Source organism: Williamsia sp. CHRR-6 (genome assembly GCF_018474015.1).
Lineage (GTDB): Bacteria > Actinomycetota > Actinomycetes > Mycobacteriales > Mycobacteriaceae > Williamsia_A.
On sequence record NZ_JAHCSG010000004.1, the window covers coordinates 172772 to 230442 of the forward strand.

Here is a 57671-nt window from a genome sequence, read left to right on the forward strand (position 1 = left end):
GCACTGTCTACGACGCGGTTCGGCTGCGCTACGTCGTGGGACCGACCATCCCCTGGAATCAGGAGTACCTGCGCTACTACTTCATCTCGGTGACCACCGAGGACGGCGCTCTCACCCGCCGGGTGCCGGTCCTGCTGCTGATCGCCGGGGTGTTCGTGACGTTGGCGGTCATGTTGCGGCGCAAGCGGATCCGCGGGGTCGACCCGGGACCCACCTGGCGTCTGGTGGGTGCGGTGCTGCTCACCCTGCTGCTGCTGGTGTTCACCCCCAGCAAGTGGACCATCCAGTTCGGCATCTTCGCCGGCCTCGGCGCCGCGGTGGGCGCGGTGGCCACTGTGGCGGTGGTGCAGTCGGCGGCGCGCTCGTCGCGCAACCTCGCCGTCTTCGTCTCCGGCCTCATGTTCGCCCTCGCCGCCGCCATGGCCGGGCAGAACGCCTGGCCGTGGGCCTATGACTTCGGTATCTCCTGGTTTGATCGGGCGCCGGTGCTGGCCGGTCGCCAGGTGTCGACGATGTTCCTGATCCTGGCCGTCCTGGCCGGCGCGGTGGCAGTGTATCTGCATCTGCGACAAGACTTCTCGGCCAATCGGGGCCTGGTACACGCCGACAACGCACGCCGTGACCGCCGTCGCCTGGTGGTGGCGTCCTCGCCCATCGCATTGATCGCAGCCCTGCTGGTGCTCAGCGAGGTGGCGGTGTTCGCCAAGGCCGCAGTGGTCCGCGACGACCGCTACACGGTGTTCTCCGGCAACATCGGCGCGCTGGGCGGGGACACCTGCGCGCTGGCCGACAAGGTGCTGGTCGAACCCGACCCCAACGTCGGCACACTGCTTCCCGCCGACGGCGCGAGCGCCTCGACCGCGTTGGCAGGCACCGGGTCGGTGGGATTCACCCCGGACGGCGTGGCCGGCGACCTCTCGCCCGACCCAGGCTCGGCCCGTCCGGGTCAGATGAACGTGGCGGGAAGCGTGGCCCGACCCTTCACCATTTCCGGCGGCTACTCGACCACGTTGGGCGGCAACGGGCCTCGCACCGTCAACGGGTCCACCGCGGCGCTGCCGTTCGGACTCGACCCCGCGCGCACCCCGGTGCTGGGCAGCTACGGGTACAACAGCGGTCAGGCCACGCTGACCACCGACTGGTACCGCCTGCCCGCCCGCTCGGCCGGCCCGTTGATCGTCATCACCGCCGCCGGATCCATCGCCTCGGTAGACGAGGACGGCATCGGCGAGTTCGGGCAGAAGCTGACCGTCCAGTTCGGCCGCGTGAGCGCCGACGGCACCTTCGCCCCCGTCGGCGGTCCCTTCCAACCGATCGACGCCGGACCGCAACCGCCCAACTATCCGTGGCGCAACCTGCGGATACCCACCGACCTCGTCCCGGCCGACGCCGAGGCCATGCGGGTGGTGGTCGCCGACAACAACCTCAACGACGACCAGTGGATCGCCATCACCCCACCGCGGCTGGCCGTGCTGGCCACCCTGCAGTCGGTGGTCGGGTCCTCCACACCCACCCTCATCGACTTCACCGTCGCCGCGCAGTTCCCGTGTCAGCAACCGATCACCTCCCGAGACGGCGTGACGGGCGTGCCGCGATGGCGCATCCTGCCCGACCGGATCACCGCGGTGTCGCAATCACGTACCTGGCAGGCGTCGGATGACGGTGGGCTGCTGGGCATCTCGGAGGGGACCACGACAGCTGTGACCGTGCCGACCTACCTGTCCAAGGACTGGTACCGCGACTGGGGATCGCTGGAACGGCTGACGCCGTTGGCTGCGGGCGCTGCGACCGCGGTCATCACCACCGGCACCGCCACGCGCTGGGGCTTCTCGCATCAGCCCGCCATTCGCGCGATGGGATCCAACGATGAATGACCGCATCGCACAGTGGTTGCGCGGCAACGACTATCGGCGGGTGAAGTGGACCGCCACGATCGCCGGGCTGCTGGGCTTCCTGTTGGCGGTGGCCGCGCCCATCCTGCCGGTGAAGCAGACCACCGCCGAGATGTCCTGGCCGCAGGGGCCGGTGGGCAACGTGGTGGCCCCGCTGGTGGCGTTCGTCCCGGTGGACCTCGACATCACCGTGCCGTGTGCGCGAGCCGCCGAACTGCCCCGCGACGGCGGGATGCTGTTGTCGACCATCCCGGCCGACGGTGGCGACGCCGCCGCACGTGGCCTGTTCATCCGCGCCAGCCGCGACACCCTGTCGGTGGTGAACCGTGGGGTGGTGCTGCTGACCACCGATCGCGCCGCGGCGCAATCGGATCCGGACTGCGCGATCGTCATCCGCAGCGACGGCACCGCCACCCGCGCCCAACTGCGCGACTACACCGGCAGCGGTCAGCTCACCTTCGACGTCGCCGATGCGAACCTGCGTCCGCAGATCGTCGGGGTGTACACCGACCTGCCGTCGTCGGCGGCCGGGCTCAGCCTGCACGCCACCATCGACACCCGCTTCGTCTCCACCCCCACCACGCTGAAGTTCCTGGGCCTGGTGGCCGGGGTGGCGCTGACCATCATCTCGCTGATGGCCCTGGGCATCCTCGACACCCGCGACGGCCGGGCCCGGCGCCGGTTCCTGCCCGCAGGGTGGTGGCGCGTACGACCGCTCGACCTGATCGTCATCGTGACGCTGGGGTTGTGGTGGTTCCTGGGCTCCAACACCTCCGACGACGGCTACAACTTCACCGTCGGTCGGGTGGCGGCCAAAGCCGGCTACGCCGACAACTACTACCGCTACTTCGGGGTGCCCCAAGACCCGTTCGGCTGGCACTACCAGGTGATCTCGGCGATGACGAAGGTGTCGCTGGCCGCGCCGTGGATGCGGTTGCCCGCCTTCATACTCGGCGTACTGGGCTGGTGGATCATCAGCCGCGAGGTGATCCCGCGACTGGGCCGCACCGTGCGCCACAGCACCCCGGCGCTGTGGACCGCAGCGGGAGTGTTCCTGGCCATCTGGCTGCCACTGAACAACGGCCTGCGTCCCGAGCCCGCCATGGCCGTCGGCGCGCTGCTCACCTGGTGTTCGGTGGACCGCTCCATCGCGACGGGTCGACTGTTGCCGTTGGCGCTGGCCGCGGTGTTCGCCTCGTTCACCCTCGCCCTGGCGCCTGGCGGTCTGATGGCCGTGGCCGCCCTGCTGGCCGGGGTGCGACCGCTGATCAACCGGGTGGCTCGACGTAGGCACCGCGACGGGGTGCTGCCGTTGCTGGCCCCCATCCTGGCCGCGGGCACGGCGGTGCTGTACGAGATATTCGCCGATCAGACGCTCTCGGGCGTGCTGACGGCTTCGACGGTGTCGTCCACGGTGGGTCCCACCCTGGAGTGGTGGCAGGAGCCGGTGCGGTTCTACTACCTGATGCTGCCCACCGTCGACGGGTCGTTGTCGCGTCGCTTCGGCGTGCTGATGATGCTGCTGTGCCTGGCGTTGGTGCTGCTGGTGATGTTGCGTCGACGCGCACCGCAGGGGGTGGCCCGCGGACCGGTGTGGCGGTTGATCGCCGTCATGTTCGGCACCATGTTCTTCATGGCGTTCACGCCCACCAAGTGGACGCACCACTTCGGGGTCTACGCCGGTATCGCCGGTGGCCTGGCCGCGGCGGCCGGAGCGATGGCCGCACCGGCGTTGTTGCGGCGCAGGCGAAATCGCACTCTGCTCGCCGCTGCGGTCCTGTTCGTGACCGGGATCGCGTTCACCGGCACCAACGGGTGGTGGTTCGTCGGCAGCTACGGCGTGCCGTGGTGGGACCGGGCCCCTGCGGTGGGCGGGGTGAAGGTCGGGTGGATGATCCTGACCCTCGCGCTGGCGGTGGCCGCAGTGGGTCTGTGGCAACACTTCCGCGACGACTACGTACCCGAGTCGGTGCGCCGAGGCGAACACGACGGCGGCAGTTCCACTGCAGCACTGCGTGATCGGCTGGGCGGGGCGGCCATGCCGGCGATCATCGCGCTGGTGGTGTTCTTCGAGGTGGCCTCGATGATCAAGGGCGCCTACGTTCAACGCAACAGCTTCTCATGGGCGTCGTCCAATGCGCGCGCCCTGACCGGCAACTCGTGCGGGATGGCCAACGACGTTCTGGTGGAACAGGATCCGAACTCCGGCCTGCTGGCCCCGGCCGCAGTAGCCGGACAACGCGGGCTGACCCCCGGCGCCGCACTGGCGGGTACGTCCGCCGGCTTCACCCCCAACGGCGTCCCCGACGACCTCAGCGTCGACTCCACCGAGGACTCGGCCACGGCATCGGCACAGAACACCGCACAGAACAGCGCCGGCGCCGGCGACGACACCTCGGGCAGCGACTCGGTGGAAGGTGGCACCGGCGGCGGTCAGGGCGCGCGCGGTGTCAACGGTTCCACCGTCCGGTTGCCGTTCGGGTTGTCCCCGGCCCGCACCCCAGTGCTGGGCAGCTACGGCGGACCCGGCGGCACCCTCAGCTCGGCCTGGTATCAGATGCCCCCGCGCAGTTCGAAGGCCCCGCTGCTCGCGGTGTCGGTGGCCGGGGCCGTGCAGGGCACCGACAAGCAGGGCGTCATCCACCCTGGGCAGAGTCTGGTGGTCGAGTATGGACGCGTGGGTGCCGGCGGTCGGGTCATCGGCCTGGGCACCCGGTCGCCCATAGACATCGCCGACCCACCGATCTGGCGCAACCTGCGCTTCCCGTTGGATGAGGCTCCACGCGCAGCCACCGTGGCCCGCATCGTCGCCTCCGACGTCTCCGGCGCGCCGGATCAGTGGTTGGCCATCACCCCGCCGCGCATCACCACAATGCGAACCCTGAACGACGTGGTGGGCCGCACCGACCCGGTGTTCATCGACTGGCTGCCCGCGTTCGTGTTCCCCTGCCAGCAGCCGATGTATGTCCGCAACGGGGTGGCGCAGGTGCCGCGCTGGCGAATCATGCCCGACGCCAACGCCACCCGACAGAACAGCCAAACCTGGATGTCGGGTAAAGCCGGTGGCCCGTTGGGGCTCAGCGAGGCACTGCTGCGACCGACGTTGTTGCCGACCTATCTGCGCAACGACTGGGGCAACGACTGGGGCTCACTGCAGAAGTTCAGCGAGATCGACCCGGCTCCGGTCGCCCGGTTGCAGATCGGGACGGCCACGCGATCGGGGCTGTGGGATCCAGCCCCGATGCGCGCCGTCGGATACTGAGCTTCAACCTGTGGTGGGGTCAGCCGAAGTTCACCTTCGGTAGCGCCTTGGTCACCGCTGCCGCGCAGGCCGCCGGGCTGTCGAGCTTGACCACCAGGGTGGCCAGCTTGCGGCCCTTCACCACGTAGCCGACCGCATCGGTGGAGCGGGTGCAGACAAAGGCGGTGTCGCCGGCCTGCACATCCACCGGCGGTGACGTGCAGGTGGCACGGGTGCCCTGCACGTACTGATCGACGTCGAGGGCGATGTCGATCAGGTTGATGTTCGCGTCCCCGGAACCGATGGCGTAGAAGCAGATGTCAGCGCCTGCTGAGTTGACCGTCACCGGGGTCCCGCCGACGGCGGACGACAGATCCTGCCCGCTCAGGATGGTGCACTGCTCGCCTGAGGACGAGCCGGCCGCGGCGGCTTGGCTCATCGACGTCGCCGCAGAGGTTGTCACCGTTTCGGAGGTGGACGCGGCGGTGGGCCTCGAGGCGATATCGGAACCGTTGTCCGACGACGAATCGTCACAGGCGCTGAGGATGAGTGAGCCCAAGAGCAGGGCCCCGGTAGCGGAGACCAGTCGAAGTTTCATGGGCTCAGGAAACCATCGCCCACGTGCTGACCACCTTCTACAGACGTCTCAACCGGGTCTCACGATTGCCGCACACCGTCTCGTGAGGGCAACTACATAGCCTGTGAGCTGCGGTAACGGCTTTTGGGCCACCGTTATCGCGCTGATACACTTTCGCCAACGTGCTTTCGGGGGGCACATTTCCGACATGCAGACGCACATCGTGCGGTGAGGATCTCGTGGTGAGCAAACCAGTGGATTACGAGGCGGCCAAGGCTGCGCTGCGCGCGCAGATCGCCGCGCGCGCCGACGCCGCGGGTGGCACGGAGGGTGCGCAGCGACCGTGGCGCCTGCTGGGCGCAGCCGCCAGCCTGTCTGTCATCGTCTGCGCTGTGGTGCTCACCTTGTGGATCGCCTCGAGCTCACCTGCCCCACAGGTGGCCTCGGCTCCACGCGTGGCCGACAACGCACGATCGTCGGGGACCGACGGTGCCGCGGGGTCACCGGCACCCACCGGCTCGACGCCGTCGGCGGTGGTGCCCGCAGGCACTCCAGCGTCAAACGCCGCTGCCGAGGCAGCCACCCAAGGCATCGTGGGCATCCCGCCCTTGATCGCCGCACCCGGTGCGATCACTGCGAGCGGTACCGATCAGCCGCCCGGCGAGCAGCCCGGCGAGCGTAGTGGGCTCGACCGGGACGGTTCTCGCGCACGTGGTGTCGCACCCGCCCTGCTACCGCCGACCGCGCGTGCCCCGCTGAGCCGACCGGCACCACCACGTCGGCCTGGGCGACCCCCGGCCCCACCGCGCACCGACCCGGCCCCACCGCCTCCGCGAGTCGATCCGGCCCCGCCGCCCCGGGTCGATCCGCCGCCCGCCCCGGCCCCTGCGCCCGATCCCGACCCGAGCCCTGCGCCTGCACCCGATCCGGTGCAGAGCAACAGCGACGCCGGCGCGCCGTAAGCCAGACAGACCTAGCGTCTTTTTTACGTTCGTAACGCATACGTCATCGCGAGTACCTACTCTGATCTGCACCGGTACACCGAACCCGACCACAGGATCGACGTATGCCCGCACTGCTCACCCGGCACAACCTGACGCGCACCTGCGATCTGGACGAGGCCCGCGCGCGGATAGCCGACGTGTTCTGCCCGCACCGGCTGGAACTCACCCGACCCGACAGTCGACTCGACACCGTGCACAACGGATACCAGGACGGTGCGGTGGGCCTGAACTACCTGCGTTACGGCAGCGAGGTGCGCATCGTGCCCGGCGCGATGGAGTCGTTCTACCTGGTACAGATCCCGCTGGTGGGCCGCGCCCAGGTGCGCATCGGTTCTGAGCGGGTGCAGTCCGATCGCCGGACCGCGACCATCGCCTCACCCACCCTGTTCACCGACATGACCTGGTCGGACGATTGCGAGCAACTGCTGGTCTACCTGTCGCGGACCGCCGTGCAGGACTACGCCCGCGACGTCCTCGGCGACACCTCGGGACGCTCGGTGCGGTTCGCCCCGTCCTTCGACCTCACCGCGCCGGCCGCCCAAAGCTGGCTGCGGCTGGTCAACTGGTTGCGCGAGGACGTCGAAGGGGGCGGCGTCATGTCCCAGACCCCGGTCATCGCAGCGCAATTCGAAGCGATGGTCATCGGCGGCCTGTTCGACATCCAGACCAACAGCGTGACCCGGCCCCGCCATCGCCCCCAACCGGTGGCGCCACGGTCGGTGGCGATGGTGCGCGACGCGATCGAGGCCGACCCCGCGCGGGCCTGGACGGTCACCGACCTCGCACGGGTGGCACACGTCAGCGTGCGGTCGTTACAGGAGTCGTTCGCCCGCGACCTGCAGACCACCCCGACGCAATACCTGCGTCGGGTCCGCCTCGAACGTGCCCGCGCCGAGATGTCGATGGCCGATCGCAGCACCACCACGGTGTCCGAGATCGCAATCGCATGCGGCTTCGCCCACTTCGGCCGGTTCTCCACGCTGTACCGGGCCACCTACGGCGAATCACCGTCACAGACGCTGGCGCGCAGCTGATCCCACCGATCACCGCGTCGGTCGGATAGCGACCGCGCCACGCGGATAGCGCGCCGCGGGGGACATGCCGTTCGATGGTGGCACGGCGTCGAATCCCGTAGGCGCCCCGCATCGAATGGGAGTGCGCACGTGTTCACAGACAAGACTGTCGTCGTCACCGGCGGAGCCACCATCATCGGCGAGGCGGTGTGTGCCGCGTTCGCCGCGGCCGGTGCCCGGGTGACCATCGCCGACATCAACGTCGACGGCGGGACCGAGGTGGCCCGACGCATCGGCGGGGCAACCCGATTCGTGGCCACCGACATCTGCGACGACGTCGCGTTGCACGCCCTCGTCGACGACACCGTGGCGCAGACCGGCAGCCTGGACGTGTTGGTGAACCTGGCCTGCAGCTACGTCGACGACGGTGCCGACAGCACCCGATCGCAGTGGCTGGACGCGTTCAACGTCAACGTGATCGGCGCAGCGATCCTCTCCGGCATCGCCCGCCCGCACCTCGCCGCGGCGCGCGGGTCGATCATCAACTTCGGTTCCATCTCCTCGAAGGTGGCCCAGACCGGACGCTGGCTCTACCCTGCAGGCAAGGCTGCGGTGGTCCAACTGACCCGGTCGATGGCGATGGACTACGCCGCCGACGGGATCCGGGTGAACTCGGTGTCCCCGGGCTGGACCTGGTCGGCCATCATGGATCAGCTCAGCGGCGGCGACCGCGCCAAGACCGACGCCGTGGCCGCCGACTTCCACTTCCCCGGCCGCGTGGCCGATCCAGCCGAGGTGGCCGCCGTGGTCACCTTCTTGGCCTCACCGGCGGCATCATTCGTCACCGGCGCCGACTATGCCGTGGACGGCGGATACTCGGCGATGGGCCCCGAGCAGTCGGTGCCCGCCATCCCCCGGCTGGCCGAATAGCTCCGCGCCACAACACAGCCCGGTCGATCATCGGATCTGACCGGGCTGTGTCGTGTCGGTGCGCGCGGTCAGGCGGCCTTGCTCAGCCGCTTGTTCAGCTTGCGGGCGACCTTCTTGTACGAGCCGGGGTTGATCGGTCCCAGCCACTGCAGCGCGCGGGTGGCCGGTCCCACGTTGAGGTCGAGGTCAGAGAGCACCTCGTCGATGTTGTGCATGGAGAACGGGATGATGTTGGTACCACGGGCATGTCGGCCGTCGGTGCGTTCCTCCATCCACACCAGACGCCGGTCGATGTGGGCCCGCATCTGCTCGGTGGACGGCAGATCGAGTGCGCCGCGCAGGTACGCCGAGATCCACACCGCCGACATCTCCGCCGACAGCGGGCTGAAGAACGACGAGTTGTAGCCGGCGAAGGTCAGATTGGGCACCGACAGCGGCAGGATCTGCCGGTACAGCTGGAAGTTGCCGCGATCGTCGGTCAACTCGTCGTTGATCTCGGCGGAGAAGAACGGCACCTCCTGGTGAAACCCGGTGGCGCACACCACCGTGTCCACCGCGATGCGCTCACCGGTGCTCAACTCGGCCCAGGTGCCCGTAGCGTCGGCGAGCAGCTTGGCCACCTCGGCGTCGCGGGTGACGGTGATGGCACCGGCCTGCACCTGCTCGTAGAACCGTTCGGTGGCCAGGCTGACCGTGCTGCGCGCGATGTCCTCGAACGACCCGTTGGGCACCAGACCCATCTGCGGCAGTTTGAGCTGGCGGGTGATCACCGACTGCACCGAGCCGACCATGCCCTTGCGCACGCCGTTGCCCGGGCCGTGAAGGAACTTCTCCAAGCCCACCGGCTCGATGTAGCGGAACAGGCCCTCCCCCATCCGGGTGAGCATCAGGAACTTGTAGTTGAGCACCCCACCGAGCTTGCGCGGCATCTTCCACAGCAGTTGTCGGGCCACCACCCGGGTCGAGGCGGCCACATCGCTGATCGGTACCGCGACATCGCACGCCGACTTGCCGTAGCCCAGCACCGCCACATTCTTCCCGCGCACCGACTCCAGATCATGGAAATCGCTGGCCGCCAACACCTTCCCACCGGCGGCCCGGAAGTCGTCGAGTCCGGGGATGTCGGGGATGCGGGGGGTGGAGAAGATGCCGTTGGCCACCACCAGGTGCTCCACGGTGCTCGCGGAGGTCCCGTCGGGACCGGTGGTCACCAGATCCCAACCGGCGGCACCCGGCTGCGCCGAGACCACCTCGGTGGACAGTCGCAGCGCGCCTCGCAGGTTGTTGGCGTCGACGTAGCTCTCCAGGTAGCTCTGCACCTGCTCGCCGGTGGGCCACTGCGGGAAGCTACGCGGCATCGGATGATCCGACAGTGCGTAGGTGCCCTTGTTGTTCTGCGTCCGTAGGCCCGGATAGCGTCGGGTGCGGCTCCACACCCCACCCACATCTGGGGTGCGATCGTAGACGACGACATCGAAACCGGCTTCGCGCAACACCTTTGCCGTGCTGAGGCCGGCGAACCCGGCCCCGATGATGGCGATGGTCATATGAGTCTCCCTGCATCGTGACGGTTGTGTCCTTGGCGCCAGACGGTAATCAGGGCGCGGGGGCCCGACTATCCCCGATGCGCGGCCGGTGTCCGCAGCACGCACGAATGCTTGCGGCGCCGGCCCACCGCAGCGTCTGATGTGTTCGACACACCCGACGGTGAAGGGACGGCGATGACGGCTGCGGCTGGCGAGGTGACCGATGCGGTGGTCATCGGTTCGGGGATCAACGCGTTGGTGGCGGCCGCCGAACTGGCCGGTGCGGGGTGGTCGGTGCGCGTGCTCGAACGCAACGACCGGATCGGCGGGTTCATCGACAGCGGCGAGCGCACGGTGCCCGGATACATCCACGACACCTACTCGTCGTGGCATCCGTTGTTCGTCTCCGGCGGCGCCTACGGTGCGCTGGCCGACGATCTGGCCCGACACGGCCTGAGCTACGCCAACACCGACGGCGCGGTCACCGCGTCGGTCGCAGGCAACGGCCACACGGTGGTGGCACAGCGTGATCCGGCCGCCACCGTCGCCCACTTCGCCCACGCCGCCGACGGCGAGCGATACCTGGCCGCGTTGGAGTCGTTCGGGGCATCGGCCGATCTCATCGGCGGACTGCTGGGCGGCGAACTCCGCAGTCCAGCCACCCTGTCGATCCTCTCCAGAATGGTGCGGCGCAACAAGATCGACGGAACCGAGGCGCTGCTGCGCGATGCCGTGACCAGTGGACGCGGGTGGTGCCGGCGTGAGTTCACCGGTACCGAGGTGGACCAGCTATGGGTACCGTGGCTGTTGCACGCCGGGCTGGCCCCCGACAGCGCCTCCGGCGGTCTGATGATCCCCATCTTCGCGGCCACCATGCACGGTTTCGGCCTGCCGATCGTCACCGGCGGTGCGGCTAACTTCGTCGCCGCGTTCGCCGGGTTGCTGGCCGAACGTGGCGTGCGGGTGCACACCGGCGCCGACGTCACCGAGATCACCGTGACGAACGGTCGCGCCACCGGCGTGGTGACCGCCGACGGCACCCGCCACGTCGCTGCGCGTGCGGTGATCGCCTCAGTCACCCCCGCAGCGCTGTACGGGTCGTTGTTGTCGCCGGCGGTGTCCGGGCGCGCGGCGGTGGCCAGTGCCCGCAGCTACCGGTTCGGCCGCGCGGCCATGCACATCCACCTGGCGTTGTCGGCCCCGCCGCGTTGGACCGACAGCCGCCTGGATTCGGTTCCGCTGATTCATCTCTCCGACGGATCGACCAGCACCGCCATCGCGTGTGCGCAGGCCGAGGCCGGGATGCTACCCGCCCGACCCACGGTGGTGGTGGGCCAACAGTTCGTCATCGACCCCAGCCGCGTGCCCAGCGGAGCCGGATCGTTGTGGATTCAGCTGCAGGAGGTGCCGTTCTTCCCCACCGCCGACGCCGGTGCCTCCATCACTGTGGACGGCAGCTGGAACGCTGCGACCACGCAGGCCTACGCCGATCGGGTGCTCGACCTGATCGACACCCACGCTCCCGGGGTACGCGAATCCGTGGTGGGCATGGAGGTGCTGACACCGCGAGATTTACAGCGCCACAACGTCAACGCCGAGTTCGGTGACCCCTACGCCGGCAGCGCCGAACTCGACCAGAACTTCATCTGGCGCCCCGCCGTCGCCGGTGGTCGACACCGGACCGCAGTCGAGGGACTGTGGCACATCGGGGCCTCCACCCATCCCGGGCCGGGGCTCGGCGGCGGATCGGGTGCCATCGTGGCCGCCGCGTTGACCACCCCACCGCTAGGGACCCGCGTGCGAGAACGCCTGCGCGCCGGACTGTCTCGCTGATCCCCACCCACCGGTCCACTGCTGTTGTCCCCCTTGGAAAGGAACCCCCGATGACCGTTCTCACCGACCTCGTATCCGCGGTCTCCGGCGGCAGCGTCGAGATCGTCGATCTGACGGCGCCGCTGCAGGCGTCCACCCCCATCCTCAACCTGCCCGAACCGTTCGCCAACACCCAGCCGTTCGCGCTGCACGAGATCAGCAACTACGACGCCGCCGGGCCGGGGTGGTACTGGAACAACATCTCCACCGGAGAACACGTGGGCACCCACGTCGATGCGCCGAACCACTGGATCACCGGTCGCGAATCAGCGGACGTGTCTGCGGCACCGGTCAAACAACTGATCGGGCCGGCGGCGGTGCTCGACGCCTCCGACCGGGTGGCGGACAATCCCGACTTCCTGCTCGAGGTCAGCGACATCCACGCCTGGGAGGCCCAGCATGGACCGCTGCCCGAAGGCGGCTGGTTGCTGTTCCGCACCGGATGGGATGCGCGGTCGCATGATTCGGCGGCGTTCCTCAACGTCGACGAGAACGGGTCGCACACCCCTGGGGTGTCGGTGGAATGCGCCAAGTATCTCGCCGAGGAGACCACGCTGTTCGGGTTCGGCGTGGAGACGGTGGGCACCGACGCCGGCGGTGCGGGGGCGTTCGACCCGATGTTCCCGTGTCACCACTACTTCCTCGGATCGGGCAAGTTCGGGCTCACCCAGCTACAGAACCTGGCCCAACTGCCGCCGACCGGCGCGGTGATCGTGGTGTGTCCGCTGCCCATCGTGGGTGGAAGCGGCAGCCCCGCACGCGTTCTGGCGATGGTGTCGCGGTGACGGTGGCCACGGGTTCGACGATGTCGGTGGCCGACCTGATCGGTGCCACCCTCGTCGACCTCGGGGTCGACACCGTCTTCGGTGTGGTGGGCAGCGGCAACTTCGTGGTCACCAACGCTCTTCTCGCGGGCGGAGCCCGGTTCGTCGCCGCCCGCCACGAGGGTGGTGCGGCGACCATGGCCGATGGCTACGCCCGGATGAGCGGCTCGGTGGGTGTGGTGACGATGCACCAGGGTTGTGGTTTCACCAACGCGCTCACCGGGATCGGTGAGGCGGCCAAGTCACGCACCCCGATGTTGGTGTTGGCCGCCGACACCCCCGGTGCGTCGGTGCTGTCGAACTTCCGCATCGATCAGGACGGGCTGGCCACCGGCGTGGGCGCGGTGAGCGAGCGGGTGCACTCGGCGCAGACCGCGGTGGCCGACACCGTGCGCGCGTACCGAATCGCGTTGCACGAGCGGCGGACGGTGGTGTTGCAGCTGCCCATCGACATCCAGGCCGAGCCTGCGGTGGCGGCCGTGGACACGGCGACGCTGGGGTCTCGTCCCGACCCCGTCCGACCGGCTGCAGACGCGGTGAACCGACTCGCCGACCTGATCATCGCATCGCAGCGGCCGGTGTTCGTGGGTGGTCGCGGTGCGCGGGGTCATCGCGACATCCTGCGGGCGGTCGCTGCGCGGGCCGGTGCCCTGCTCGCCACCTCCGCCGTCGCCAACGGGCTGTTCGGGGGAGACGAATGGTCGCTGGGGATCTCGGGCGGCTTCTCCTCCGACACCACCGCCTCGCTGATCGGTGACGCCGACCTCATCGTGTCGTGGGGCTGCGCGTTGAACATGTGGACGATGCGACACGGTCGGTTGATCGGCGCCCAGACCACCGTGGTGCAGGTCGACGACGACCGCTCCGCGCTGGGGCGGCACCGGCCGGTGGACCTGGGCATCCACGGCGATGTGGCATCCACCGCAGCTGATCTGTTGCAGGAGTTGACGTCTCGAGATGTCGATGCGCCCCGGTATCGCACCGGAGACGTCCGGGATCGGATCGCGGGGTCGTCACGGTGGCAGGACGTGCCGGTGACCGCCGCCCCGCAGCCGGATCGAATCGACCCACGGACGTTGACCATCGCCCTCGACGAGTTGCTGCCCGCCGACCGGGTCCTCAGCATCGACTCGGGCAACTTCATGGGCTATCCCAGCACGCACCTGTCGGTGCCGGACGAAAACGGTTTCTGTTTCACCCAGGCCTTCCAGTCGATCGGCCTGGGACTGGCCACGGCGATCGGCGCGGCACTGGCTCAGCCGCACCGGTTGCCGGTGCTGGGCACCGGCGACGGCGGTCTGATGATGGCCGCGGCCGAACTGGAAACGGTGGTGCGGCTGGGCATTGCGATGGTGGTGATCGTCTACAACGACAGCGCCTACGGGGCCGAGGTCCATCATTTCGGGTCGGATGTGAACCTGTCGACCGTCACCTTCCCCGAGACCGACATCGCGGCACTGGCACGCGGAGCCGGCTTCGAAGCGGTGACCGTGCGGTCGGTGGCAGACCTCGATGCCGTGCACAAATGGTTGGTGGGCAGTCGAACCCAGCCGTTGCTGATCGACGCGAAGATCGCCGCCGACGGCGGCGCCTGGTGGCTGCACGAGGCCTTCGCCAAGCACTGACTCGTCGGTTGGGCGGAAACCCGCGTCGAGTGGGCGGAAACCCGCGTCGAGTGGGCGGATAACCCCCGTCGAGTGGGCGCTAATCCCCGTCGAGTGGGCAGAAACCCCCGTCGAGTGGGCGGAAAACCCCCGTTGAGTGGGCGCTAATCCCCGTCGAGTGGGCGGAAACCCCCGTCGAGTGGGCGCTAATCCCCGTCGAGTGGGCAGAAACCCTGCGCAACTACCGATCTGAGAGCCCGAAGCATCGGTGGACATCCGTGAGGACCGAGCCACCCCCGCATCGACGGCGCATCACAGCTCACCGATTCACACGCCAGACGAGGGCGGCCGCCCAACAAAACGAGATCGCCGCCCACTCGACGGGGTGTTCCGCCCAACCGACGGGGATTAGCGCCCAACCGACGGGGTTTTCCGCCCAACCGACGGGGATTAGCGCCCAACCGACGGGGATTAGCGCCCAACCGACGGGTCAGGCGGGCAGCCAGCGGCGCCGCCGCTCGGTGCCCCGAGAACGCACCAGCTCCAGGCGAGGCGGTGGTCCGTCGGTCCGGCCGGTGGGCGGCTTGCGGTTACCCGCGGCGTACGGCAGCGGCCACACCGCACCCGGGCCGGTGTATCCCTGCTCGGCGGCGGCGTGCAGTGTCCACTGAGGGTCGTAGAGGTGGGCACGTCCGATGGCCACCAGGTCGGCGCGGCCGGCCAGCAGCACCGAGTTCACGTCGTCGTGCGAGGAGATGGCACCCACCGCGATCACCCCCACGTCGTGGGTGCGGCCCACCTCGTTGCGGATCCGGTCGGCGAACGGTGTCTGATAGCTGCGCCCGAACGCCGGCTTCTCATGTTTGACCACCTGCCCGGACGACACGTGCACCAGATCCACCCCGTGCTCGGCGAACGCCCGCGCGATGACCACCGCATCGTCGACAGTGGTACCGCCATCGGCCCAATCGGTGGCCGAGATACGTACCGACATCGGACGATCCGCCGGCCACACCGCCCGCACCGCGTCGAACACGCGCAGCGGGAACACCATTCGCTTCTCCAACGAGCCGCCGTAGGCGTCGGTGCGGGTATTGGCCAACGGAGACAGGAACGACGACAACAGATATCCATGGGCGCAGTGCAGTTCCAGCAGATCGAAACCGGCCCGCTCGGCGGCATGTGTGGCAGCCACGAACTCCTCGACGATGACCTCCAGGTCAGCCTCGGTCAGTTCACGCGGGGTCTGCGAGCCCGGACCGTAGGGCAGCGCTGAGGGCGCCACCACCTGCCAGTTGCCCTCGTCGAGCGGGTCGTCGATGCCCTCCCACATCAGCTTCGATGACCCCTTGCGGCCCGAATGGCCCAGCTGTACACCGATCTTGGCCTGCGATCGGCTGTGAACGAAGTCGGTGATCGTCGCCCACGACCGCTCCTGCTCGGCGGTGTACAGCCCGGTGCAGCCTGGGGTGATGCGACCCGATTCCGAGACACACACCATCTCCGTCATCACCAGCCCGGCGCCGCCGAGCGCTTTTCCGCCGAGGTGAACCAGATGGAAATCACCGGGCACCCCGTCCACCGCGCTGTACATGTCCATGGGCGCCAGCATGATTCGGTTCACCAGCTCCAACCCCCGCACCCGATACGGGTAGAACATCGGCGGGCGGGTCACCTCGCTGTCCTGGCGCGTCACGTACCAGCCGTCCACGTGATCGACGAACTCGGCGTCGCGTAGCCGAAGGTTGTCGTAGGTGATGCGCCGGCTCCGGGTGAGCAGGTTGAATGCGAACTGTTCGGGATCCTGCTCGGTGTAGTCGGCGATCGACTCGAACCACTCCAGACTCGCCTGGGCGGCACGCTGGATCGACTCGACCACCGGCCGACGCTCGGCCTCGTACGCCGCCAACGCCGCGGGCAGGTCATCGTGTTCGTGGATGCACGCCGCCAGGGCCAACGCGTCTTCCATCGCCAGCTTCGTTCCCGACCCGATGGAGAAGTGCGCGGTGTGGGCGGCGTCGCCGATGAGGACCAGGTTGTCGTGCACCCAGTGCTGGTTGCGTACGGTGGTGAACGAGATCCACCGTGAGTTGTTGGCCAGGATCTCATGTCCGTCGAGTACGTCGGCGAACAGACTGCGCACCAGTGCGATCGACTTCTCGTCACTCTCGCCGGGCATGAAGTCGCGGTCGGCACAGTCACCGAAACCCGCCTTTTCCCATACTGACTCGTGCATCTCGACGATGAAGGTGCTGCCGGAGTCACTGAACGGGTAGCCGTGGATCTGCATCACGCCATACGGCGTGTGGGCGATGATGAACTCGAAGGCCTCGAAGACCTTGTCGGTGCCCAACCACATGTACTTGTTGTGGCGCACATCGAGGCTGGGGCCGAACTCGTCGGCGTGCTGGCGCCGGATGGCCGAGTTCACCCCGTCGGCGGCCAACACCAGATCGTGGGTGGCACGTAGCTGTTCGACCGGCGGCGCCTCGGTGCAGAAGTGCAACTGAACACCGAGTTGCGCGCAGCGCTCCTGCAGGATGCGCAGCAGCTCCTTACGACTCATCGCCGCGAAGCCCTGGCCACCCGAGGTGAGCACGGTGTCGCGGTAGTGGATGTCGATGTCCTCCCAGCGGGCGAACTGCGCGGCCATCGCGGCGTAGACGGCCGGGTCGGCGTGCTCGATACCGCCGAGTGTCTCGTCGCTGAACACCACCCCGAACCCGAAGGTGTCATCGGCGGCGTTGCGCTCGTAGATGGTGATCTCGTGACCGGGATCAAGCGCCTTGGTGAGCGCGGAGAAGTAGAGACCGGCGGGACCACCGCCGACGATGGCAATCTTCATGAGACATCTTCCTCGAGAGACACGAAAGGTGAAGGGGGGAAACGGGCTAGGCGTCCCGGCGTAGCCGGAAACGCTGCAGCTTGCCGCTCTCGGTACGCGGAAGAGCATCGACGAAGGCGACGCTGCGCGGGTACTTGTACGGTGCCGCAGTCTCTTTGACGAACGACTGGATGCTGGCGACCATGGCGTCGTCACCGACCTGGCCGGGACCCAGCACCACCGCGGCGTGCACGATCATGCCGCGCTCGGCGTCGGGCACCCCGATCACCGCGGATTCGACCACCGCCGGGTGCTGATCGATGACCGACTCCACCTCGGGTGCGGCGATGTTGTAGCCCGATGAGACGATCATGTCGTCGCTGCGGGCGTGGTACCAGAAGTACCCGTCGGCGTCGCGGGTGTAGGTGTCGCCGGTCAGGTTCCACCCATCGCGCACGTAGTCCCGTTGTCTGGTGTCGTTGAGGTAGCGGCAGCCCGTGGGTCCCTGCACCGCCAGCAATCCCGCTGTGCCATCAGCCAACTCGTTGCCGTGCACGTCCTGGATGCGGGCGCGGTAGCCGGGCACGACCCGCCCGGTCGAGCCGGGCCGGATGTCGTCGTCGGCGGCGGAGATGAAGATGTGCAGCAGCTCGGTACCGCCAATGCCGTTGATGATCGCCACCCCGGTGGCGTCGCGGAATGCCGTCCACACCTCGGCCGGCAGATGCTCGCCCGCCGACACCGCGCGCCGCAACGATCCGAGACGATGCGCCACCCCGGTGCGCAGCATCGCGCGGTAGGCGGTGGGCGCGGTGAACAGCACGCTCACCCCGTGGCGTTCGATGGCCTCGGCCAGCTCGACCGGGGATGCCTTCTCCAGCAGCAGCGACGCCGCGCCCACCGCCAGCGGGAACACCACCAGCCCACCGAGTCCGAAGGTGAAGGCCAGCGGCGGGGTGCCGGTGAACAGGTCATCAGACACCGGGGCCACGATGTGGCGACTGAAGGTATCGGCGTTGGCCAACACATCGCGGTGAAAGTGCATGGTGGCCTTGGGAACTCCGGTGGTTCCCGAGGTGGGAGCCAACAGCACCACATCGTCGGCGGCGGTGTCGACGTCGTCGAAGGTGACCGGCTTGCCTGCCGCGCGCGTCACGAGGTCCTCGCCACCGGATCCGCCGAAACCGATGACCCGCATCCCGACGTCGGGGACCTCGACTGCGTCGATGGCCTCGCGGAATCGATGGTCACACAGCGCGACCACCGGCCGGGTGAGTGCGACGAGCTTGCTCAGCTCCGGCGTGCGCAGCAGCGGCATCGTGGTGACCACCACCGCACCGGCCTTGATCACCGCGAACCAGCACGCCACCAGCCACGGATTGTTGGGGCCGCGCAACAGAACCCGGTTTCCCGGCACCACACCGAGGTCGTCGGTCAGCACGTGGGCGATCTGGTTGGCGCGGTCGCGCAGGTCGCCGTAGGTCCAGGTCTCGGTCGGGGTGAGCAGACATCGTCGGTCGCGGCCCAGGCGCGCCACGGTGTCGTCGAGCAGCACGGTGGCACAGTTCAGCCGCGCCGGGCGGTGCAGTTCGGGAAGGTCGAACACGAACTGAGGCCAGCTCTCGCGCGGCGGCAGGTTGTCGGCGCAGTAGGTGTCGACGTGAGCCGAGGAGGTGATCGTCTCGCCGATCGGTGCACTCGCGGTCATCTCGGTCCCTTCCCGGTCCGGGCGACGGTTGTGAATCGAGTATGCACGATTTTTGACGCTCGCGATAGATCCGACATATGAATGTAACGGGATGTGCCGTTCGCGAGGTCGGGTCACCTAGAGTTGGCTGCATGACGACCGATCCGGTGCCGCTGGGCGAATCCGCTCCCCGCGACCTGATCGTGACGCTGTTCGGTCTCTACTCCCGCGGGGAGAACAACTGGCTGCCGGTGTCGGCGCTGGTGCGGCTGATGGAGGAACTCGGCATCGACGGACCGGCCGTGCGCTCGTCGGTGTCGCGGCTCAAGCGGCGCGGTGTCTTACTGGGTGTCCGACGTGAGGCGACCGCCGGTTACGAGCTGTCGCCGGCCACCCTGCAGGTGCTCACCGAGGGCGACACCCGCATCTTCCGTCGGGTGCGGTCCACTCTGGCCGACGGGTGGCTGCTACTCACCTTCTCCATCCCCGAAAGTGAGCGCGACAAGCGCCACGCCCTGCGAACTGCGTTGTCTGGTCTGGGGTTCGGCACCGTCTCGCCGGGGGTGTGGATCGCCCCGGCCGCCCTGGAGTCCGAGACCAAGACCATGTTGGACCGCAAGGGTTTACGCGACTACGTCGAGTTGTTCGCCGGCCACCACCTGGGGTTCGAGGATCTGCGATCACGGGTGCAGCGCTGGTGGGACCTCGACCAGATCACGCTGTCCTACGCCGACTTTGTGCGCCGACACCGCCGACTCACCTCGGTCGACGTCGCCGACGCCGCGGCCGCCTTCGCCGCCTACGTGCCGATGCTCACCGCGTGGCGCGTGTTGCCCTACCTCGACCCGGGGCTACCGCTGGAGGTGCTGCCGGCCGGGTGGAACGGGCAGGTGGCTGAGGAGCTGTTCGGCGAGCTCAACGACCGCCTGAGCGCACCGGCCCGCGAGTTCGCGCTCGACGTCCTGCACGGATCGGCCGCCTCGGGTCCGCTCACGACCCGCTGACCGCGACGGCTGCGCCGATGTGGGCGACGGCGGCGATCTCGATCATCGCCTCGGGCTGCCACAGCGCCGAGATCCCGATCCCCGCCATCGCCGGGTAGGTGTCACCGGCCAATTCCCGCCAGATGCGGCCGATCTCGCGTCCGTTGCGCTGATAGTCGGGGATGTCGGTCAGGTAGATCGTCACCGACAGCAGATCAGCCGGGGTACCGCCGGCCGCGGCCAGCGCGGTGAGCATGTTGGCGAAGGACTGGCGGAACTGCGCGACGATGCCGCCGGAGACGATGGCGCCGTGCGCGTCCATGGCGGTCTGCCCGGCGAGATGGACGATGCCGTTCGACGAGCGGCTGGCGTGCGCGAAACCCGACGGGGCGGGCAGTGATTCGGGGTTGATATGGGTGACAGCCATCGGTTCCGCTTTCTCTCATTGCCACGCGAAGGCATATTGTGCGACGATTGCGAGCGTCACCACTACGGTATATCACGACGGCGGAACATCACTGAGCGGAAACGGTACGGGTTGGAGGCGGACATGCGCATCGGGATCTCACGCACCCCGGCGAAGGTGATCTGTTGCGGCCACAACTACCGTGCCCACATCGCCGAGATGGGCCGCCCCACACCGCGATACCCCACCCTGTTCACCAAGTTCGCCGACACCCTCACCGGCCCCCACGACGACATCGTGGTGCCACCTGAGGCCACCGGCCTGGACTGGGAGGCCGAGTTGGCGGTGATCGTGGGCGCTGAGGTCTGGCGCGCCGACCCGACCGAGGCCGCCGCGGCGATCGCGGGATACACCGTGGCCAACGACATCTCGGTGCGCAGCTGGCAGCACCACACCGGGCAGTGGCTGCCCGGCAAGGCTTTCGACGCCACCACTCCGCTCGGTGATGAGCTGGTGACCCCCGACGAGGTGGACCCACGCGCCGGCCTGGCCATCACGTGTCGGGTGAACGGGGAAACCGTCCAGGCCGCCCGTACCGACGACCTGGTGTTCGACGCACCGGCGTTGTTGGCCTACATCTCCGCCTTCACGCGATTGCGCGCGGGCGACGTGGTGTTGACCGGGACACCCGGCGGGGTGGGTGCCGCAGCCGACCCTGCGCGCGAGCTGGTCGACGGCGACGTGGTGGAGACCGAGATCGAATCGATCGGCAAGCTGTGCAACATGATCCGAATCCAGGAGTGACGATGAGCAGTGGTATCGAGACCCACCGGGTGGTTCCTCAGGTGACCCGGGCGGGTGAGTTGTACGGCGACACCGGCCAATCCGGTGGCGCGGTGCGCCTGTCCGGGGTGAGCCCACAGCACACACCGGCCACCAAGATCTGGTTCGGCCGGGTGTCCAACGAGCCCGGCTACCGGTCGCTGCCCCACCACCACGGTGAGGCTGAAACCGGCGGGTACGTGCTGACCGGACACGGACGCATCTACTTCGGCGAGAACTACGCCGAGTGGGTGGACATGACCGCAGGCGATTTCGTGTTCGTACCGCCGTACATGCCCCACGTCGAGGTGAACATGAGCGTCACCGAGGAACTGGTGTGGTTGACCTGTCGTACCCCGGACAACATCGTGGTGAACCTCCCCGATGTGGACGATTCGATCCTGGAAGGATATCGCCGCGCATGAGTTCCACCGCAGTGACCAAGCATCCCAACGATTTTCGTAGCGACGGCTTCCTGTCCTCGATCCAGCTCACCGATCTCGGCGACGACCGGTTCACCGCGCGCCACCAGGTGATCCCCTCGGGCCGAGCCTACGGCGGTGAGACCGTGGCCCAGGCCATCGCAGCCACCATGCGCAGCGTCGAACCCGATCGTCGGATCCACTCGTTCCACGGCTACTTCCTGCGGGCCGCCGACGTCAACGCCGAGAGTTCTTATGCTGTGCAGCGTCTTCGAGACGGGCGCAACTTCTCGGCCCGCGCGGTGCAGGGTGAGCAGGTCGGCAAGACCACCTTCACCGGCCTGGCCTCGTTCCAGAGTCAGCCGGCCCACGGGGTGGCGCATGCCGATCCGATGCCCGCCGGGTTGCCTGACCCCGAGTCGCTACCCACCTCCGAGGATCGGGTGGCCGGTGCCCAGGTCCGCGACGGCAACTACTGGTCGCGGCAACGCAACTTCGACATGCGCCACGTCCACGACCCGGTGTACACCACCCACGCCACCCAGCGTGAACCTCGACAGGTGGTGTGGGTCAAGGCTTTCCAACCTCTTCCCGAGGATCCGCTGGTGCACCAGCTGGCCCTGGCCTACGTGTGTGACTACACCCTGCTCGAGCCGGTGCTGCGTCACCACGACGCGGCCTGGTCGGACCCGGGCGTGGTGACCGCCAGCCTCGATCACGCCATGTGGTGGCACCACCCCGGTCGAGCCGACGAATGGATTGCGTTGGTGCAGGATTCACCCGAAGCCGGCCACGGTCTGGCCATGACGCGGGCGTCGCTCTACGCCCAGGACGGCACCCTGTTGGCCACCACCGTGCAGCAGGGACTTCTCAGCCTGGGGCAGTCGGGGTAGCACGAACGGTCACACCGGGATCAGCAGGTGCTTACGCGGGATGCGGTACATCTGCTTGTCACGCAACTGCGCCAACGCCTTCCGCAACTGCAGTCGGGTCTGCGACGGCTCGATGACGGCGTCGATGTAGCCGCGTTCGGCCGCCAGATACGGCGTGGCCATCATCGTGTTGTAGAAGTTGATGAAGTCGGTGCGGATCTTGTCCGCCTCCTGCGGGGTGGCGTTCTCGGTCTGCCGACGCGTGAGCACCGCCGCCGCCGACTCGGCACCCATCACCGCGATCTTGGCCGTCGGCCACGCGAAGTTGATGTCGGCGCCGAGCTGCTTGCAGCCCATCACCGCGTACGCACCGCCGTAGGCCTTGCGCACCACCACCGTCACCTTCGGCACATCGGCCTCGACGTAGGCGAACAGGAACTTGCCCGAGCGACGGATGGTCCCCTTGGCCTCCTCCACCACGCCCGGCAGGATGCCGGGGGTGTCGACGACAAACACCAGCGGGATACGAAATGCGTTGCAGATCCTGACGAATCGGGTGGCCTTCTCCGACGAGTCGGTGTCCAACACGCCGGCCATCACGCTGGGCTGGTTGGCCACCACACCCACGGCGCGACCGTCCACGCGGGCGTAACCGGTGAGGATGTTGGGGGCGAAGATCTCGGCCACCTCGTGGAAGTTGCCGTCGTCGAAGATGCGCAGCAGGATGTCGCGCATGTCGTAGCCGGCGTTGTCGTTGTCGGGCATGAACGAATCCAGCGACAGGTCGCTCGCGGTCACCTCGGGCTCGAGACCAGGGTTGATGATCGGCGGCTGCTCGTAGGCGGTCGAGGGCATGTACTGCAGGTACTCCCGCACCCACTCGAACGCGGCCTTCTCGTCGTCGGCCACATGGTGGATGTTGCCCCACCGCGCCTGGTTGTGGGCGCTGCCGAGGTCGTCGGCGTCGATCTCCTCGCCGGTGGTCTGCTTGATGACATCGGGCCCCGTGACGAACATGTAGCTCGAATCCTTCACCGCCACAAGCACATCGGTGTTGGCCGGGGTGTACACGGCGCCGCCTGCGCACTTGCCCAGGATCACCGAGACCTGTGGGGAGAGTCCGGAGAGCAGGTCGTTGCGACGACCCATCTCGGCGTACCAGGCCAGCGAGGTGACCGCGTCCTGGATGCGGGCACCGGCCGAGTCGTTGATACCCACCATCGGGCAGCCGATCTTGCTGGCCCACTCCATCAGCATCGACACCTTGCGGCCGAACACCTCGCCCACGGTGCCGCCGAAGACGGTCTGGTCGTGGCTGAACGCCGCCACCGGGCGACCGTGGACCAGACCATGTCCGGTGACCACGCCGTCGCCGTAGCCGGAGGAATCGGACCCGGGCAGCTTGGCCAGAGCGCCGAGTTCGACGAACGAACCCGGATCGAAGAGCATGTCCAGACGCTCACGCGGCGAGGGGATGCCCTTCTTGGCCCGCTTGGCGATCGCCTTCTCGCCGCCGGGTTCCTGGGCTGCGGCCAACCGCTCGCGCAGGTCGGCCAACTTCGCTGCCGTGGTGTCCATCTGACTCACTCCTCGCTGTCTGCGGTAGCTGTCACGCTGCGGCGCTGCTGTGCCTGGGCCAACCGTCGGGTCAGGTCGGCACCGACCACGCCGATGTAGGGCTCGTCGATGATCGACAGGTGGTCGCCGCCGATGTAGACCACCTCGAGGTCATCGACCACCTCGCCCCACCGTCCGTCCGGGGCGATGTCGGCGTACTTCGGTTCCAGTTCGATGGCGTCGTCGTGCATCTTGTCGGCGCGGTAGAGCACCACCGAACCGTCGTAGCGGGAGGGCACCACCGTGGCCAGTGCGCGGTTGTCCAGGAACGAGGTGCGGGTGTGCTCGATGATCCCGGCCGGAATGGCGGCATTGCTCATCGACAGGAACTCCATGATGATCCTGAACTGTCCGTCGTCGTCGGCGGCCACCAGCCGCTCGACCGGGATGGGCACATCCTCGAGGCCGTACCGAGTCTTGGCGTAGTTGAGGTAACGGGTCATGCGGTCACGTTTGCCCTCGATGGTCTCGGGCTCGTCATCGCTGGGACGGACCACGTCGATGAGAGCCACCAGGTCGACCTCCTCGCCGAGCTCACGCAGCCGTTGCGCACACCCGTAGGCCAACGCACCACCCAGCGACCATCCCGCCAAGACATACGGTCCGTGCGGCACGTATTCGCGCAGCTTGGGCAGGTATTGCTCCACCCGCTCGGCCACTGTGCCCTCCACCCGCTCGAACCCGATGACCGGCTGGTCAGCGGGCAGCCGCTTGAGCAGGGGCTCGTAGGACGAACTCGATCCACCCGCGGGATGGAACACCAGCAGCGGCGCCTTGTCGGAACCCTCGACCCTGCGCAGCCACCGGACGAACCCGTCGACGGTGCTGCTCTCGAGTTGCTCACGCACGTAGACCGCAAGCTCCTCGATGGTGTGCGAATCGAGGACGTCCTCGATGTCCACGGTGCCGCCGGTGCGCTCACACAGCCGCGCGGTGAGCTGCTCTGCGGTCTTCTGGTCGAGAACGGGCAGAGGATTGAAGATGCCGCCCGCGGACTGTCCGGTGACCACAGCCCACACCCCGAAGGTGAGCCGCTCGGCGGCATCGCGGGGAGGCAGATCCACTCCGGCGGCGGTGGCCATGGACGCTTGATCGGTCGGCTCCGCAGTAGTCGGCGTCGACTCGCCGCGAGCCGGTGCAGGCTGCGTCTCGGCCGGGGTGGGCGGGGCTGGGGTGGGTTCGGCTGGGGTAGGCGGGGCTGGGGGGGCCTCGTCGATCAGCTTGGCCAGTGCGGCGGTGTCGATCTCGGCGGCAGCGGGATCAGCGGCCAACGCGGCCACCTGATCGCGGTTCTCCACGGCGTAGGTGACGAACCTGACCACATCGTGCAGCGCGGCCTCACGCATCGCCTGCAGCTGCAGCTGCGGGATGTCGAACTCGTACTCCACGCGGTTCTTGATCCGCATCGCCATCAGCGAGTCCAACCCCAACTCGATGAGCGGGATCTCCCGCGGCAGGTCCTCGGGGTCATACCCCATGGACTCGGCCACGATCAGCGCCACCCGCTCCTCGACGGTCTGGCCGCTGTCGGGGTCCCAACGTGCACCGATCTCGTCGATGATCTCGGGGTCGGTGATGACGGTGGGGTCGACGAACGCCGACGGCTGCTCGGCGTCCCCGGCCCCCTCGCTCGCGGTGTCACCCGCAGCGGCCGGACCGCCCGACGTCGCCGCGGTGACCACAGCGGTGGCCAATACCGTGAACCCGCCGCCGGCGGCGTGGGCGTGTATCTGCACCGAGGCGCCACCGGGATGGGGGGTGAGGGTGGTGGTCAGCGTGCCCGACTCCGGCACCGGACCGCTGGTCTCCACCGCCCCGACGCGAACGTCGTCGAGCACCGAACCTGCCGCGGTGCGTGCGAGTTCACGCAGATCGGTGACCGCGGCCGCCGACACCTCCCAGGCGTGACGACCGTCGGGCAGGGCCACGTGTGAGCCGGGCACCCGGCCGGTCCCCGATCCGCCACCGATGGTGGCGCGCATCCAGAACCGTTTGCGTTCAAAGCGGGTTCGCGGGATGTCGGCGTAGTCGCCTGCGCCGAACAGCGACGCCACGTCCACCGCGTGGCCGCGGGTGTAGAGCTTCATCAACGCGGTGACCACGCCGACGCTCTCGTCTTCCTTGCGACGCAGCGTCTCGATCAGCTCAGCGTCGTGCAGGCCGGCACCGAAGGCGACCGCGGCCACCGAGATGAGCACCGCCGGGTTGGGCGAGAGCTCGATGAAGGTGCGGTGCCCGTTCTCCACCGCCTTGGCGATGGCCTGGGAGAACCACACGCTGTGGCGCAGCCCCTTGGTGAAGTAGTCGATGGTGTGGACCGGCTCGCCACCGGGACGGTAGAACGTCTCCCGGTCGATCGAGCTGTAGAACCCCACCTTCGGGCTCAACGGTTCGATGCCGGTCAGCTCGTAGGCCAGCTCGCCCAGCAGCGGATCCATTTGAGAGGTGTGGCTGGCGCCCTTGGTCGCCAATTTGCGACCCAACTTGCCCTCGGCCTCGGCGCGGGCGACGATCGCGTCAACCTGCGCCTCCGGGCCGCCGATCACCGTGTGGGTGGGTGCGGCGTAGACGCAGATCTCCAGGTCGGGGTAGTCGGTCAGCACCTCGGTGATGTCGTCGGCGGAGTACTCCACCAGTGCCATCAGGCGGATGTCGTCGCCGGACAGACCTGCCTCACCCTCACCCATCAGCCGCGAGCGCTGACAGATGACCCGGGTGGCGTCCTCCAACGACAGGCCACCGCTGATGTAGGCGGCCGAGGCCTCCCCCATCGAATGTGGGACCAGCACACCGGGTTGCGCGCCGTGGAACCGCAGCAACTCATACAGCGCCACCTGGATGCTGTAGATGCCGACCTGTGCGGTCTCGATGCCGTAGGTCTGCTCGTCGTCTCCGAACATCTCCACGATCGAGTAGCCCAGCTCGTTCTGCACGTAGGAGTCCACCCGGTCCAGCGCCTGGGCGAACACCGCGTTCTCCGTGTAGAGCTGCTTGGCCATCTTGCGGTGCTGGGAACCGAAACCCGACAGCAACCACACCGCGGAGGCGGGATCGGGTGTGTCACAACTGAACACCAGCGGGCTCTTCTTGCCCTCGGCGACCGCACGCATCCCGGTCAGCGCCTCGTCATGGTCGTGGGCCATGACCACCGAGCGGGTACGTCCGTGGTTGCGGTGCGCCAACGCCCGACCGATGTCGACCAGCGGCGTGGCGCGGCCGGCGTCGCTGTCGAGCCACTCGACGAGGTCGGCGGCCGCCTTGCGGCGACGCGACGGCAGGAAACCTGAGATGACCAGTGGCACAACCATTCCCGGCGCGGCACAGGGTGCGTAGCCGGCCAGCGGATCAGGCTCGGGATCGGCATCGCTGCCGGCAGCCGCGGTCGCGGAGGTACCGAGCAACCCCATCGCGGCCTTCTCGGCCTCGGTCAGGAAGTCCTCGTCGTCGATGTCGGCGTCGAGATCGGCACGATCGGCCGACGAGTGCGTCAGATCGGCAGCATCGAGATCGGCAGCACCCGAAACAGCCGGAACATGCTGGGCCGCAGCAGGATCGAGGTCAGCCGGGGTCACCTCCCGCACCACCACGTGGGCATTGGTGCCACCGAACCCGTTGCCCGACACACCGGCCACGGCATGCCCGCTGTAGCGCGGCCAATCAGTGGCCTCGGGGATCACCTTCAGATTGGTGGCCTCGAACTGGATGTAGGGGTTGGGGGCGGAGTAGTTCAGCGATGGCGGCAACTTGTCGTTGCGCATCGACAGCACCAGCTTGATCAGCCCGGCCGCACCAGCGCCGGCCTCGAGGTGCCCGAAGTTGGTCTTCGCCGACCCCAGCAGGGCCGGCTTGTCGGCGTCGCGACCCTTGCCCACCACGCGGCCCAGCGCGTCGGCCTCGATCGGATCACCCAGGATGGTGCCGGTGCCGTGCGCCTCGATGTAGTCCACGGTGCGCGGGTCGATCCCGGCGTCGCGGTAGGCGGTGCGCAGCACCTTCACCTGCGCCTCGGGATTGGGCGCGGGCAGCCCGTTGGAGCGACCGTCGGAGTTGACCGCAGACCCGGCGATGACAGCCAGCATGGTGTCGCCGTCGCGGCGGGCATCAGCCACCCGCTTGAGCACCACCAGGCCACCACCCTCGGCGCGGATCATGCCGTCGGCATCGGCCGAGAACGCTTTGATACGACCATCTTTGGACTGCACCCCGATGCGATCGAAGCCCAGCGTGGCCACCGGGGTGAGCAGCATGTTCACGCCGCCGGCGATGGCGACGTCGCTCTCACCGGACCGCAGGCTGCGCACCGCCTGGTGCACGGCCACCAGCGACGACGAACACGCGGTGTCCACCGCCACCGACGGACCGTGGAAGTCGAAGTAGTACGAGACGCGGTTGGCCACGATGGACGTGGAGGTGCCGGTCAACGCGTAGGCAGCGGTGTCGCCCATCGCCTCGGGGTCGGAGACGGCCAGCATCTGGTAGTCGTTGGTCGAGCTGCCGATGAACACCCCCACCTCGGCGCCCTTGAGATCGCTGGGCGGGATGTGCGCGTGTTCCAGTGCCTCCCAGGTCAACTCGAGGGCCAGACGCTGCTGCGGGTCGACCATCTCCACCTCGCGCGGCGACATCTGGAAGAAGTCGGCGTCGAAGGTGGTCACGTCGTCGAGGTAGCCGCCGTGCAGGTTCGACTCGGCCAGGACCTGCGCCATGCGCGGCTCGGCCTTGAACTCGGTCCACCGGTCCTCGGGCAGATCGGAGATGCCGTCGCGCCCGTTGATCAGCATGTCCCAGGTGGATTCGGGCGTGTAGCCGGCCTTGGGGAACCGGGTGGCCAGACCGACGATCGCGATGTCGTCGTCGGCGGAGCGATCACGGGCGTAGAACAGCGCGTCGTCGTCGGCGTCGGTACCGGCGTCCGGGTCGCCCTCGATGATGCGTTTGGCCAACGAGGCGATGGTCGGGTGCTGGTAGGCCACCGTGGCCGTGAGCACCACGCCGGTCTTGTCCTCGATGTCGGCGGCCATGGACACCGCATCGCGGGAAGCCAGGCCGAACTCCTCCATCGGGCGATCGTCGGAGATCTGCTCCACGGGCAGGCCGGTGGCGGCCGACACCCACTCCCGCAACCAGTCGCGCAGCTCGGCGACGGTCAGCTCCCCGGCGGTCTCCCCGTCGGTTCCCGCGATATTCAGTTCAGACATCTCAATCCAGACTATTGGTTGCCGTCGGGCGCATCAGGGAACGCCGTCTGGGTGTATCCGCCGCGCAGGGTGCCGTCGATGTAGGCGTTCTTGCAGGCGGAGTGGGCGATCTTGCCGCTGGAGGTCCGCGGGATGGACCCGGCGGGGACCAGCAGCACATCGCGAGCCATCACACCGTGGCGCGAAGCGATGCTGGCGCGCACCACGTCGACCACCTCGGTCGGGTCGACCTTCTTGCCCGCGTTGCGTTCGGCCACGATGACCAGCTGCTCGGAGCTGTCGTCGGCGTCGTAGGTGAGGCCACTGGACGCGGCGAACACCTCAGCGGGCAACCGGTTGGCCGGCACCGAGAACGCGGCCACGAACCCCGGGCGCAGCGCCGTACTCGACTCCTGAGCACTGAACTCGAGGTCCTGCGGGTAGTGATTGCGGCCGTCGACGATGACGAGGTCCTTCACCCGACCGGTCACATACAGTTCCCCGTCCAGCCACACCCCGTAGTCGCCGGTACGCAGCCAACGATCGGGGAACAGCGCGCCCTCGGCGTGGCTGCCCTGAGGCAGCGGATGAGCCAGGGTGTTGAGGAACGTCGCGCGGGTCTCGGCCTCGCGGCCGAAGTAGCCGCGGCCCAGGTTGATCCCGTTGAGCCAGATCTCGCCGACGTGCCCGTCGGGCTGCTCGGTGGCGGTCTCGCTGTCGACGATGGCAGCCCACTGCGAGTTGGCCACCTGCCCGCACGACACCTGCGCCACCGCGCCGGGGGTGTCGGCGTCGACCAGGGTGAACTTGCCGGCGTTGAGGTCGGCCCGGTCGACGTAGATGACCTTGGCCGCGCGGTCGCGTTTGGTCGACGACACGAACAGCGTTGCCTCGGCCATGCCGTAGGACGGCTTGATGGTCGTCGGCGACAGTCCGTAGGGCGCGAAGGCGGCGTTGAACTTGTTCATCGAGCTGACGGTGACCGGCTCGCTGCCGTTGATCAGACCGATGACGTTGCTGAGGTCGAGGTGCTCACCCTCCTTGGGCAGACCTCGGGTGGCGGCGTGCTCGAACGCGAAGTTCGGGGCGGCGGCGAAGGTCCCCGCGCCGTCGGACTCCGCAGCCAGCTCGCTGATCCAGCGACCGGGCCGCCGGACGAAGGCGGCCGGACTCATGATGGTGATGTAGGACCCGCCCAACGCCGGCAGGATCACCGTGAGCAGACCCATGTCGTGGAACAGCGGCAGCCAGGTGACGCCCCGCGAGTCCTCGTTGAGCTCGATCGCGTCGATCATCTGCAGCGCGTTGGCGCACACGCCGCCGTAGGTGATCTCCACGCCGGCCGGGGTACGGGTGGACCCCGAGGTGTACTGCAGGTAGGCGGTGTCCTCGAGGGCCAGCTCGGGACGCACCCAGGTATCGCCCACCGAATCGGGCACGGCGTCGACGGCGATCACGCGCGGACGTTCCTTGGCGGGCAGCGGCTTGAAGAAGTCACGCACCGCCTCGGCCGACTTGGTGGCGGTGAGGATGACCGTCGGGGTGCAGTCTCCCAGCACCGCGTGCAACCGGTCGGTGTGACCGGGCTCGTCGGGGGAGAACAGCGGCACCGCGATGTTGCCCGCGAACAGGGCCCCGAAGAAGCCGATCACGTACTCCAGCGACTGCGGTGCCAAGATGGCCACCCGGTCGCCCTTGGTGGTCACCTGCTGCAGGCGGGCGGCGATGGCCCGCAGCCGTTTGCCGAACTCGGCCCAGGTCAGCTCGATGGGCTCGCCGTCACGCTCGCGGCTGTAGTCGAGATACCGATACGCCAGGGTGTCGGCGCGCTCGTGGATGTTGCGCTCCACGTACGCGACCAGGGTGTCCTCCGGCGAGAGTTGCAGGTTCCCGAACTCGTCGAAGAAGTCCTCAATCGACCGCTTCATCAGCACTCCTGTAGGCATGTTGCACCCGCCTGTTCGCTCGCGACCCGTACGTAGGGTCCACATCGACATTTCTGGCCGCACCGAGGTCCTCACACCCGAGAGGGCAGCCCCTGGCTCCCGGTGAGTTCGACGAAGACAGTCGAAGGTGTCGCCCCCGACGAACCCCCGCGCCCGCGTGCACCGCAGACCACTGCTCACTCCAGCGGGGCCTGTCCCGACTCCCCACTGGCGGGTTCAGCTGCTCAGCACGCTGACGGTATCGTAACGGCCGCCCGAGCGGCGCCGCCGTGCACGTCACTCGGCCTCCCGCAGGATCGGGATCACCGGAGCGAAGGCGTCCATCTGGGTGGGAAACACCCCGACGTAGGACATGGTGGTGCGTTCGCGCACGGTCCGGACCTGCTCGGCGATCTCCTCGAACGTCCCGCACATGATGTAGGGCGACTCGAGGATGTCGTCGACGGTGATGTCGGTGTCCTTGGCCACGTTCGGCGGGAAGCCACTGTCGATGGCCCCGATCACCATCTCTGCGGTGGAGATGCGGTCCTCGGTGATGAGGATGGTCGCGATGGTCCAGCCCAACTCGATGTCGTCGAACCGCTCACCGGCCGCCTGCCGGATACGGTCGACCCGCTCGATGGTCTTGTCCATCCGCATGTCCGAGAGCTTCAACTTGCCGTCCGGGGTGGACCCGGTGGCCACCGAGATGATGTCGGCGTGCTTGGCCGCGAGCTCCAGCATCTTCGGACCCCCCGCCCCGATCTGGATCGGTGGCCGTGGACCCTGACGCGGCCGTGGCGTGCCGACGACGCCTTTCACGTCGTAGAACTCGCCGGAGAAGGTGCACTCCTGGCCGCGCAGCAGCACGTCGAGGATGGTCACCGCCTCGTCGAGCTGACGCAACCGTTGCCCCGGGGTGCCGAACGGGATACCCGCGGCGGCGAAGTCCTCGGCCAGCCACGAGGCGCCGATGCCGAACTCCAGTCGCCCCTTGGACAACACGTCGATGGTGGTGGCCTCCTTGGCCACCACGACCGGGTGACGTAGGCCGGCGGCCAGCGTTGTGGTGGCCAGCCGGATGGTCGAGGTGGCCTGGCTCAACGCACCCAGCGCGGCCAGCGGTCCCACCTGGTTCTCGATGTGGTCGGGGACGGCGAACGTGTCGTAGCCGTACTCCTGCGCACGCTGGGCCAACGCGACGAACTTACGTGCGCCACCCTCGTCCCGATTGCCCTCGCCGCCCGCGGCGAAACGGAACGGGCGCAGGCCACCCGTCCGCGCGTCTGGGTCGGTTGTCATCGGCTCTTCTCCTCGGCCCCCGGGTGGAAGGCTATCGATCGTTCGGCCGACAAGAGACGTCTTGCCCGACCCGGCGCGCCGGACGGTGGAATCTGCGGTGGAACGCAGCTCCTACCAGCGCGACGTGCACACGATACTGGTGCTGCCAGTGACACCCAAACCCGACGATTCGCCGACCGAGTTGTCCGATTCGAACGAATTGGAGTGGGGCACAGCCACCCCTGCACTCAGTTGTGAGGGGGTCGCGGAGCTCGATCGACCACCGACCGCGACCACCCGAACAACCATCGGGTGGCAGAAGCACCGTCGGACTGCCAGTAGCGGGTGGTGCCGTAGAGCGCATGGATCGGGTTGTTGATCGCCCCCAGCAGCTTGCCGACCGCATCGAACGGGTTGAGGATGGTCGGCGCGTCGCAGATCAGGTCGCCTGCCGCGCAGATGCTGACCGTGCGCGAGCGCAACGACCCGAACGCACCCGGCCGCGATCCGGTCATCGCGATCCCCGGCACCAGCGTCCCCAGCCCGCCCAGGGACACCTCTGCCCCCACCCCGGGTGGGGACGGGGCCACGTCGATCGCCTCCCCGGGCTGGCGACGGCCGTCGGCGATCAGGCCCACCCCCAGGACCAGATCTGCGGCCACCGGACCTTTGTCGTTACCGATCGACGATGCGACGTCGCCGGCGATCACCGCTCCCTGCGAGAAGCCCAGCAGCACGAACCCGGTGAGCGGGCAGCGCTGGTTGACCTCGGTGATGCGTGCGCGTACGCGTGCGGTGCCCTCGGCGCGGGAGTCGTTGTAGTCGCGGGTCTTGTCGTCGAGGTTGGTGGGATTTCGGAAGGACGCGGCGTACGGCACCGTGTAGACGTCGGCGCGGGAGTTGTCGAAGGCCTGAGCCAGCGGACGAGAAATCCTGAGCAGCAACGCATTCGGATTGGCACGCGGGTTGTAGGGGTCGTCGTCGGAGGCCGACTCGAACGAACCCGGGACCACCACCACCGACACGTCGGCGCAGTCGGCGGGTTGGGTGCGGGGGCGCTGGGCGCTGGACTGCCCCGGCGCGGCCGGACCCGGTCGCGGCGGGGTGGGTTGCAGCAGTGCGATCACCAGGATCACCACCAGGATGATGGCGATGATCGCCAGGGCCAGCACACCGAAAAGTCCCCACAGCACCACCTTGCGGCGGGGACGGCGGGATCGGGTCATCAGGCGGCGATCACTTGCAGTAGGTGGCGTTCGCGGCGGCGATCACTTTGTCGGCGGTGGCCGCAGCCGCGGCGGTGTCGGTGGTGCCCGAGCCGACGATCGCGGTGACGATGGTCTTCACCTGCGCCGGGTCGGGTGCCTGACCACCGGTGCCGCACACGATGTTGGCCGCTCCCAGGGCAATCGAGTTGTCCGGGTCGTTGGCGATGGTGACACCGGCCCTCTTCAACGCGGCCAAGAAGGCCTCGCCCTTGCTGCCCGGCGCGGGCGGCTTGGCGCCACCGGGGAAGTTCGACGGCGCGGTGGTCTTGGCGTTGGGCGCAGTGGCAGGTAACCCGCTGCCCGCATCGCCCTGATCGGCCGGCGCCTGCGGTGTGGCCGGTGCCGACCCGGTGGGCGCAGCTGAGGTTGCCCCCGACGTCGAGGGCCCGGCCGTCGCCGTCGTGGCGGTCGTCGTGGTGGACGAATCCGACGAGCTGGCGGTGGAATCACTGCTGCCGCAGGCCGTGGTCGCGCCGGCCAGCAGCGCCAGCCCGAGAACCGTGGTGGCGATCGCGATGCGGTGTCGACTCATGTCACTTCCTGGTGGGTGATCGCCCCGGGACGGCTGCGGTGGCAGCGCACCCGGGGCTCGAACCCGGCCAGGCTACCGAAGCGACCTGAGCGGGAGCACAATCCGATGGTCAGTGGATCGTGACGGTCCCGTTGACCGCCTCGATGTAGCCGCGTTCGAAGTTGACCCGATTACCGCCGGTGACACCGAACTGATCGGTGATCGGATACCCGAGCTTGCCGCCTTCGAACCCGACCGAGGCCCAGGCGTCGAAGATGGGACCGGCCGGAAGCGCCACCGCGCCTCGACTGGGCAGCCAGTAGATGTTGCCGCCCTCGAACCGCGTGTAGCGGCCGCCCCGCGCGGCTCCCGACTCGTTGGAGGTGGGGAACCCGAGAACCCCACCTTCGAACCCGGTCTTGCCGTACTTCTCGAAGATCTTGCCCTGCACCGCATGTGCGCCGGTGGCGGGCGTGAAGTAGTACGCGCCGATGGCGAATCCCTGCACTCGACCCTTGCCGTTGGGGGTGTCCACCTCGTCGCCGGTGGGATACCCCAGCGGTCCGCGCTCGTATCCGGATCGGGCCCAGTCGGCGAGGATGGCCCCGACGACCGCGTGGGCGCCGGTGGGCCGCGTCCAATAGATGTAGCCGCGCTGGAACTTGGTCAGCCGGCCGCGCCGGTCGGGAGCGCCGAGTTCGTCGCTGATGGGGAACCCGAGATAGCCGGCCGGCCCGTTGGCGGCCACGTAGGCACCGCCGATGGCCCCGGACACCGCGTGCGCACCGGTGGCGGTGGAGTAGAAGACCCGTCCGCCGCGGAAGTCCTGCGCGCGACCCCCACTGACCGGGTACTCCGGGGTGAGGCAGCCACCGAGGTCACGCCGCTTGGCCACCAGCGCCTTGATGGCGCCACCCACCCCGCACTTGGGTACGTCGGCGGCGATACCCAGAGCCCGTGCCAGCTGCGGCCACGACTGGTGCAGTTCGAACTGCCAGTACTCCCAGGTGTGGGTGCCCGAGGGCCGGTAGACCGCCTGCGCGGGCACCCCGAGCTGGCTGAGCTTGGAGGCGAACTGGGTGGAGGTGACCCGCGAGAGCACCTCGAGGCCCACCCCCGCGTAGTTGGTGGCCAGGTACGGGATGTCCGAGGGGGTGTCGTACTGGCCGGGCAGCCCGTTGCCCGAGGAGATGTAGAGGCTGACCCCACGCAGTCGGTCGGCCAACAGATACGGGTCGTGGTCCTTCCAGGCCGGGTCGGTGGGCGGACCGAACATCTTGGCCGAGTCGTAGCCACCGGCATCGTTGATCGCGAACTGCACCGCCTGCGGCATGCCGAACGAGCTGAGCTGCAGGATGCCCGAGTACGACGCCGCGAACCGGAAGAAGCCGGGGTTGCGAGCCGCCAGCATCATCGCCGCGCTGCCGCCCATCGACAGCCCCGCCACCCCGCGCACGTCGGTGGCCCGCCACTGGGCGGCCAGCACCGGCGGCAGCTCGCGGGTCAGGAAGGTCTCCCAGGCGTAGGTCTTACCGTTGTCGGGCTGCTTCCAGTCGGTGTAGAAGCTGGACTCCCCGCCCACCGGCAACACCATGGTGATGTTCTTGTCCTTGGCGAACGCCTCGATGTCGGTGTTGACCGTCCAACCGTTGGCGTCGTCGCGGGCCCGCAATCCGTCCAGCAGGTAGAGCTGGGCGAACCGTTCGCTCGGAGCCTGATTCCAGTCACGCGCCAGCAGCAGCTGCACCTGGATGTTGCGACCCATGGCCGGCGAGTACACCCAGATGGCCACTCGGCGATCGGAGTACCAGAACGTGTTGGTCACGCGAACCCCGGCGACGGGGGCCAGGCCGACGGGCGCGGGGGCCACCGGCGGTGTCGCCGCCGAGGGCGTCGCGGCGGGGGGTTGGTCGGCGGCAGCTTGATCGGGCGCCGACGCGGCCGGTGCTGACGCGGCTGGCGGTGCCGATGCGGCTGGCGGTGCCGATGCGGCTGGGGGTGCGGGGGGCCCGCTGGGCGCGGCCGGCTCGGCGCCGGCGCCGCTGGTGGTGAGAAGACCGATCGCGGCCACGGTGATCAGCACCGTCGCACCGACACCGGCCGTTCGCGCTCCGCGACCCGCTCGGCCACCCACTCGGCCACCTTGGCACCACCGCATCGACCGCTGCCCTTCGTCACGCCGGCGAACCACGCCGCCACCACCGGCGTCTCGCCCTGATGCGAAACACCCTCCGCGTAGAGGTCTACACGGAGGGCGTCGCGATGTGGCGGTGCCACACTGTTAACGGTGTGAAATTTTGTGACTCGTGAGGCGATTGTGACTCACGCGGTGGTCGCCCACCCGCAGATCAGTCGCGGAACCAGCCCTGATCCTTCGCGCGCCACACCATGTCGCGCCAGTAGCCCCAGGCGTGCAGGCCGACCGCCGGGAAGTCCGAGGTGATCTGAACGTTGTTGACCAACGCCTGCACCTGGAAGGCCCGCGACTGGGCCAGCGACAACGCTTCGAGCGGCGCACCCTGGATGAAGCCGAGCGGGTCGGTCGGGTACGGACCGGGGATGCCGCTGCCCGAGGCCACGCGCACCTTCTTGCCGCGCATCTTGCCGATCTGCACGAAGGGATCGTTGTCCAGCCAGCGCACGCTGGTGGGCGGGCCCCACATCGAGTCGGAGTTGAACGGTCCGACACCGGCCTGGATACCCGCGTCGAGCAGCGCGATGCGGATGGCTTCACGCATACCGGGCGCCGAGAGGTTCAGGTAGCCCGACATGGAGAACATGTGCGAGATGCGCGGGTTATTGGCGCCGATGATCATCGCCGAGTTGCCGCCCATGGAGATGCCCATGATGGCGTACTTTCCGGCCGGCCCCACCGCGAGCCGCTTGCTGTCGAGGAACGGGATGAGCCGCTGGTTGATCGCGCAGCTCCACCGGTAGCGGTAGGGCTGGTTGTTGAAGTTGCTGGGTGCATTCCAGTCGCTGTAGAAGCTGGCCAGACCGCCGACCGGCTCGACGACGTTGACGCCGGAGTTGGCCATGTCCTGGATGCGGGTGTTGTGCTCCCACCCGCTGACGTCGTTGGTGGCACGCAGACCGTCCAGCGCGATGACGGTCTTGTAGTTGCCCGCCTTGACCCACATGCGCACCTTGACCGGCGGCATGCCGCAGCCGTCGATGAACGACTGGGTGAACACGACACGCGCAGGTGCGGCCGATGCCGCACCCGAACCCATCACCAGGCCGAGCACACCGGCCACGGCGACCAGGAGTACGACCAGGCGAGCTGCCGGGGAGGTCGATCCCGAAACCGGGGGGTGCAGGGTTGTCGACCGGGTCTCCGGTGTCGTAACTCGCATCGAGTGTCGCTCTCTCTCTAGATGTCCATGCCGAACACTTGCGCATTCGGTCAGTCATGGTCGGCCAGTGGCGGCGTGGACACACCGACGTGGCAGACCCGGCTCGGCTCGAACCCCCGTGCTCGTCACAGACGGCTGTCGACCGTTGTGAGCGCCGAACGGAGCCTATGCGATGGGCCACGGTCTGACAATTCCTCGCGAACTGTCACACATTGCGTGCATCTGGCCAGATGACCTGCCCATTTCAAGGGTTTCGTGTATATCGGTGCCCGGGGCCAGAGCGTTACCGAACCTCGTTCAGGGGATGGGTGGGCCCAGCGGCAGACGACACCGCATCAACTCGTAGCGAGGCACCCGCTCGATGCGGTAGCTGGTGAAGTCGAACGACTGCCGCAGGTTGTTGCGGAAGCGCGTGAGGGTGAGCGGCGCCTTGTAGGAGGCGATGAGGTCACGGGTCTGCGGGCAGGTCAGGGCCTCCCCGGCGTCGCGCGCCCACTCCGGGTCGAGGAACAGCGGCAGCAGCGGGCGGGTGGTGATGCCACCGGATTCTGCGACCACCCATTCCCCGGGGAGGTCCTTGTCGTGGCCGATCCGGGCGTCCTCGAGGCGCTCGGTGTGTGAGGCGATCGGATACGCCAGGCCCATCTGATCCACCACCCGAACGTTCAGCGGCGCGTTCATGCTGGTCATGCCGAGGTTGAGGAAGAAGACAGTCAACTCTGGGGGCGTACCGGGCACCCGGGGGCCGGCCAACTTGATGAAGTTCCACTTGTCGTAGTCGGCCGAGGGCAACAACACCCCGCCGTCACGGCGCTGCTCGATCTCGTCGACCATCGCCCGCATCCGCGGATAGTTGAGGTAGTCCTGGGCGGTGATGGGGTGGGTGACGCCGAGGTTCTGTATGTAATAGCGACGCTCGTCGACGATCCCACTGCGGCCGATCTCGGTGCCGTCGCGCATACCCGCCGAGTGCGAGGTGCCGATGGCCCAGATGGCGGTGATCACGAAGAACGCCAATGCGCTTGCTGCGCCCAGCAATTGGGCCGGATCGGGGCGCCGGATCGACTCGGGGACCACCAGCGGGATGATCATCACCGGCAGCAACAGAATGAACAGTGGGACCAGCAGCACCCGCGAGTGCATGAAGTCGCCGCCCTGGCGCAGCCAGTAGAGCACCTCGATCAGACCGCCGAGCAGCATCACCGTGGTGACCGCGGCCGGTGTCTGCAGACGGGCCCGCCCAGCCGCCCAACGTCCAACGCGAGCAGGCTGGGCGCCGCTGGTGTCAGGGGCGGATCCTCGGCGGCGAAGCAACCAGATCGACAGTGCCGCAACGACCGCCACGATCAGCGGCAGCGCCAGCGTGTAGGGACTGAACATGTTGCCCAGATAGGTGAAGCCCTGTTGCCACTTGGATCCGGTGGCGTCCTTGGCCACCGCGGTGTTGGGCACCAGCAGCCCGTAGTAGCCCATCCGGAAGATCTGATAGCCCAGCGGCAGCACCGCGGCCGTCGCGACGAACGCGGTCCGCAGCCGCCACGACATCTCGGTCACCACCACCAGCGCCAACACCAGGGCACCGACGATGGCGAGTTCGGGGCGGACCAGCGGGGCCAGGCCACCGGTGAAGGCCAGCGCCAACAACGCGGCGACGTCGGCGCGGGTGCGCAGCGGTCCCCGCCGACTCCACCCCGCCACCTGCCACCACAGTGTCGCCACCCAAAAGATGCACAACGACACCTCCAGCCCGCTGGTGGCAAAGTCACGCGCGGGCGGCAGGGCGATGTAGACCAGCGCACCCAGCGGCAGCACCACGGTGGGGGTGGCCGCCGCAGATCGCAGCGAGACACCCAACATCCGCATCGTCCCCCACATGGCCAGCGGCACCGCCGTCACCGAGAGCACCAGCGCGATCCACAGCACCACGTACTCCACCTGGCCGCCGGTCAACCAACTCCAGAACCAGATGAGGTAGGTCCAGGCGGTGGAGGTGTTGGCCTCCACCCGCTCACCCTCGTTGAACACCGGGCCGTTGCCGGCCAGCAGGTTGCGTACGGTCCGCAGCACGATCAGGCCGTCGTCGGCGATCCACCGCCGCTGCCAGGCGCCGTTGGCGAACAGCGCCGCCACGACCAGCGCCGACACCGAGAAGGTGACGGCCGGGACAGCCCGGGTCCACCGCGGCGGCCCCGACTCGGCGGTCGGCCGGGTCACGGGGATGCGATCGGTGAGGTCAGCTTCAGCTGACGATGTAGACCGCGACACCAACGCATACTAGCCAGGCGACAGCGAGGACCTGCAGAACCCGGTCACCGAGGGCGATCTCTTCGGGTTCACCGGCCTGACCTCCGTCGACGTCGACGGCATAGCGCAAGATCGCGACAGTGAACGGCACCATCGACACCGCATACCAGACGTTGTTGCTGTGCCCGGCGTCCTTGTCGAAGGCCCACAGCCCGTAACAGAGGACCACCGCGGTGGCCGACAACGTCCACACGAACCGCAGGTAGGTGGTCGTGTAGTACTCCAGCGACTTGCGGATCTTGGCGCCGGTGCGCTCGGCCAGCTGTAGTTCGGCATAACGCTTGCCTGCGGCCATGAACAGCGAACCGAACGCCATCACCAGCAGGAACCACTGCGACAGACCCTTGGGCAGTTCGGCGGCCACGCCACCGGCGATGGCGCGCAGCAGGAATCCCGAGGACACGATGCAGATGTCGAGCACCGCTTGGTGCTTGAGGCCGAAGCAGTAGGCCAGCTGGATGGCCAGATAAATGGCGATGACCAGCGCGGTGTGCCAGTTGGCCACGAACGACACCCCGATGGAACCGGCGCCCAGCACCACGGCCAACCCGAACGCCAGGTTGCGCGGCACCACACCGGCGGCGATGGGACGGAACCGTTTGGTGGGGTGGGCCCGGTCGGCCTCGACGTCGAGGGCGTCGTTGACCAGGTAAATGCAGGAGGCGGCCATGCAGAAGGCGAGGAACGCGATGCCGGCGCGGCCGAGCACCTCGACGTCGTCGATCTTGCCTGCGGCCAGGGGTCCGGCGAGCACGAGGGCGTTCTTCACCCACTGTCGCGGACGTACCGCCTTGATCAGACCGGACACCAGATTCTTCGGCGGCCCTTTGACGGCCGTCTCGACCGGCTCCTCGCTCATCGCTCTCCCCTGCTCGCGCCGGTCACCCTCGACACTCTCGAGGTGACCGGCGAGGTCAGTCTCTCACTGCGGGTGGTGACCGCTGCGGTGGCCGCACCCAAGATGGCGCCGGCCACCACGTCGGTCGGATAATGCACGCCCAGGACCAGCCGCGACGCCGCCATCGGCGGCACCAGCAGCAGCGGCAACACCGCAGGCGGCAGTCCGGCGGCCCGCCCGAGCAGCACGGCCGCGGCGGTGGTGGAGGTGGCGTGGCTGGACGGGAAGCTCAGCTTGCTGGGGGTGCCCACCCCGATGGCGATGCGCTCGTCGTGGGGTCGCGGACGACGCACCACGCGCTTGACGGCCACCGAGGCGGCGTGGGCGACGAAGATGCCCAACCCCGCCTGCACCCAGCGGGCCTGGGCGGCGGAGTCGCCGCGGATCGCGGCCACCACGGTGCCTGCGGCGGCGGCGGCCAACCATCCGCCGGCGTGCTCACCGAGGTGTGAGAGTCCCCGTGCGCTGGGCAACACCCCGGCGCGGTGACCGACCGCCCGCTGGATGGTCACCAACGCCTGGGCCTCGCGCGGGCTGCGTGCGGTGACCGCCTCAGTCGATTCCGAAGACACGGGCCCAACTCTCCTTGCTGGTCAGTTCGGGCGCGGCGGCACGGTATCGCTCACGCAGAGCGGGAAATTCGTCGTTGAGCCGCTTGTGCAGGGCCAGCGACTCCTTGAGCAGGGCGGCCGCCTTGTCGCGGTCGCGTTGCCGGTAGACCACCCCGCGACCGTCGGCGGTGGTGACGGTCACCCCGTCCACCCGGCCCAGGGAGAACCACCGCGCCTCGATGGGCGGGAAGTTGGCCTGGGGTACCTGGTGGTGGCGAGGGTCGGCCGGGCGCAGGTTGTTCACCGCCACCTGGGCCAGCACCTTGGCCTTGGTCAGCGGGTTCAGCGGAATCTTGCGGCCCAGATGTGTTGCCGCGCCAGTGGTCCGGGGCAGCTCGGTGGCCGAGGCCAGCACCACCGCGTCGGGGTACTGCTTGCGCATCGCGATCACCTTCGGCAGCGCCGTCGGCAACAGCTCGGGCAGGTGCTCGGGGCCGGCCAGGAAGTCACGGATGGCCTCGATCTGGATGGCCACCGTCGAATACTCCAGGCACAGCAGGTGTTTGACCAACGCCTTGATCGAGGACTGGACCATCCCCCGGTGCGAGCGGTCCTGGTGGATGGCGGCCACCACCAACCGGTTGCGCAGGTGGAAGTAGGCCTGCCAGTCGATGGCGTCGTCCTTGTCGCTCCACGCCATGTGCCAGATGGCCACCCCGGGCATGGTCACCGTGGGGTAGCCGGCCTTGCGTGCGCGCAACGCGAACTCCCAGTCGTCCCACTTGATGAACAGCGGCATGGGCAGACCGATCTCCTGCGCGCACTGCCGGGGGATCATGCACATCCACCAGCCGTTGCCGTCGACGTCGATGCGGCGGTGCAGGTCCTTGGAGTGCTTGGTGTCGCGCAGCGGATACTTGGAGAAGTCGTGGTCGTAGGTGACGAACGGCGCCGAGGTCCACATGAAGGTGTCCCAGTTGATGGCCTCACCCATCGAGTGCAGGTGGCTGCGTTCCTGCAGGTTGAGCATCTGCCCGCCGACCAGCATCGGGTCGCGGGCGAACCGGGACAGCGCCAGCGCACGCAGGATGGAGTCGGGTTCGATGGCGATGTCGTCGTCCATGAACAGGATGTAGGGGCTGTCGGTCAGCCGCAGCGCCTCGTACATGATGCGGCTGTAGCCGCCGGAGCCGCCGAGGTTGCCCTGGTCGAAGATGTGCAGACGCTCGCCCAGAGCAGCTGCGGCAGAATCGAATCCGGGCTCGTCACGCACCTTCTTGGTGCCCTGGTCGGGCATGATCACCGCATCGATCACGCTGTCCACCAACGGATCAGAGGCCAGGGCGGCCAACGCGGCCACCGCATCGCCGGGTCGGTTGAAGGTGGGGATGCCCACGGTGACCCGCTTGGTGTCGGGCCCGCTGGGCACCGCGATGGGGGCGTACCAGCCGGCGGCGACGATCTCGACGGCGGTATCGGTGGTGACGTCGAACCAGATCCACCCGCCGTCCTCGAAGGGACCCAGGTCCAGCTCGAATTCGATTGCGCCCCGGTTGTTCTCGTCGGTGGCCACCAGGTCGCCGCCGATGGCGATACGCGAGCCGTCGATCTTGGAGCGGTACACGTCCACGCGGCAGGTACCCACCACCTCCACCCGCAGCACCACGCTGGTCAGGATCGACCAGCGCCGCCAGTACGAGGCGGCGAAGGCGTTGAAGTAGCTCTCGAAGCTCACCTCCGACTCGGCACCCAGCAGCACCGAGGTGCGGGTGGGTGCGTGGGCGCGGCGGCTGTTGGTCTTCGACTCGACGAGGTAGAGGGCGCGCACGTCCAGCGGTTCGCCCAAGCGCGGGAAGATGACCCGCTGCAGCAGGGTCTGGGCGCTATCGGAGATGCCGTCGGCGGAGAGCTCACGCGCGGTCACAGAAGTCATCGTCACTCCGAATCAACCAGCGGGGCACCAGAACTCAGGTGCGGCGCCAGCGTGTTGTCGAACATCGTCAACGCACTGGCGATGGCCATGTGCATGTCGAGGTACTGATAGGTGCCCAGCCGTCCACCGAAGAGCACCTTGTGCTGTGCGGTCTCGGCTTTGGCCCGCTCGCGGTACGCGGCGAGCTTGGCCCGGTCGTCGGGGGTGTTGATCGGGTAGTACGGCTCGTCGCCGGTCTCGGCGAACCGACTGAACTCGCGCATGATCACCGTCTTGTCGCCCGGGTAGTCACGCTCGGGGTGGAAGTGGCGGAACTCGTGGATGCGCGTGAACGGGACGTCGGCGTCGTTGTAGTTCATCACCGGGGTGCCTTGGAAATCCCCGGTCTCCAGCACCTCGGTCTCGAAGTCGAGTGTGCGCCAACCGAGTTCACCTTCAGCGAAGTCGAAGTAGCGGTCCAGCGGTCCGGTGTAGACGATGGGCGCCTCAGGGCTGGCCGCGGTCAGCTCAGCGCGCACGTCGAAGAAGTCGGTGTCCAGGCGCACGTCGATCAGTTCGTGGGCGGCCATGTTCTGCAACCAGGCGGTGTAGCCGTCGACGGGCAGGCCCTCGTAGGTGTCGTTGAAGTAGCGGTTGTCGAAGTTGTAGCGGACCGGCAGCCGGGTGATGTTGCCTGCGGGCAGTTCCTTGGGGTCGGTCTGCCACTGCTTGGCGGTGTAGTGCTTGACGAACGCCTCGTACAGGGGGCGACCGATGAGGCTGATTGCTTTTTCTTCGAGGTTGGTGGCGTCCTCGGTCTTGATCTCGCTGGCCTGCTCGGCGATGAGCGCACGCGCCTGCTCGGGGCTGAAGTAGCGGCCGAAGAACTGGCTGACCAGACCGAGACCCATCGGGAACTGGTAGGCCTGACCCTGGTACATCGCGTACACGCGGTGTTGGTAGTCGGTGAAGTCGGTGAACTGGTTGACGTAGTCCCACACCTTTTTGTTGGAGGTGTGGAACAGGTGCGCACCGTACTTGTGGATCTCGATGCCGGTGGTGGGCTCGGGTTCGGAGTAGGCGTTGCCGCCGAGGTGGTGGCGCCGGTCGAGGACCAGCACCTTCTTGCCCAGCTGCGAGGCGGCCCGCTCGGCGATGGTGAGCCCGAAGAACCCCGAACCCACGACGATCAGGTCATAGCGCGTTTCGTCTGCCACGAGGGTTCAGCGTAACGGACTTGATAAGGCCCTCGGTCCGGCTCGTCTGCGAGTGGCCCGAGGCAGGTGGAGTGTGAAGGTTGCCCCGCAACCCGGACCGTCGGTGGTTGCGGTCAGTGAGCCACCGTGTGCGTGCGCAAGCGAGCGGGCGATGGTCAGACCGATGCCACTGCCTCCGGTGGTGCTGCTGCGGGCGGAGTCGCCACGATAGAAGCGGTCGAAGACGTGATGGAGGTCCTCAGCGGCAATCCCGTCACCGGTGTCGGAGACGACGATGTCGATACCCCCTCCTGCCGTGGTCGCGTCGATCCGGACCGTTCCCCCCGACGGGGTGTGACGGATCGCGTTGTCGAGGAGGACGCAGAGGATCTGACCTATGCGGTCGACGTCCACGAAGACGTCGATGTCGACGACGTCGTCGACAGCAAGCTCGACGTCCGCATCGGCGCCGTGCGGACACGCAAGCGCCACCGCGTCGTCGACGACCTTGCGCACAGACACCGGTTGGACCGTGAGCACAACCTGCTCGTCGGCCGTCGACACCGCCCCGAGGTCCGCAGCCAGCCGATGCAGACGGCCGGCCGCGGCCCGGATCGTCTGCAGCGTCTGGGCATCGGGGTCCCGCACCCCGTCCTCGATCGCCTCGACTTGCGCGGTGATGGTCGCAACCGGGGTGCGCATCTCGTGGGCGAGGTCCGACATCAACCGTCGCCGCACACTGTCGGTCGCGGCGAGCCGCTCGCACAGCACGTTGATCGACTCACCGAGACGATCGAAGTCCGCGCCCAGTCCGGACGGTCCGACCCGGGTGTCGGGGCGCCCTTCGGCCATATCGGCGGTCGTCGACGCGACTGCGGCAATAGACCGCTGGATGCGGCGTGTGAACCACCACGCCACACCAAGGCTCAACACGACGGCGACGAGTAATGCCACGCCCAGCGACACTGCCAGCGCTGACGTGAACGCCCGATCGGCGTGCTCCACGCCCATCGGAAGATTCGCGACGCCCGCCTCCAAAAGGTGCTGGTGGAACAGGCCCGGCGCGATCAGCGCTGCGATCACCGCCGCCGTGACGGCTCCGGCTATCACCACCGCACTCTGCGCGAGGAGTAGCCGACGGGCGAAACCGAGACCAGCGCCACGGTTTCTGCTCATCGACCCGCTCCCATCCGATACCCGACGCCGCGGGCGGTGCGAATGTAGCGGCCCACCGCGGCGTCGTCGCCGAGTTTGCGGCGCAGATGTCCGACGTGAGTGTCGATCAGGTGCGGGTCGCCAACCCATCCGAGGCCCCAGACGTCGTCGATCAGCTGCTGGCGACTGAGCACGGCACTCGGTCGGGCCGCGAGCGCGGCGAGCACGTCGAATTCAGTTCGCGTCAGATGGATCGCAGCCCCGGCGACATGAACCTCGCGCGCGTCGAGATCGATGAGCAGATCGCCGATCTGAAGGATGTTCTGGGGCCGACCCTCCTGTTCCACGCGAGGCCGTCGCAGCATCGCCTGCACGCGTGCGGTCAGTTCGCGGGGTGAGAAGGGCTTGGTGACATAGTCGTCCGCGCCGACCCCGAGTCCGACCAGGGTGTCGACCTCATCCGAGCGCGCGGTGAGCATCACGACGTAAGCATCGGAGAAGGTTCGCAGCCGTCGGCACACCTCGATGCCGTCGAGACTGGGCAGGCCGAGATCCAGCACCACGACCCGAGGGTCAATCACACGGGCTCGTTCAACCGCGACGAGACCATCGATGACGTGCTCTACGTCGAAGCCAGCTCTGTCGAGGTACGAGACGACGATCTGGGCGAGGTCCATCTCGTCCTCGACCACCAGGGCACGAAGGGCCGCGCCGGCCTCGTCGACAGCCATGCCGACATCCTCGCCAAAGCGACGCCGGTCTGTCGAGCGGATCGCGTTGGTTCAAGGATCTCCATCGAATCTCCATCATCTGTCGATCAGACCTCGACACCTAGTGCCGATCATCGGTGACATGAGTCAGAACCGTCGTCCACACCTTGTCCGACGCGCAGCGCTGTCGATGACCGCTCTCGCCGTCGGCGCGACCATCGCGGTCGGAGGCTGCGGGAGCTCGTCCAACGACGTGTCGACGCCCGCGAGCTCGTCATCGACCTCGACCGAGTCGCACAACGCCGCCGACACGATGTTTGTGCAGATGATGATCCCGCACCATGAGCAGGCTGTGGCGATGTCGAATGTGCTGCTCGCGAAGTCCGGCATCGACTCCCGGGTGGTGGTGCTGGCGCAGGAGATCACGGCTGCCCAGGCTCCGGAGATCGCGACCATGAAGCAGTGGGCGTCGTCATGGGGAGTCTCCACCGGCTCGGGCATGTCGATGGCTGACGGTTCCATGAGCCACGGATCGATGGACCATGGATTGGCCGCTGGGTCCTCGATGTCAGGGATGATGTCCGCCGACGACATGAAACGCCTTCAGTCTGCGCAGGGTGCCGATGCCGCGAAGCTGTTCTTGAACCAGATGATCGAGCACCACGCCGGTGCAATACCCATGGCACAGAACGAGATCCGCAACGGCAAAGACGCCGCCGCGAAGGGGTTGGCAGAAGCGATCGTGGCCACACAGCAGCGCGAGATCGAGACGATGAAGCAGTTGCTCACCCAGGTGTAGACCTGGCAGTGGTGTTCGTCGAAGCGGACTCGCCGGGCCACTACGCGTCCCGTCCGTCCCGCCAGAACAGAGCATGTATTCGATACGGCCAAGTGGAGTGGCACCACCGGCCATCAGTCGATGAGGCACCATGACGGAGTGTCGGAATGCCGACCGCCGTAACGCGTCGGCTAATGTGAAAAAGTGAGCACCTAGTCGATACTGAGACGAAGACTGCGTAGGTCCATGGTTGCGCAGAACGTGCGGTGCGCTCGGCTCTGATGCGCGATTTGGCTATACTTCGAAACGACTACGCCCACAACGGCGGTATCGCTAGCTCGAAGCAGAAGAAGTGTCAGCGACTCAAGTGGTTCGAGCCGGGCCAGCGAATGCAACCATTGCAGCATCATTACCAAGAGCTGTTCGAAGAGTGCGAAATAGAACGAGTGGCGTTGGCCTCTGCGCCTAATGCCTATAAGACGAACAAGGTCGAGCTCAGAGGAAACGTGCCGCTCGATATAGTGGATAGCTTCAGGAGCACAACGGCCGCTCTGGGTGTCGGTACAGATGAGGCGCTGGCCGCCGCCGTGGCGGGCTGGTGCGAATCCAACGAGTAGAACGAACAGGGGACACCACGCCCGTGACGACCTCACGCACCAACCTCTGATTCCACCAGCTCCTGAGTCCGACCTGAGCGTTTTGTGCTGGCAGGTGCGCTTCTATGGCATCGGTTAACAGATGCAGGGACGCGAAGCCCAGGGGTGTGCGAGGTGGGCAATTCAATGGGAATACCTATGTTATCGGACGCCCTATTGTAGTGACGATAACCATTGTTCAACGCTGTCCGCCTCTACTTCAAAATCTGACGGATCCAAATCTGCCAGGTCAGAGCTATACACTGAACTGTCGCCCTCATCTTGGTTCAGAAGGAAACCGCGTCCACCACTATCATCCCCGATCAAGATGTACCCAGGACTGTATATGTGCAGTTCAAAGGTAGTGTTTCTCTCTATGATGTCGGATACGCCATACACATTGACTCCAGATGGCATCATGAAGCCATCTGTTTGACCATACAGGGCTAGCAAGGAGTCAGGAACCGTTACCTTGCGCTCTAAGTTGCTTATTTCTTCCTGCGAGGATGGCTGCCTGCTGGCCCCGATATTTAGGATCGAATCTATGTTCATCAAAATCTACACCCATGTGAGTGAGGTAAAGAAGCAGCTGGCTACGGCAGGCTTGCGCCGTTCACCGCGCTGGCAGCCCGGCATCCGCGGTCGGGAATCCCAGCGTGCCCTCGGCGCCCTGAGCGATGAAGTCCGACAACGCTTTTCCAGCCAGCACGTGGGCACCGGTGCCGGGGCTGTAATAGAGGTTGGCGCCGGCGAACTTCTGCACCACTCCCCCATTGAGGGCCAACACCGGGCCCAGCGCCGATCCCAGCAATCCCGTAGGTCCGCCGAACTCGGCGATCTTGGCGTCGATGGCGGCGATGGCGTTCTTGATCAACTCCGCGATGGGCCCAGACAGATCCAGCGGGTTGGCTGCGGTGGCCGGCGTGGCAGGCGCACCCGAAGCCGGCGGGGCTGCGTTCGGCGGGGACGTGGGCGCCGCACCGGGAACCGCGCCGCCGACCGCGGCCAACAACGCGTCGATCAGGGTGGGCAGCAGTCCGGCTGCGTTCACGCCGCCGAAGGTCGACGGGCCGGTACCGCTGGGCAGCCCGGGCAGACCCGGCGCGGCCGGACCCACCCCGGCGGGCGGGGCCACGATGCGTGGCTTGGGTTGTCCGGACACGGTGAACCAGGCCGATTTCAGTTGCAGCTTGGTGCGCACCTCGTCGCCGGTGGTCTCCACCGTGCGCGAGGTGCCGCTGATGCGGACCTTGGTGGCCCGACCGTTCTCCGCACCCAACCCGTTGGCCTCGATCACCTCGATGCTGCGCAGCGAGCCCACCCCGAACGCCGAGGCGATACTGCCTGCACCCACGGTGGCGGTCCAGTCGTGATTGGGCGACTCGATGTCGCCGTCGTCGATGACCGCCGGGAAGTTGATGCCCGCGGTGTACCCGCCGGTGGACGAGGAGAACTCGGTGAACGCGGGAGCACCGTTGACGGTGCGGATGACACCCGCGGTCGCATCGGCGGCGGCGTTGGTGCGCGGATCCTCACCGGCGGCGCCACCGTAGACCTGCGACATCATCGTGTCGTCGACCTTCTTGCCCTTGGCGGTGGCAGACAACACATAGGTTCGGGCGGCCACGGCCTGCGCCTTCAACGCCTCGGCGCCGCCCGAGTCGGCCCAGCGGGCCGGGCTCTCCTTGGGTGTCACACCCTTGACGTAGTCGTCGAGCGCCACCACGTTGACCACCCGGTTGCCGTCGAAGCCCAGCGAACCCCGGTAGGACGTGCCCGAACCGCAGAACGTCAACCATTCGGCCGCCGGACGATTGGGCCCCGCCGTGATGGGGTCGACGAACGGTTTGGGCAGGGCGACGGTCCGCACCACCGCACCACCGCAACCGGCAGTGACGGTGGCCGTGCCCCCGGAGATCGAGACCGCCTGTCCCGGATCGACCCGCTGCCCGGCCACCGACAGCCCCGCGGTCGCGCGCACCGACACCGACGACTGCCCGGTGAGCGCGACGGTCACCGTCGCGTTCGGATCGGCCTTCGCCGACGCCGTGCCGCCGTAGTAGTGCGCCAGGATCTGATCGGCGGTCCAGCCCTTCTTCGCGTACCCGTACGCGCCGTACTGGCCCATGCCCCGTCCGTGGCCGAGTCCATGTCCGATCAGGGTGATCTCGCTGCCCGCCGACAGCGACACCTGCGCGCGGTGGGTGGTCAGCGCGCCCAGCCCGAGGCCGGCGGCGATCAGCGCGGGGGTGAGTCCGATGCCGACAAAGGTGAGCGTGCGGCGGTTGGCGGCCCGTCGTGGCATCGCGGTGGTTCCTAACGTCTGGGGTCTGGGGCCGACCCGGTCAACAGCAGGCCGACCCGGGGTGACAGCAGACTCATCGACATCGACAGGTCGGCTGTTACGCATGGGACCAAAGTGACTCTAGGTGCTGATCCCCATTCTCAAAAGACGACTTGAGTCACAACAGCATCACGAGTTACACGCCACGCCGGGCGCGGTCGTGGACTTACCGCGCGGACGCAGACACGATGTGGCGGTTCTCCCCGGTACCTGCGGAGACCCTTGTTCGGGGGAATCGGCGCTGCTCACACCGGGGTGAGGCTCGGACATCCCGGGTCCCTGACGCTCACAGCAAGGGAGAACGCGGTGCGCTACCGCCCCTCGAAGCCATCGGCTGTACTGGCCACCGTCGCCGCGGTGGCCGTCACCAGTCCGCTCGCCGTCCACGTCCTCGGCACCTCGCCGGACAACACCGTCGAGCATCGGTCCCCGGCGGCCACCGCCGGCATCCCCACCAGCATCGATCAGATCCGCCTCGACAGCGTCCCGTCGATGGTGCTCGACGTGGTGCGCTCCGGGTTGGCCGCCGTCGGTGTCACGCTGCCCCCGATCGACCTGACCACGTTCAACCTCGACGACGTCGGCCGCCTGCTGCCGCCGGGGGTGCTACCCGACGGGATACTGCCTGCTCGCGCACCCGACACGCAGGGTCCGCAGCCCGCCCCCACCGACCCGCGTCGACCCGTCTCCGCCCAGATCCCCGCCGGCGCGGTGGTCAAGGAGATCACCCGCCCCGACCCGTTCTCGATGATCGCGCTGACCTGGAAAGACATCTCCGACTCCGCGGCCCGCGGCGTGTCCGGCACCAGCGCCGTGGTGCGCGCCCGCAAGGCCGACGGCTCGTGGGGCCCGTGGATCAACGCCGATCCCTCCGACGGGGGCGACCCGGCCCGCACCTCAGGCCGTCCGAATGAGCAGACCGGAACCGAGCCGGTGTGGGTGGGCGACACTCGCGCGGTGCAGGTGGTGGTCACCAAGAAGGGTGTGGCTGCAGCGGCACCGGTGGGCAGCACGCCTGCGCCCACCGTCGGTGCCACCACCACCGTTCCTGCGCCGCCCGCCCCGAAGCCCCCCGTCGACCGGGCACCGGCCAACAACGCACCCGAGCGCGGTGACCCGGTGGCCCCGCGCGATTACCGGTTGCCGCTGGAGCCGCCACCGGTACCCGCAGGCCCGTCCGCGGCTCCGGCACCGTCGCCCAACCCGCTCGAGCAGGTGTTGACCACCCTGTCGGCTGCGCTGATCAACCCCGGCACCGCCTCACCCATCGCCCCGCCACCGGCGGGGGCGGCACCGGTGTTGCCCGGTCAGCAGCCACCGATCATCACCCGCGCGCAGTGGGGGGCCGACGAGTCCAAGCGCTGCGACCAGCCCACCTACGACCCGGTGCTCAAGGGCGCGGTCGTGCACCACACCGCAGGCAACAACGACTACACGCCCGAGCAGTCGGCGGAGATCGTGCGCGGCATCTACGCCTATCACGCCCAGACATTGGGGTGGTGCGACATCGGCTACAACGCCATCGTCGACAAGTACGGGCAGATCTTCGAAGGCGCGTTCGGCGGCCTGGACAAGAACGTCCAAGGCACCCACACCGGTGGCTTCAACCGGGAGACCGTCGGGGTGGCCATGCTGGGCAACTACAACGACATCGCGCCCACACCTGAGTTGATCCGCTCGGTGGGCAGCTTCCTGGGGTGGCGGCTGCGGCTGGCCGGCCTCGACCCCAAGGGCACCGCGCAGCTGGTGTCGCAAGGATTCGACACCGCCAAGTTCGGGGCCGGTGAGACATCCAACCTGCCCATGATCAGCGGCCACCGTGACTACGACAACACCGAGTGCCCCGGCGAATTGGGTTACGCAGCCTTGCCGCAGATCCGGGAGGTGGCCGCGGGCAACGTCACCGCAGCCCAACCCGCGCCACCTGCCGCCGGTCCCGCGAGCCCGGCACCCGCGCCCGGCACCGCCAACGCCGGTCAGGTGTTGACCATCGGCGACCTCGGCGCCATCGCCCAGAAGTGGCTGTCGCTGGGTGGGCCCGGCGGAATCCTGGGCAACGCCCTGAGCACCGAGAAGACCGTCGCGGGCAGCGAGGTGAAGTCGGTGGACTTCCAGAACGGGCAGATCGTGTGGTCTCCGACCACCGGCGCGCAGCCCCTGCTGGGCGCGATCGGCAAGGCGTGGACCTCCGCAGGCGCCGAGACCAGCTCGCTGGGTCTACCCGTCTCGGGTGAGAACACCGCAGTCGACGGCGTCATCACCCAGGCGTTCCAGTTCGGCACCCTGGTGTTCAACCGCGCGACCGGCGTGGTGGTTCAGGTCGTCAAGGCGTTCATCGACGAGTTCATCCGCAGCATGCGCGGACAGAGCGCACCGGGAGCCGCGCCTGCGGGTGCGCCGACGACTGCCGTACCGGTACCACCGGCCGGCTGACCGATGCAGCAGGGCCCGCCCCGGCGTCCGGGGCGGGCCCTGCTGTCGTCGAGGGGGCGTGCAGCCTACTTCTGCTCGATCGGGTCGTCGGACGACGCGGTGCCCGCGTCGCCGGTACAGGTGGCCTTGAGGGTGGCCTTCCAGCCGACGGTGTCGGGCTTGACGACCGGCTTGGGCTGCGGCACGCACGCCTGATCACCGTTGATGCGCACGGAGTTGAACAGGTAGAGGTTCACCTGCGCCACGATGACAGCGATGTCGGGGGTCGGGGCGTAGCGGCCCACGAACTCCTTGGTGTAGGTGCCCGGCGTGGGCGCGGTGGCCGTGGTGTCGGGCGTTTTCGGTGCGTCGGGCGCGGCGATGGCCACACCGGCTCCACCGGCCACCGTGGCAGCCACGGCGAGTCCGACGACTGCGGTACGGAGAGTGCGGGTACGTGCTGTGGTGGTCATGGCGCCCAGTGTTCCAAATAGCAGGCGCAAGTGCCACCGGCTGCACACGAACTGTGACAGTGACAGCCCCGAAGCTGAACAAGTTGTGATCCAACAAAATTCACCCATAGCGGACAACGCGCCCAGGTGAGGGGGTGCTCAGCCGAACCAGCGCGCCAACACCCGACCCACGCCGTCGTTGTTGTTGTGGGTGGCGATCTCGTCGGCGGCAGCCTTGGCGGCGGGGTGGGCATTGGCCATCGCCACCCCGCGGCCCGCCCATCGCAACATCTCGATGTCGTTGGGCATGTCGCCGAACGCGATCACCGACGCCGTCGACAGCGACGCGATCTGCGCCAGCGTCTGTAGTCCAGTCGCCTTCGTCACCCCCGGTGTGGCCAGTTCGACCAGACCGTTGTCGGTGGAGAAAGTGACCTCCACCAGGTGACCCAGCTCGCCACGCAACCGCGCGGCCATCTCGGTGCTGGTCATGCCGGGCTTACGGATCAGCAGCTTCACCGCAGGTTCGGCCACCACCTCGTGGTCACCCACTTCGATGTGGTCGGGGTTGAGCCAGGCGTGCTCGTAGTCGGCGCTGGAGATGAACGGGCTGACCGCGTCGTGCGCGCCCTCGCCCACCCGTTCGGCGGCCAGGCCGCACCCGGGGATCAGTTCCTTGGCCCGCTCGGCCAGGACGCTGAGCACGTCAGGTGCCAAGGTGGAGCTGTAGAGGACCCGGTCGGCCACGATGTCGAGGATGATCGCACCGTTGGCGCACACCGCGTACTCGGCCACCCCGTCCAGCTGGGCGGCCACCTGCGAGATCCACCGCGGTGGGCGGCCGGTGGCCAACACGAACGGGGTACCCGCGGCCCGGGCATTTGCCAACGCACGCAAGGTGATCGGTCGAACGGTGTCGTCGTCGTCGATGAGGGTGCCGTCCACGTCGCTGGCGATGAGGGTGGGCGGGCCGAACCTGTGGCGGCGCATGGGTCAACGATCTCGTTTCTTCGGGGACAGTCTCTTCCACCATGGTCGGGCGGAATTCGCTTGCGCTGCTCTACGTTCGGCGCGCAGCTCCGCTTTCAGCTGCGCCTCTTGTGCCTCGATCTCATGGGCTCGCTCCGGCGTGGGCGCGCTGCCCCCCATCGCCGCGGGCACCCACGGTGCACCGGCTGGATGCGGTCCGTAATCGGCGCGCACCGCATCCAACATCGCACCCATCACCGACTTCAACTCGGCGGTCTGTCTCACCGGGTCGGCATCGGGCGGCACCGTCATCAGATCACCGAAGCGCACCAGGACCGGGATCTTGGCTCGACCCATGGCACGCGGCATCCCCTTCGTCCACTGTCGGTGCGCACCCCAGACGATGGTGGGAAGGATGGGGACGCGAGCCTCCTGTGCCATCCGCACCGCGCCGGTCTTGAACTCCTTGAGTTCGAAACTGCGACTGATGGTGGCCTCGGGGTACACGCCGAGGGCGTATCCGGCCCGAAGCTCGGCCACCGCGGCGGCATACGCCTGGGACCCCGCCGACCGATCCACCGGGACGGTGTGGGTGTGGTTGATCAGGAACCGCACCGGTGGCACATCCATCATCTCGGACTTGATCAGGTAGCGGATGCGGCGACCGGCGCGGTAGGCGCCCAGGGCGGCCGGGATGAAGTCGACGTAGCCGGTGTGGTTGATGGCGACCACCAACCCGCCGGTCGACGGGATCTTCTCCACGCCCTCGATCGTCAACCGGGTGCCCTGGACGGCGACCAGCGCGTGCGCGGCGATCTCCAAGCTCCGATAGACCGGTTCCATGGTGTAGAGCGTAAGGGGATCCGAGCCTACGGGGCTCAGTCCCCGGGATTGTCGCGGTTCGCCCGGCGCGCCGCCTTCTCGGCCGCTTCGGCGGCGTCGAGCGCGTTGGCCTCGTCCAGCGTCGGGGCACCACCGCCGAGCCGGGCGGGCACCCAGAACTCGCCCGCCGGATGCGGACCGTAGCGCTCCTGCACCGCGTGCAGGGTCTCGGTCATCACGTCGTGCAGGCGCGTGGTCAGCTCGTCGGGGGTGCCGGTGGGCTGCAACGCCGGGGCCACCCCGATGTGGATGGGCACCTTGGTGCGACCCAACCGCTTGGGATGGCCTTTGGTCCACACCCGCTGGGCGCCCCAGATGACCGTAGGCACGATGGGCACGCCCGCCTCCAACGCCATGCGCGCGGCACCGGACTTGAACTCCTTGATCTCGAAGCTGCGGCTGATGGTGGCCTCGGGATAGACGCCCACCAACTCGCCGCGCGTGAGATAGTCGACCGCCGCCCGGTAGCTCTGCGCGCCCGCCGCGCGGTCCACCGGGATGTGCTTGAGGGCCCGCATGATGGGGCCGGTGCTCTTGGAGTCGAACACCTCCTTCTTGGCCATGAACCGCACCTTGCGGCGCCCATTCATGAACGCCGGCAGCCCCGCGTAGGTGAAGTCGAGGTAGCCGGTGTGGTTGATGGCGATCACCGCGCCGCCGGAGCGGGGCACGTTCTCCTCGCCGGTCACGGTGAACTTCAGGCCTTGGGCGGCCCACATCGTTCGCGCGATGGCGATCACGGTGTCGTAGACGGGTTCCATGCGCGACAGCGTAGTGCGGCGCACGCGACCGACGATCAGGGATCGACTGCGGTGCTCACCTGATGCCGACGCTGCGCGCCGCGGCGATACCCTGAACCGCAGACCCGACACGACCACATCTCGGGTGGGAGGAGCAGTTTCCATGCAGATCACCAGCGTCGGACACGCCGGCTTCCACATTCAGACCGCCGCCGGATCCATCCTGTGCGACCCGTGGGTGAACCCGGCCTACTTCGCCTCGTGGTTCCCGTTTCCCGACAACACCGAGCTCGACTGGACAGCGCTCGGCGACTGCGACTACCTCTACGTCTCGCATCTGCACCGCGACCACTTCGACGCACGCAACCTCACCGAGAACGTCAACAAGGACGCTGCGGTGCTGCTGCCCGACTTCCCGGTCCCCGACCTGAAACGCGAACTCGAGGCACTCGGGTTCCACCGGTTCATCGAGACCACCGACTCGCAGAAGATCACCGTCTCGAGCGACAAGGGCAGCCTCGAGGTGATGATCGTGGCGCTGCGGGCTCCGGCCGACGGGCCGATCGGCGACAGCGGGCTCATCGTCTCCGACGGCGAGACCACCTGTTTCAACATGAACGACGCCCGCCCAGTGGACCTCGACGCCATCTCAGATGCGTTCGGCCACATCGACATTCATCTCCTGCAGTACTCCGGCGCCATCTGGTACCCGATGGTCTACGACATCCCCCGCAAGTCGAAGGCCAACTTCGCCGCACAGAAGCGGCAACGCGGCATGGACCGGGCCCGGTCCTACATCGAGCAGGTCGGCGCCACCTGGGTGGTGCCCTCGGCCGGTCCGCCGATGTTCCTCGACGACGAACTGCGCGCCCTCAACGACACCGGCGAGGTGGACGACAAAGGCCGCCCCACCAGCATCTTCCCCGACCAGGCCACCTTCTTGGACCAGATGCTCACCCACGGCACCGACGACGGCACCAAGCATCGGGGCCTGATGATGGTCTCGGGTTCGACCGTCGAGCTGCGTGGCAGCGAGTTGGTGGAGCTGGCCCACCCCTACCCACCCGAGCAGGTGTTCGGCGAGAACAAGGCCGCCTACCTGGAGCGGATGGCCGACAAGTTCGCCCCGGTCATCGCGGCCGAAAAGGCAACGTGGGCAACCGATGACGGCGAACCACTGCTACCGCCGCTACGCGAACTGTTCGAACCGATCATGGCCGCCAGCGACCTGATCTGCGACGGCATCGGTTACCCGGTGGGACTGGAGATCGGTGAGCAACGCGTGGTCCTCGACTTCCCCAACCGCACCGTGCGCGAACCGAAAGAGGGAGAAGGCAAGTACCGCTACGGTTTCCGTATCGCGCCAGAACTGGTGCGCACAGTGCTGCGCGACAACGAGCCGGACTGGGTGAACACCATCTTCCTGTCCACCCGCTTCTCCACCTGGCGCATCGGCGGCTACAACGAATTCCTCTACACCTTCTTCAAATGCCTCACCCCCGAACGAATCGCTTACGCCGACGGCTGGTTTGCCGAGGCGCACGATGACACGGCGTCAATCATCAAGGACGGCTGGGAAATTCAGCGTCGGTGCCCACACCTCAAGGCCGACCTGTCGAAGTTCGGCGTCATCGAGGGCGAGAAGTTGACCTGTAATCTGCACGGCTGGTCGTGGGATCTGGCCACTGGCCGATGCCTCACCTCCAACGGTCACGAACTGCGTTCGTCGAAGGCGTGATGGGCGCAGACTGGCCTTTCGTTCGAACACGAAAACAGCTGGCTCGCAACACGATTTCTTAAACCCAATAACTAACGTATTGGGCCAGTAAACAATTCGGTCGAAACCCTGGCTACATGTCCGTTTTGTGTGTTATCTACCTCTGTGGAGGATTTGCCCAGAGAACCCGCGACCACTCGCGAGTCCCGTGAAGTCTGCGCGCTGCGGTGAATCGAAGGCTTCGTCGGAGGGGGAATCCGGACATGAGCGGAACACGTCGATCTGCACGAGTCGCGGCACGCAAGAAGGCCGCACGGGCCCGCAACACCGCCGTGGCCCGGCGCTCGGCCGCCGGGGCAGCGATCGCAGCCAGCGTCATCGC

44 protein-coding genes and 1 pseudogene (2 of these 45 running past the window's edge) are annotated in these 57671 nt (G+C 67.7%); 18 read left to right on the forward strand and 27 right to left on the reverse strand.

Features of this window, described 5'->3' with window-relative positions; genetic code table 11:
- A protein-coding gene (locus KIK15_RS12340; RefSeq protein ID WP_214245291.1) for an arabinosyltransferase domain-containing protein crosses the window boundary here: on the forward strand, window positions 1-1874 show its 3' portion. It extends 1414 nt beyond the left edge of the window; the window shows 1874 of its 3288 coding nt (coding positions 1415-3288); its start codon lies beyond the left edge, outside the window; it ends in the stop codon at window positions 1872-1874.
- The gene (locus KIK15_RS12345; RefSeq protein WP_214244886.1) at window positions 1867-5154 is read left to right on the forward strand and encodes an arabinosyltransferase domain-containing protein; all 3288 of its coding nucleotides are present in this window, start codon (window positions 1867-1869) and stop codon (window positions 5152-5154) included. The genes KIK15_RS12340 and KIK15_RS12345 overlap by 8 nt, the downstream gene beginning before the upstream one ends.
- Window positions 5155-5173: 19 nt before the next feature.
- Here KIK15_RS12345 and KIK15_RS12350 read toward each other — a convergent pair whose 3' ends face one another.
- Window positions 5174-5731: a hypothetical protein gene (locus KIK15_RS12350; protein WP_214244888.1), complete on the reverse strand. Its 558-nt coding sequence runs from the start codon at window positions 5729-5731 to the stop codon at window positions 5174-5176.
- 221 nt (window positions 5732-5952) lie between these two features.
- Here KIK15_RS12350 and KIK15_RS12355 point away from each other — a divergent pair, with 221 nt between their 5' ends.
- From KIK15_RS12355 to KIK15_RS12365, 3 genes are all read left to right on the forward strand, one after another.
- Window positions 5953-6672, forward strand: coding sequence for a hypothetical protein (locus KIK15_RS12355; RefSeq protein WP_214244890.1), 720 nt, complete (start codon window positions 5953-5955; stop codon window positions 6670-6672).
- 104 nt (window positions 6673-6776) lie between these two features.
- On the forward strand, window positions 6777-7748 hold the full coding sequence (locus tag KIK15_RS12360) for an AraC family transcriptional regulator (protein ID WP_214244892.1): 972 nt from the start codon (window positions 6777-6779) through the stop codon (window positions 7746-7748).
- A 129-nt stretch (window positions 7749-7877) separates the two neighbouring features.
- Entirely contained in the window at window positions 7878-8657 is a 780-nt protein-coding gene (locus KIK15_RS12365) for an SDR family oxidoreductase (RefSeq protein ID WP_214244894.1), read from the forward strand.
- Between the two features lie 68 nt (window positions 8658-8725).
- Here KIK15_RS12365 and KIK15_RS12370 read toward each other — a convergent pair whose 3' ends face one another.
- Window positions 8726-10204 carry an NAD(P)/FAD-dependent oxidoreductase gene (locus tag KIK15_RS12370; protein WP_214244896.1) on the reverse strand — a complete coding sequence of 493 codons (1479 nt, stop codon included), beginning with the start codon at window positions 10202-10204 and terminating at the stop codon, window positions 8726-8728.
- A 174-nt stretch (window positions 10205-10378) separates the two neighbouring features.
- Here KIK15_RS12370 and KIK15_RS12375 point away from each other — a divergent pair, with 174 nt between their 5' ends.
- From KIK15_RS12375 to KIK15_RS18910, 4 genes and pseudogenes are all read left to right on the forward strand, one after another.
- The gene (locus tag KIK15_RS12375; RefSeq protein ID WP_214244898.1) at window positions 10379-12016 is read left to right on the forward strand and encodes an NAD(P)/FAD-dependent oxidoreductase; all 1638 of its coding nucleotides are present in this window, start codon (window positions 10379-10381) and stop codon (window positions 12014-12016) included.
- 50 nt (window positions 12017-12066) lie between these two features.
- Window positions 12067-12840 (forward strand): cyclase family protein, encoded by a 774-nt coding sequence (locus KIK15_RS12380; RefSeq protein WP_214244899.1) that lies wholly within the window; start codon window positions 12067-12069, stop codon window positions 12838-12840.
- Between the two features lie 20 nt (window positions 12841-12860).
- The gene (locus KIK15_RS12385; RefSeq protein ID WP_214245292.1) at window positions 12861-14504 is read left to right on the forward strand and encodes a thiamine pyrophosphate-binding protein; all 1644 of its coding nucleotides are present in this window, start codon (window positions 12861-12863) and stop codon (window positions 14502-14504) included.
- Between the two features lie 257 nt (window positions 14505-14761).
- Window positions 14762-14962 (forward strand): annotated as a pseudogene (locus KIK15_RS18910) (DUF1720 domain-containing protein); the annotation flags it as partial.
- Between the two features lie 11 nt (window positions 14963-14973).
- Here the strand turns inward: KIK15_RS18910 and KIK15_RS12390 are convergent.
- Both KIK15_RS12390 and KIK15_RS12395 read right to left on the reverse strand, forming a co-directional pair.
- Window positions 14974-17328 carry a bifunctional salicylyl-CoA 5-hydroxylase/oxidoreductase gene (locus tag KIK15_RS12390; RefSeq protein WP_214244901.1) on the reverse strand — a complete coding sequence of 785 codons (2355 nt, stop codon included), beginning with the start codon at window positions 17326-17328 and terminating at the stop codon, window positions 14974-14976.
- A 46-nt stretch (window positions 17329-17374) separates the two neighbouring features.
- Window positions 17375-19015, reverse strand: coding sequence for an AMP-binding protein (locus KIK15_RS12395; RefSeq protein ID WP_214244903.1), 1641 nt, complete (start codon window positions 19013-19015; stop codon window positions 17375-17377).
- A gap of 131 nt (window positions 19016-19146) precedes the next feature.
- Here KIK15_RS12395 and KIK15_RS12400 point away from each other — a divergent pair, with 131 nt between their 5' ends.
- Window positions 19147-19998, forward strand: coding sequence for a PaaX family transcriptional regulator C-terminal domain-containing protein (locus tag KIK15_RS12400; protein WP_214244905.1), 852 nt, complete (start codon window positions 19147-19149; stop codon window positions 19996-19998).
- Here KIK15_RS12400 and KIK15_RS12405 read toward each other — a convergent pair.
- Window positions 19985-20404: a RidA family protein gene (locus KIK15_RS12405; protein ID WP_214244907.1), complete on the reverse strand. Its 420-nt coding sequence runs from the start codon at window positions 20402-20404 to the stop codon at window positions 19985-19987. The genes KIK15_RS12400 and KIK15_RS12405 overlap by 14 nt on opposite strands.
- A gap of 123 nt (window positions 20405-20527) precedes the next feature.
- Between KIK15_RS12405 and KIK15_RS12410 the strand changes: the two genes are divergently transcribed.
- Genes KIK15_RS12410 through KIK15_RS12420 form a run of 3 tightly spaced genes read left to right on the forward strand, consistent with a single transcriptional unit; the run spans window position 20528 to window position 22520 of the window.
- A complete protein-coding gene (locus KIK15_RS12410; RefSeq protein WP_250324573.1) occupies window positions 20528-21187 on the forward strand; it encodes a fumarylacetoacetate hydrolase family protein in 660 nt (219 codons plus the stop codon).
- Between the two features lie 2 nt (window positions 21188-21189).
- Window positions 21190-21630, forward strand: coding sequence for a cupin domain-containing protein (locus KIK15_RS12415; protein WP_214244911.1), 441 nt, complete (start codon window positions 21190-21192; stop codon window positions 21628-21630).
- Window positions 21627-22520, forward strand: coding sequence for an acyl-CoA thioesterase II (locus KIK15_RS12420; protein WP_214244913.1), 894 nt, complete (start codon window positions 21627-21629; stop codon window positions 22518-22520). Before KIK15_RS12415 ends, KIK15_RS12420 begins: the two co-directional genes overlap by 4 nt.
- Window positions 22521-22529: 9 nt before the next feature.
- Here the strand turns inward: KIK15_RS12420 and KIK15_RS12425 are convergent, their stop codons facing one another.
- The 16 genes from KIK15_RS12425 to KIK15_RS12500 all read right to left on the reverse strand — a co-directional run bounded on the left by KIK15_RS12425 (window position 22530) and on the right by KIK15_RS12500 (window position 46381).
- On the reverse strand, window positions 22530-24077 hold the full coding sequence (locus KIK15_RS12425) for an acyl-CoA carboxylase subunit beta (RefSeq protein WP_214244915.1): 1548 nt from the start codon (window positions 24075-24077) through the stop codon (window positions 22530-22532).
- A 5-nt stretch (window positions 24078-24082) separates the two neighbouring features.
- Window positions 24083-29314 (reverse strand): polyketide synthase Pks13, encoded by a 5232-nt coding sequence (pks13, locus tag KIK15_RS12430; RefSeq protein WP_214244917.1) that lies wholly within the window; start codon window positions 29312-29314, stop codon window positions 24083-24085.
- A gap of 11 nt (window positions 29315-29325) precedes the next feature.
- Window positions 29326-31221 (reverse strand): long-chain-fatty-acid--AMP ligase FadD32, encoded by a 1896-nt coding sequence (fadD32, locus tag KIK15_RS12435; RefSeq protein ID WP_214244919.1) that lies wholly within the window; start codon window positions 31219-31221, stop codon window positions 29326-29328.
- A 294-nt stretch (window positions 31222-31515) separates the two neighbouring features.
- Window positions 31516-32520 carry a TIGR03621 family F420-dependent LLM class oxidoreductase gene (locus KIK15_RS12440; protein WP_214244921.1) on the reverse strand — a complete coding sequence of 335 codons (1005 nt, stop codon included), beginning with the start codon at window positions 32518-32520 and terminating at the stop codon, window positions 31516-31518.
- A 227-nt stretch (window positions 32521-32747) separates the two neighbouring features.
- The gene (locus tag KIK15_RS12445) at window positions 32748-33725 is read right to left on the reverse strand and encodes a cutinase family protein (RefSeq protein ID WP_214244923.1); all 978 of its coding nucleotides are present in this window, start codon (window positions 33723-33725) and stop codon (window positions 32748-32750) included.
- 10 nt (window positions 33726-33735) lie between these two features.
- On the reverse strand, window positions 33736-34299 hold the full coding sequence (locus tag KIK15_RS12450) for a DUF732 domain-containing protein (protein WP_214244925.1): 564 nt from the start codon (window positions 34297-34299) through the stop codon (window positions 33736-33738).
- Window positions 34300-34408: 109 nt separating this feature from the next.
- Window positions 34409-36361: an alpha/beta hydrolase-fold protein gene (locus KIK15_RS12455; RefSeq protein ID WP_374222851.1), complete on the reverse strand. Its 1953-nt coding sequence runs from the start codon at window positions 36359-36361 to the stop codon at window positions 34409-34411.
- A complete protein-coding gene (locus KIK15_RS12460; protein ID WP_214245321.1) occupies window positions 36355-36555 on the reverse strand; it encodes a hypothetical protein in 201 nt (66 codons plus the stop codon). Before KIK15_RS12460 ends, KIK15_RS12455 begins: the two co-directional genes overlap by 7 nt.
- Window positions 36556-36626: 71 nt before the next feature.
- Complete coding sequence (locus tag KIK15_RS12465; RefSeq protein ID WP_250324621.1) at window positions 36627-37511, reverse strand: alpha/beta hydrolase family protein; 885 nt, start codon at window positions 37509-37511, stop codon at window positions 36627-36629.
- 420 nt (window positions 37512-37931) lie between these two features.
- Window positions 37932-39848, reverse strand: a complete 1917-nt coding sequence (gene zomB, locus KIK15_RS12470) for a flagellar motor control protein ZomB (protein ID WP_307851871.1) — start codon at window positions 39846-39848, stop codon at window positions 37932-37934.
- 25 nt (window positions 39849-39873) lie between these two features.
- The gene (locus KIK15_RS12475) at window positions 39874-40797 is read right to left on the reverse strand and encodes a decaprenyl-phosphate phosphoribosyltransferase (protein ID WP_214244929.1); all 924 of its coding nucleotides are present in this window, start codon (window positions 40795-40797) and stop codon (window positions 39874-39876) included.
- On the reverse strand, window positions 40794-41408 hold the full coding sequence (locus KIK15_RS12480; protein ID WP_214244931.1) for a phosphatase PAP2 family protein: 615 nt from the start codon (window positions 41406-41408) through the stop codon (window positions 40794-40796). The genes KIK15_RS12475 and KIK15_RS12480 overlap by 4 nt, the downstream gene beginning before the upstream one ends.
- The gene (locus KIK15_RS12485) at window positions 41389-43320 is read right to left on the reverse strand and encodes a glycosyltransferase (RefSeq protein WP_250324574.1); all 1932 of its coding nucleotides are present in this window, start codon (window positions 43318-43320) and stop codon (window positions 41389-41391) included. Before KIK15_RS12485 ends, KIK15_RS12480 begins: the two co-directional genes overlap by 20 nt.
- A 2-nt stretch (window positions 43321-43322) precedes the next feature.
- Entirely contained in the window at window positions 43323-44516 is a 1194-nt protein-coding gene (glf, locus tag KIK15_RS12490) for a UDP-galactopyranose mutase (protein ID WP_214244933.1), read from the reverse strand.
- Between the two features lie 6 nt (window positions 44517-44522).
- Window positions 44523-45671, reverse strand: coding sequence for a cell wall metabolism sensor histidine kinase WalK (locus KIK15_RS12495; RefSeq protein ID WP_214244935.1), 1149 nt, complete (start codon window positions 45669-45671; stop codon window positions 44523-44525).
- Window positions 45668-46381 (reverse strand): response regulator transcription factor, encoded by a 714-nt coding sequence (locus KIK15_RS12500; RefSeq protein ID WP_214244937.1) that lies wholly within the window; start codon window positions 46379-46381, stop codon window positions 45668-45670. The genes KIK15_RS12495 and KIK15_RS12500 overlap by 4 nt, the downstream gene beginning before the upstream one ends.
- A gap of 121 nt (window positions 46382-46502) precedes the next feature.
- Here KIK15_RS12500 and KIK15_RS12505 point away from each other — a divergent pair, with 121 nt between their 5' ends.
- Together KIK15_RS12505 and KIK15_RS12510 are read left to right on the forward strand one after the other, a co-directional pair.
- Window positions 46503-47159 (forward strand): DUF305 domain-containing protein, encoded by a 657-nt coding sequence (locus tag KIK15_RS12505; protein ID WP_214244938.1) that lies wholly within the window; start codon window positions 46503-46505, stop codon window positions 47157-47159.
- Window positions 47160-47404: 245 nt separating this feature from the next.
- Window positions 47405-47755, forward strand: coding sequence for a hypothetical protein (locus KIK15_RS12510; RefSeq protein ID WP_214244940.1), 351 nt, complete (start codon window positions 47405-47407; stop codon window positions 47753-47755).
- Between the two features lie 192 nt (window positions 47756-47947).
- On the opposite strand, the gene KIK15_RS12515 is transcribed toward KIK15_RS12510, so the two are convergent.
- Window positions 47948-48325, reverse strand: a complete 378-nt coding sequence (locus KIK15_RS12515; RefSeq protein ID WP_214244942.1) for an SMI1/KNR4 family protein — start codon at window positions 48323-48325, stop codon at window positions 47948-47950.
- A 61-nt stretch (window positions 48326-48386) separates the two neighbouring features.
- On the reverse strand, window positions 48387-50078 hold the full coding sequence (locus tag KIK15_RS12520) for a SpoIID/LytB domain-containing protein (protein WP_214244944.1): 1692 nt from the start codon (window positions 50076-50078) through the stop codon (window positions 48387-48389).
- Between the two features lie 396 nt (window positions 50079-50474).
- On the opposite strand from KIK15_RS12520, the gene KIK15_RS12525 reads away from it, so the two are divergent.
- Window positions 50475-52550 carry an N-acetylmuramoyl-L-alanine amidase gene (locus KIK15_RS12525; protein WP_307851872.1) on the forward strand — a complete coding sequence of 692 codons (2076 nt, stop codon included), beginning with the start codon at window positions 50475-50477 and terminating at the stop codon, window positions 52548-52550.
- 65 nt (window positions 52551-52615) lie between these two features.
- Here the strand turns inward: KIK15_RS12525 and KIK15_RS12530 are convergent, their stop codons facing one another.
- The 4 genes from KIK15_RS12530 to KIK15_RS12545 form a co-directional block, all read right to left on the reverse strand.
- On the reverse strand, window positions 52616-53002 hold the full coding sequence (locus KIK15_RS12530; RefSeq protein ID WP_214244948.1) for a hypothetical protein: 387 nt from the start codon (window positions 53000-53002) through the stop codon (window positions 52616-52618).
- A gap of 138 nt (window positions 53003-53140) precedes the next feature.
- Window positions 53141-53971: an HAD family hydrolase gene (locus KIK15_RS12535; RefSeq protein WP_214244950.1), complete on the reverse strand. Its 831-nt coding sequence runs from the start codon at window positions 53969-53971 to the stop codon at window positions 53141-53143.
- Window positions 53972-53974: 3 nt separating this feature from the next.
- A complete protein-coding gene (locus KIK15_RS12540) occupies window positions 53975-54793 on the reverse strand; it encodes a 1-acyl-sn-glycerol-3-phosphate acyltransferase (protein ID WP_214244952.1) in 819 nt (272 codons plus the stop codon).
- 35 nt (window positions 54794-54828) lie between these two features.
- Window positions 54829-55593 (reverse strand): 1-acyl-sn-glycerol-3-phosphate acyltransferase, encoded by a 765-nt coding sequence (locus KIK15_RS12545; protein ID WP_214244953.1) that lies wholly within the window; start codon window positions 55591-55593, stop codon window positions 54829-54831.
- Window positions 55594-55735: 142 nt separating this feature from the next.
- Here KIK15_RS12545 and KIK15_RS12550 point away from each other — a divergent pair, with 142 nt between their 5' ends.
- Complete coding sequence (locus KIK15_RS12550) at window positions 55736-57310, forward strand: Rieske 2Fe-2S domain-containing protein (protein ID WP_214244955.1); 1575 nt, start codon at window positions 55736-55738, stop codon at window positions 57308-57310.
- Window positions 57311-57552: 242 nt separating this feature from the next.
- Window positions 57553-57671, forward strand: the beginning of a protein-coding gene (locus tag KIK15_RS18620) for a PGRS repeat-containing protein (RefSeq protein WP_214244957.1). Its footprint extends 2416 nt past the window's final position; 119 of the gene's 2535 nt are visible here — the first part of the coding sequence; the start codon lies at window positions 57553-57555; its stop codon lies beyond the right edge, outside the window.

Coding starts and splice junctions, on each gene's coding strand:
- KIK15_RS12345 (WP_214244886.1), top strand. CDS start 1,867: ATGAATGACCGCATCGCACAGTGGTTGCGCGGCAACGACTATCGGCGG.
- KIK15_RS12350 (WP_214244888.1), bottom strand. CDS start 5,731: ATGAAACTTCGACTGGTCTCCGCTACCGGGGCCCTGCTCTTGGGCTCA.
- KIK15_RS12360 (WP_214244892.1), top strand. CDS start 6,777: ATGCCCGCACTGCTCACCCGGCACAACCTGACGCGCACCTGCGATCTG.
- KIK15_RS12370 (WP_214244896.1), bottom strand. CDS start 10,204: ATGACCATCGCCATCATCGGGGCCGGGTTCGCCGGCCTCAGCACGGCA.
- KIK15_RS12375 (WP_214244898.1), top strand. CDS start 10,379: ATGACGGCTGCGGCTGGCGAGGTGACCGATGCGGTGGTCATCGGTTCG.
- KIK15_RS12380 (WP_214244899.1), top strand. CDS start 12,067: ATGACCGTTCTCACCGACCTCGTATCCGCGGTCTCCGGCGGCAGCGTC.
- KIK15_RS12385 (WP_214245292.1), top strand. CDS start 12,861: ATGTCGGTGGCCGACCTGATCGGTGCCACCCTCGTCGACCTCGGGGTC.
- KIK15_RS12390 (WP_214244901.1), bottom strand. CDS start 17,328: ATGAAGATTGCCATCGTCGGCGGTGGTCCCGCCGGTCTCTACTTCTCC.
- KIK15_RS12395 (WP_214244903.1), bottom strand. CDS start 19,015: ATGACCGCGAGTGCACCGATCGGCGAGACGATCACCTCCTCGGCTCAC.
- KIK15_RS12400 (WP_214244905.1), top strand. CDS start 19,147: ATGACGACCGATCCGGTGCCGCTGGGCGAATCCGCTCCCCGCGACCTG.
- KIK15_RS12405 (WP_214244907.1), bottom strand. CDS start 20,404: ATGGCTGTCACCCATATCAACCCCGAATCACTGCCCGCCCCGTCGGGT.
- KIK15_RS12410 (WP_250324573.1), top strand. CDS start 20,528: ATGCGCATCGGGATCTCACGCACCCCGGCGAAGGTGATCTGTTGCGGC.
- KIK15_RS12415 (WP_214244911.1), top strand. CDS start 21,190: ATGAGCAGTGGTATCGAGACCCACCGGGTGGTTCCTCAGGTGACCCGG.
- KIK15_RS12420 (WP_214244913.1), top strand. CDS start 21,627: ATGAGTTCCACCGCAGTGACCAAGCATCCCAACGATTTTCGTAGCGAC.
- KIK15_RS12425 (WP_214244915.1), bottom strand. CDS start 24,077: ATGGACACCACGGCAGCGAAGTTGGCCGACCTGCGCGAGCGGTTGGCC.
- pks13 (WP_214244917.1), bottom strand. CDS start 29,314: ATGTCTGAACTGAATATCGCGGGAACCGACGGGGAGACCGCCGGGGAG.
- fadD32 (WP_214244919.1), bottom strand. CDS start 31,221: ATGAAGCGGTCGATTGAGGACTTCTTCGACGAGTTCGGGAACCTGCAA.
- KIK15_RS12440 (WP_214244921.1), bottom strand. CDS start 32,520: ATGACAACCGACCCAGACGCGCGGACGGGTGGCCTGCGCCCGTTCCGT.
- KIK15_RS12445 (WP_214244923.1), bottom strand. CDS start 33,725: ATGACCCGATCCCGCCGTCCCCGCCGCAAGGTGGTGCTGTGGGGACTT.
- KIK15_RS12450 (WP_214244925.1), bottom strand. CDS start 34,299: ATGAGTCGACACCGCATCGCGATCGCCACCACGGTTCTCGGGCTGGCG.
- KIK15_RS12465 (WP_250324621.1), bottom strand. CDS start 37,511: ATGGGTTCGGGTGCGGCATCGGCCGCACCTGCGCGTGTCGTGTTCACC.
- KIK15_RS12475 (WP_214244929.1), bottom strand. CDS start 40,797: ATGAGCGAGGAGCCGGTCGAGACGGCCGTCAAAGGGCCGCCGAAGAAT.
- KIK15_RS12485 (WP_250324574.1), bottom strand. CDS start 43,320: ATGACTTCTGTGACCGCGCGTGAGCTCTCCGCCGACGGCATCTCCGAT.
- KIK15_RS12495 (WP_214244935.1), bottom strand. CDS start 45,671: ATGAGCAGAAACCGTGGCGCTGGTCTCGGTTTCGCCCGTCGGCTACTC.
- KIK15_RS12500 (WP_214244937.1), bottom strand. CDS start 46,381: ATGGCTGTCGACGAGGCCGGCGCGGCCCTTCGTGCCCTGGTGGTCGAG.
- KIK15_RS12505 (WP_214244938.1), top strand. CDS start 46,503: ATGAGTCAGAACCGTCGTCCACACCTTGTCCGACGCGCAGCGCTGTCG.
- KIK15_RS12515 (WP_214244942.1), bottom strand. CDS start 48,325: ATGAACATAGATTCGATCCTAAATATCGGGGCCAGCAGGCAGCCATCC.
- KIK15_RS12520 (WP_214244944.1), bottom strand. CDS start 50,078: ATGCCACGACGGGCCGCCAACCGCCGCACGCTCACCTTTGTCGGCATC.
- KIK15_RS12530 (WP_214244948.1), bottom strand. CDS start 53,002: ATGACCACCACAGCACGTACCCGCACTCTCCGTACCGCAGTCGTCGGA.
- KIK15_RS12535 (WP_214244950.1), bottom strand. CDS start 53,971: ATGCGCCGCCACAGGTTCGGCCCGCCCACCCTCATCGCCAGCGACGTG.
- KIK15_RS12540 (WP_214244952.1), bottom strand. CDS start 54,793: ATGGAACCGGTCTATCGGAGCTTGGAGATCGCCGCGCACGCGCTGGTC.
- KIK15_RS12545 (WP_214244953.1), bottom strand. CDS start 55,593: ATGGAACCCGTCTACGACACCGTGATCGCCATCGCGCGAACGATGTGG.
- KIK15_RS12550 (WP_214244955.1), top strand. CDS start 55,736: ATGCAGATCACCAGCGTCGGACACGCCGGCTTCCACATTCAGACCGCC.